Source organism: Marinibactrum halimedae, from assembly GCF_021234875.1.
GTDB lineage: Bacteria > Pseudomonadota > Gammaproteobacteria > Pseudomonadales > Cellvibrionaceae > Marinibactrum > Marinibactrum halimedae.
Window position 1 is genome coordinate 1 of the sequence record NZ_JAJQVM010000003.1, and the last position, 57,671, is coordinate 57,671.

At 43.9% G+C, this 57,671-nt stretch carries 50 protein-coding genes, 5 tRNA genes, 1 other RNA gene and 2 pseudogenes (1 of these 58 running past the window's edge); 38 read left to right on the forward strand and 20 right to left on the reverse strand.

Annotation, left to right across the window (positions count from 1 at the left end):
- Positions 1 to 155: 155 nt before the first annotated feature.
- A pseudogene (locus LU351_RS02330) lies at positions 156 to 1,052 on the forward strand (PAS domain S-box protein); the annotation flags it as partial.
- 375 nt (positions 1,053 to 1,427) lie between these two features.
- Entirely contained in the window at positions 1,428 to 1,685 is a 258-nt protein-coding gene (locus LU351_RS20620) for a methyl-accepting chemotaxis protein (RefSeq protein WP_416053925.1), read from the forward strand.
- Between the two features lie 59 nt (positions 1,686 to 1,744).
- On the opposite strand, the gene LU351_RS02340 is transcribed toward LU351_RS20620, so the two are convergent.
- The gene (locus LU351_RS02340) at positions 1,745 to 2,284 is read right to left on the reverse strand and encodes a glycine cleavage system transcriptional repressor (RefSeq protein WP_232592401.1); all 540 of its coding nucleotides are present in this window, start codon (positions 2,282 to 2,284) and stop codon (positions 1,745 to 1,747) included.
- 290 nt (positions 2,285 to 2,574) lie between these two features.
- Between LU351_RS02340 and LU351_RS02345 the strand changes: the two genes are divergently transcribed.
- The 3 genes from LU351_RS02345 to rlmM are packed head-to-tail and all read left to right on the forward strand — an operon-like array spanning position 2,575 to position 4,626.
- Positions 2,575 to 2,808, forward strand: a complete 234-nt coding sequence (locus LU351_RS02345) for a YheU family protein (RefSeq protein ID WP_232592402.1) — start codon at positions 2,575 to 2,577, stop codon at positions 2,806 to 2,808.
- Entirely contained in the window at positions 2,808 to 3,548 is a 741-nt protein-coding gene (locus tag LU351_RS02350) for an alpha/beta family hydrolase (RefSeq protein ID WP_232592608.1), read from the forward strand. The genes LU351_RS02345 and LU351_RS02350 overlap by 1 nt, the downstream gene beginning before the upstream one ends.
- Before the next feature lie 28 nt (positions 3,549 to 3,576).
- Complete coding sequence (gene rlmM, locus LU351_RS02355) at positions 3,577 to 4,626, forward strand: 23S rRNA (cytidine(2498)-2'-O)-methyltransferase RlmM (protein WP_232592403.1); 1,050 nt, start codon at positions 3,577 to 3,579, stop codon at positions 4,624 to 4,626.
- Between the two features lie 170 nt (positions 4,627 to 4,796).
- On the opposite strand, the gene LU351_RS02360 is transcribed toward rlmM, so the two are convergent.
- Entirely contained in the window at positions 4,797 to 5,168 is a 372-nt protein-coding gene (locus LU351_RS02360; RefSeq protein ID WP_232592404.1) for a hypothetical protein, read from the reverse strand.
- Positions 5,169 to 5,634: 466 nt separating this feature from the next.
- On the opposite strand from LU351_RS02360, the gene tusA reads away from it, so the two are divergent.
- Complete coding sequence (tusA, locus tag LU351_RS02365) at positions 5,635 to 5,901, forward strand: sulfurtransferase TusA (protein WP_232592405.1); 267 nt, start codon at positions 5,635 to 5,637, stop codon at positions 5,899 to 5,901.
- Between the two features lie 81 nt (positions 5,902 to 5,982).
- Here the strand turns inward: tusA and LU351_RS02370 are convergent, their stop codons facing one another.
- Positions 5,983 to 6,684: a hypothetical protein gene (locus LU351_RS02370; protein WP_232592406.1), complete on the reverse strand. Its 702-nt coding sequence runs from the start codon at positions 6,682 to 6,684 to the stop codon at positions 5,983 to 5,985.
- A gap of 221 nt (positions 6,685 to 6,905) precedes the next feature.
- On the opposite strand from LU351_RS02370, the gene LU351_RS02375 reads away from it, so the two are divergent.
- The 4 genes from LU351_RS02375 (at position 6,906) to LU351_RS02390 (ending at position 10,821) form a co-directional block, all read left to right on the forward strand.
- Positions 6,906 to 7,535, forward strand: coding sequence for an elongation factor P hydroxylase (locus LU351_RS02375; RefSeq protein WP_232592407.1), 630 nt, complete (start codon positions 6,906 to 6,908; stop codon positions 7,533 to 7,535).
- Positions 7,535 to 8,485, forward strand: coding sequence for a 5'-3' exonuclease (locus LU351_RS02380; protein ID WP_232592408.1), 951 nt, complete (start codon positions 7,535 to 7,537; stop codon positions 8,483 to 8,485). Before LU351_RS02375 ends, LU351_RS02380 begins: the two co-directional genes overlap by 1 nt.
- Positions 8,486 to 8,550: 65 nt before the next feature.
- Positions 8,551 to 9,765: a 4-phosphoerythronate dehydrogenase gene (locus LU351_RS02385; protein WP_232592409.1), complete on the forward strand. Its 1,215-nt coding sequence runs from the start codon at positions 8,551 to 8,553 to the stop codon at positions 9,763 to 9,765.
- A gap of 93 nt (positions 9,766 to 9,858) precedes the next feature.
- Complete coding sequence (locus LU351_RS02390; protein ID WP_232592410.1) at positions 9,859 to 10,821, forward strand: class I SAM-dependent methyltransferase; 963 nt, start codon at positions 9,859 to 9,861, stop codon at positions 10,819 to 10,821.
- 78 nt (positions 10,822 to 10,899) lie between these two features.
- On the opposite strand, the gene LU351_RS02395 is transcribed toward LU351_RS02390, so the two are convergent.
- Together LU351_RS02395 and LU351_RS02400 are read right to left on the reverse strand one after the other, a co-directional pair.
- Positions 10,900 to 11,352 (reverse strand): hypothetical protein, encoded by a 453-nt coding sequence (locus tag LU351_RS02395; RefSeq protein ID WP_232592411.1) that lies wholly within the window; start codon positions 11,350 to 11,352, stop codon positions 10,900 to 10,902.
- A gap of 80 nt (positions 11,353 to 11,432) precedes the next feature.
- A complete protein-coding gene (locus tag LU351_RS02400; protein ID WP_232592412.1) occupies positions 11,433 to 12,650 on the reverse strand; it encodes a pyridoxal phosphate-dependent aminotransferase in 1,218 nt (405 codons plus the stop codon).
- A 114-nt stretch (positions 12,651 to 12,764) separates the two neighbouring features.
- Here LU351_RS02400 and msrB point away from each other — a divergent pair, with 114 nt between their 5' ends.
- Together msrB and LU351_RS02410 are read left to right on the forward strand one after the other, a co-directional pair.
- A complete protein-coding gene (msrB, locus tag LU351_RS02405; protein WP_232592413.1) occupies positions 12,765 to 13,190 on the forward strand; it encodes a peptide-methionine (R)-S-oxide reductase MsrB in 426 nt (141 codons plus the stop codon).
- Positions 13,191 to 13,238: 48 nt separating this feature from the next.
- The gene (locus LU351_RS02410; protein ID WP_232592414.1) at positions 13,239 to 13,919 is read left to right on the forward strand and encodes a DNA-3-methyladenine glycosylase I; all 681 of its coding nucleotides are present in this window, start codon (positions 13,239 to 13,241) and stop codon (positions 13,917 to 13,919) included.
- A gap of 90 nt (positions 13,920 to 14,009) precedes the next feature.
- Here LU351_RS02410 and LU351_RS02415 read toward each other — a convergent pair whose 3' ends face one another.
- Entirely contained in the window at positions 14,010 to 14,789 is a 780-nt protein-coding gene (locus LU351_RS02415) for a hypothetical protein (protein ID WP_232592415.1), read from the reverse strand.
- A gap of 703 nt (positions 14,790 to 15,492) precedes the next feature.
- On the opposite strand from LU351_RS02415, the gene LU351_RS02420 reads away from it, so the two are divergent.
- The 4 genes from LU351_RS02420 (at position 15,493) to LU351_RS02435 (ending at position 15,871) form a co-directional block, all read left to right on the forward strand.
- Positions 15,493 to 15,568, forward strand: a tRNA-Glu gene (locus LU351_RS02420).
- A 3-nt stretch (positions 15,569 to 15,571) separates the two neighbouring features.
- Positions 15,572 to 15,647: transfer RNA gene (locus tag LU351_RS02425), tRNA-Gly, on the forward strand.
- Positions 15,648 to 15,714: 67 nt separating this feature from the next.
- A tRNA-Glu gene (locus tag LU351_RS02430) sits at positions 15,715 to 15,790 on the forward strand.
- 5 nt (positions 15,791 to 15,795) lie between these two features.
- Positions 15,796 to 15,871: transfer RNA gene (locus tag LU351_RS02435), tRNA-Gly, on the forward strand.
- Between the two features lie 216 nt (positions 15,872 to 16,087).
- Here the strand turns inward: LU351_RS02435 and LU351_RS02440 are convergent.
- Complete coding sequence (locus LU351_RS02440) at positions 16,088 to 16,501, reverse strand: PA2817 family protein (protein ID WP_232592416.1); 414 nt, start codon at positions 16,499 to 16,501, stop codon at positions 16,088 to 16,090.
- Between the two features lie 230 nt (positions 16,502 to 16,731).
- Here LU351_RS02440 and LU351_RS02445 point away from each other — a divergent pair, with 230 nt between their 5' ends.
- The 3 genes from LU351_RS02445 to queF are packed head-to-tail and all read left to right on the forward strand — an operon-like array spanning position 16,732 to position 19,387.
- Complete coding sequence (locus tag LU351_RS02445; protein ID WP_232592417.1) at positions 16,732 to 17,673, forward strand: ABC transporter ATP-binding protein; 942 nt, start codon at positions 16,732 to 16,734, stop codon at positions 17,671 to 17,673.
- Positions 17,670 to 18,443 carry an ABC transporter permease gene (locus tag LU351_RS02450; RefSeq protein ID WP_232592418.1) on the forward strand — a complete coding sequence of 258 codons (774 nt, stop codon included), beginning with the start codon at positions 17,670 to 17,672 and terminating at the stop codon, positions 18,441 to 18,443. Before LU351_RS02445 ends, LU351_RS02450 begins: the two co-directional genes overlap by 4 nt.
- A gap of 44 nt (positions 18,444 to 18,487) precedes the next feature.
- The gene (gene queF, locus LU351_RS02455; RefSeq protein ID WP_232592419.1) at positions 18,488 to 19,387 is read left to right on the forward strand and encodes an NADPH-dependent 7-cyano-7-deazaguanine reductase QueF; all 900 of its coding nucleotides are present in this window, start codon (positions 18,488 to 18,490) and stop codon (positions 19,385 to 19,387) included.
- Between the two features lie 126 nt (positions 19,388 to 19,513).
- On the opposite strand, the gene LU351_RS02460 is transcribed toward queF, so the two are convergent.
- Positions 19,514 to 20,902: an adenylate/guanylate cyclase domain-containing protein gene (locus LU351_RS02460; protein WP_232592420.1), complete on the reverse strand. Its 1,389-nt coding sequence runs from the start codon at positions 20,900 to 20,902 to the stop codon at positions 19,514 to 19,516.
- 179 nt (positions 20,903 to 21,081) lie between these two features.
- Positions 21,082 to 22,197: a hypothetical protein gene (locus LU351_RS02465; protein WP_232592421.1), complete on the reverse strand. Its 1,116-nt coding sequence runs from the start codon at positions 22,195 to 22,197 to the stop codon at positions 21,082 to 21,084.
- 268 nt (positions 22,198 to 22,465) lie between these two features.
- Here LU351_RS02465 and LU351_RS02470 point away from each other — a divergent pair.
- A tRNA-Ser gene (locus tag LU351_RS02470) sits at positions 22,466 to 22,553 on the forward strand.
- A 455-nt stretch (positions 22,554 to 23,008) separates the two neighbouring features.
- Here the strand turns inward: LU351_RS02470 and LU351_RS02475 are convergent.
- Together LU351_RS02475 and LU351_RS02480 are read right to left on the reverse strand one after the other, a co-directional pair.
- Positions 23,009 to 23,881, reverse strand: coding sequence for a 6-carboxytetrahydropterin synthase (locus LU351_RS02475; RefSeq protein WP_232592422.1), 873 nt, complete (start codon positions 23,879 to 23,881; stop codon positions 23,009 to 23,011).
- Positions 23,882 to 24,102: 221 nt separating this feature from the next.
- On the reverse strand, positions 24,103 to 24,537 hold the full coding sequence (locus LU351_RS02480; protein ID WP_232592423.1) for a type 2 periplasmic-binding domain-containing protein: 435 nt from the start codon (positions 24,535 to 24,537) through the stop codon (positions 24,103 to 24,105).
- Positions 24,538 to 25,353: 816 nt separating this feature from the next.
- On the opposite strand from LU351_RS02480, the gene LU351_RS02485 reads away from it, so the two are divergent.
- The 15 genes from LU351_RS02485 to LU351_RS02555 all read left to right on the forward strand — a co-directional run bounded on the left by LU351_RS02485 (position 25,354) and on the right by LU351_RS02555 (position 40,406).
- Complete coding sequence (locus LU351_RS02485; protein WP_232592424.1) at positions 25,354 to 26,559, forward strand: porin; 1,206 nt, start codon at positions 25,354 to 25,356, stop codon at positions 26,557 to 26,559.
- 385 nt (positions 26,560 to 26,944) lie between these two features.
- Positions 26,945 to 27,041, forward strand: an RNA gene (gene ffs / locus LU351_RS02490) — signal recognition particle sRNA small type.
- 535 nt (positions 27,042 to 27,576) lie between these two features.
- Positions 27,577 to 29,673, forward strand: a complete 2,097-nt coding sequence (dnaX, locus tag LU351_RS02495) for a DNA polymerase III subunit gamma/tau (RefSeq protein WP_232592425.1) — start codon at positions 27,577 to 27,579, stop codon at positions 29,671 to 29,673.
- Positions 29,674 to 29,787: 114 nt separating this feature from the next.
- Positions 29,788 to 30,108, forward strand: a complete 321-nt coding sequence (locus tag LU351_RS02500) for a YbaB/EbfC family nucleoid-associated protein (protein ID WP_232592609.1) — start codon at positions 29,788 to 29,790, stop codon at positions 30,106 to 30,108.
- Positions 30,109 to 30,259: 151 nt separating this feature from the next.
- Entirely contained in the window at positions 30,260 to 30,853 is a 594-nt protein-coding gene (gene recR / locus LU351_RS02505) for a recombination mediator RecR (RefSeq protein ID WP_232592426.1), read from the forward strand.
- Entirely contained in the window at positions 30,853 to 32,004 is a 1,152-nt protein-coding gene (gene rnd, locus LU351_RS02510) for a ribonuclease D (RefSeq protein ID WP_232592427.1), read from the forward strand. Before recR ends, rnd begins: the two co-directional genes overlap by 1 nt.
- A 170-nt stretch (positions 32,005 to 32,174) precedes the next feature.
- Positions 32,175 to 32,465 carry a YcgL domain-containing protein gene (locus LU351_RS02515; RefSeq protein ID WP_232592428.1) on the forward strand — a complete coding sequence of 97 codons (291 nt, stop codon included), beginning with the start codon at positions 32,175 to 32,177 and terminating at the stop codon, positions 32,463 to 32,465.
- A gap of 14 nt (positions 32,466 to 32,479) precedes the next feature.
- Complete coding sequence (locus LU351_RS02520; RefSeq protein ID WP_284285258.1) at positions 32,480 to 32,962, forward strand: YcgN family cysteine cluster protein; 483 nt, start codon at positions 32,480 to 32,482, stop codon at positions 32,960 to 32,962.
- A gap of 112 nt (positions 32,963 to 33,074) precedes the next feature.
- The gene (locus tag LU351_RS02525) at positions 33,075 to 33,455 is read left to right on the forward strand and encodes a hypothetical protein (protein ID WP_232592429.1); all 381 of its coding nucleotides are present in this window, start codon (positions 33,075 to 33,077) and stop codon (positions 33,453 to 33,455) included.
- Between the two features lie 194 nt (positions 33,456 to 33,649).
- Positions 33,650 to 35,833, forward strand: coding sequence for a VWA domain-containing protein (locus tag LU351_RS02530; RefSeq protein ID WP_232592430.1), 2,184 nt, complete (start codon positions 33,650 to 33,652; stop codon positions 35,831 to 35,833).
- A gap of 14 nt (positions 35,834 to 35,847) precedes the next feature.
- Positions 35,848 to 36,552, forward strand: coding sequence for a DTW domain-containing protein (locus LU351_RS02535; RefSeq protein WP_232592431.1), 705 nt, complete (start codon positions 35,848 to 35,850; stop codon positions 36,550 to 36,552).
- Between the two features lie 20 nt (positions 36,553 to 36,572).
- On the forward strand, positions 36,573 to 37,085 hold the full coding sequence (locus LU351_RS02540) for a GNAT family N-acetyltransferase (protein WP_232592432.1): 513 nt from the start codon (positions 36,573 to 36,575) through the stop codon (positions 37,083 to 37,085).
- A 404-nt stretch (positions 37,086 to 37,489) separates the two neighbouring features.
- Positions 37,490 to 39,067, forward strand: coding sequence for a flavin monoamine oxidase family protein (locus LU351_RS02545; RefSeq protein ID WP_232592433.1), 1,578 nt, complete (start codon positions 37,490 to 37,492; stop codon positions 39,065 to 39,067).
- Positions 39,068 to 39,137: 70 nt separating this feature from the next.
- Positions 39,138 to 39,863: a c-type cytochrome gene (locus tag LU351_RS02550; RefSeq protein WP_232592434.1), complete on the forward strand. Its 726-nt coding sequence runs from the start codon at positions 39,138 to 39,140 to the stop codon at positions 39,861 to 39,863.
- A 36-nt stretch (positions 39,864 to 39,899) separates the two neighbouring features.
- Positions 39,900 to 40,406 (forward strand): RidA family protein, encoded by a 507-nt coding sequence (locus tag LU351_RS02555; RefSeq protein WP_232592435.1) that lies wholly within the window; start codon positions 39,900 to 39,902, stop codon positions 40,404 to 40,406.
- Between the two features lie 182 nt (positions 40,407 to 40,588).
- On the opposite strand, the gene LU351_RS02560 is transcribed toward LU351_RS02555, so the two are convergent.
- Together LU351_RS02560 and LU351_RS02565 are read right to left on the reverse strand one after the other, a co-directional pair.
- Positions 40,589 to 41,635 (reverse strand): type III polyketide synthase, encoded by a 1,047-nt coding sequence (locus LU351_RS02560; RefSeq protein WP_232592436.1) that lies wholly within the window; start codon positions 41,633 to 41,635, stop codon positions 40,589 to 40,591.
- A 653-nt stretch (positions 41,636 to 42,288) separates the two neighbouring features.
- Positions 42,289 to 43,320 (reverse strand): CAP domain-containing protein, encoded by a 1,032-nt coding sequence (locus LU351_RS02565; RefSeq protein WP_232592437.1) that lies wholly within the window; start codon positions 43,318 to 43,320, stop codon positions 42,289 to 42,291.
- 747 nt (positions 43,321 to 44,067) lie between these two features.
- On the opposite strand from LU351_RS02565, the gene LU351_RS02570 reads away from it, so the two are divergent.
- Complete coding sequence (locus LU351_RS02570) at positions 44,068 to 45,849, forward strand: M28 family metallopeptidase (RefSeq protein WP_269783237.1); 1,782 nt, start codon at positions 44,068 to 44,070, stop codon at positions 45,847 to 45,849.
- A 73-nt stretch (positions 45,850 to 45,922) separates the two neighbouring features.
- Here the strand turns inward: LU351_RS02570 and LU351_RS02575 are convergent, their stop codons facing one another.
- Positions 45,923 to 47,074: an acyltransferase family protein gene (locus LU351_RS02575; protein ID WP_232592438.1), complete on the reverse strand. Its 1,152-nt coding sequence runs from the start codon at positions 47,072 to 47,074 to the stop codon at positions 45,923 to 45,925.
- 766 nt (positions 47,075 to 47,840) lie between these two features.
- Here LU351_RS02575 and LU351_RS02580 point away from each other — a divergent pair.
- The gene (locus LU351_RS02580) at positions 47,841 to 49,847 is read left to right on the forward strand and encodes a trypsin-like serine protease (RefSeq protein WP_232592439.1); all 2,007 of its coding nucleotides are present in this window, start codon (positions 47,841 to 47,843) and stop codon (positions 49,845 to 49,847) included.
- Between the two features lie 723 nt (positions 49,848 to 50,570).
- Positions 50,571 to 54,044 (forward strand): S8 family serine peptidase, encoded by a 3,474-nt coding sequence (locus tag LU351_RS02585; protein WP_232592440.1) that lies wholly within the window; start codon positions 50,571 to 50,573, stop codon positions 54,042 to 54,044.
- A 257-nt stretch (positions 54,045 to 54,301) separates the two neighbouring features.
- Here LU351_RS02585 and LU351_RS20625 read toward each other — a convergent pair.
- From LU351_RS20625 to LU351_RS02610, 6 genes and pseudogenes are all read right to left on the reverse strand, one after another.
- Positions 54,302 to 54,544, reverse strand: a pseudogene (locus LU351_RS20625) (N-6 DNA methylase); the annotation flags it as partial.
- Positions 54,545 to 54,702: 158 nt separating this feature from the next.
- A complete protein-coding gene (locus LU351_RS02590; RefSeq protein ID WP_232592441.1) occupies positions 54,703 to 55,731 on the reverse strand; it encodes a virulence RhuM family protein in 1,029 nt (342 codons plus the stop codon).
- On the reverse strand, positions 55,728 to 55,988 hold the full coding sequence (locus LU351_RS02595) for a hypothetical protein (RefSeq protein ID WP_232592442.1): 261 nt from the start codon (positions 55,986 to 55,988) through the stop codon (positions 55,728 to 55,730). The genes LU351_RS02590 and LU351_RS02595 overlap by 4 nt, the downstream gene beginning before the upstream one ends.
- 88 nt (positions 55,989 to 56,076) lie before the next feature.
- Positions 56,077 to 56,262 (reverse strand): methylation-associated defense system helix-turn-helix domain-containing protein MAD1, encoded by a 186-nt coding sequence (gene mads1, locus LU351_RS02600; protein WP_232592443.1) that lies wholly within the window; start codon positions 56,260 to 56,262, stop codon positions 56,077 to 56,079.
- A gap of 295 nt (positions 56,263 to 56,557) precedes the next feature.
- Positions 56,558 to 56,953: a VOC family protein gene (locus LU351_RS02605; protein ID WP_232592444.1), complete on the reverse strand. Its 396-nt coding sequence runs from the start codon at positions 56,951 to 56,953 to the stop codon at positions 56,558 to 56,560.
- 154 nt (positions 56,954 to 57,107) lie between these two features.
- Positions 57,108 to 57,671 carry the 3' portion of a CoA transferase subunit B gene (locus LU351_RS02610; RefSeq protein ID WP_232592445.1) on the reverse strand. The gene runs 93 nt beyond the window's last position, so 564 of the gene's 657 nt are visible here — the last part of the coding sequence; its start codon lies off the right edge, out of view — the gene reads right to left on this strand; it ends in the stop codon at positions 57,108 to 57,110.

Consider the following 57,671-nt stretch of genomic DNA (forward strand, 5'->3'; position numbering starts at 1 on the left):
AATGGATCTTTTTCATCTAACTTGCGATACCTGTCATCTAAATCAAAAAAGCCGGGCTGAGACATAGAAGGAAACTCTTGAAATTTTTGAACAGTGAGATTATATCAAAGTTGGGCTATTTTTAGAGGTGCCCTCAAAACAATCATGATGGATTTGTTAATCAAAATCGTTTTGGTGGTGTTGACAAAATAGTCGGAACGTCGCGGGATATTCAAGTGCCGACAAAATCTGGCGAATTTGTCTGGTGTAGTTTGTCGTTAAGCAAAATTCGAGTGAAAGATGATATCCATTACACGGCGTTTGTTAAAGATATAAGTAAAGAAAAAGAAAACCAAGAGATTATTGATCAAACTCTAGAGCAATGTATTGATGCAGTGGTAACCATTAATGAAAAAAATGAGATTGTCTTTTTTAATGCCGCTGCGGAAGCGTTATGGGAATGTAGTCGAGAGGAAGTGATAGGTAAAAATGTAAAAATGTTGGTTCCTGCTGAAATTCAGCCACAACATGATGAGTTCGTGAACTCAAATCGGCGCACTGGAGTGGATAAAATTGTTGGAACCAGTCGAGAAGTAGAAGTAAAAACATTTAAGAATCAAATGCTTTGGGCCAACCTCTCGCTCTCTAAGGTGAATGTAGGTGGTCGAATTCTGTATACTGCTTTTGTAAAAGATATTACGGAAGAGAAAAATCGTCGAGAAGAATTTGCATCATTGTCTTTAGTGGCTAATACAACGTCGAATTCTGTTGTGATAACCAATGCTGAAGGACGAATTGAGTTTGTTAATCGAGGTTTTACAGAAGCCACGGGTTATAGTTTGGAAGAAGTGCTCAATAAAAAACCGGGTGATGTGCTTCAAGGTGCTCATACAGACCCCAAAGCTCGTGACTTTATCCGTGAGAAGTTATCCAATAAAGAATCGCTGTATACAGAAATTCTTAATTATCGTAAAGATGGTACTCCTTATTGGATTTCTCTCGCCATTGATCCGGTTTTTGATGATGCAGGACAACTGGTTAAATTTATTTCCATTCAAGCCAACATTGATAAAACCAAACGTGAATCTTTGGAAAATGATATTCGCTTGGATGCAATTAGCAGTAGCACAATTGTTATTGAATGGAGTGCTACAGGTGAATTGTCTTATTGCAACGACATGGCACTCGCACTTTGTGACACGCAATCTCTAGAGGTAGTGAGGCAAGGTTTTAAAAACCTTTCTCATTATTTATCGGAAGACCAGTGGCGCCAGTTAATGCGTGGCGAAATTATTCGTGGTGATATCGTTATTGCCATGCAAAAGAATCTCTATCTGGATATTTGTGTGGCTCCGGTACGGGACGTGAATGGCCAAATTGCCAAGCTATTGATGTACGGAACCGACACCTCTGAGCGTAACCAGGTGATTTCGGAAACCCATGGCGCTATGTCTCAAGTATTGGAAAAGATCAGCAGTATTACCCAATCTATTAATGGGATTTCAGATCAAACTAATTTATTGGCGTTAAATGCTGCCATTGAGTCAGCAAGAGCGGGAGAGGCGGGTAGAGGTTTTGCTGTGGTGGCAGATGAGGTGCGAAATTTAGCAATGCGCACCACGGACTCGGCTAAGGAAATTTCTGGGTTAATTGATCAAACGCGAATTCACGTTGATCAGTTGTCGAAATATATGGCAAATCACTAAACGTTTTTTGCCTCACGCCTCTTTACCTCATGCCCCTTTATTTTAATGACCCCGATAGGTTAATGATCTCTAGTTGGTGTTGAGACTTCCAATAAGTTGATATCAATACCTAACTCATCGGCGATGGTGTCCAGAGCATCATCCAATTCTGCAAGATCGATATTGCTAGGGGGTTGTATATGGCCTTCTGCTTCAAATAAGGGCTCCCCAGACCATGGCATACTGCCACACTCGGTTGTTAAGGAAAGAAGGTTTATTCCCCTGGAGGCTAATGCGCTGGAGACTTCTTTGACAATACCTGGGCGATCTGGGCCGGTGAGTTGAAGGCCCATTTCCGAGGTGTGCGAACTGGATGTCCCATTGCCTTCGCTAATTTGTAATTGTATTCCTTTGTCATTTAATCCGCTGAGCGCTTCTATTAAAGATACTTTGTGTTCAACTGCTACCGAAATGGCAATAATGCCTGCGAATTTTCCATGCCAGCGCGCCATATGGCTGTCGTGCCAATTGCCGTGACATTCTTCAACAATGCAGGCAACTTGTTCAACGATGCCGGGTTTATCATCACTAATGAGAGAGATTACGAGATTGTGTCGCATAAAAACTGGCCTTTTTATTATTAGCCCCTAAAATGCAGGCGCTTGTGAATACTTCGTCACCCTTTGTTCATTCATCAGTTGATCAATACGTTAGCGAATCGATTAATCAATAAAATAGTATATCGGGGTAAATAGCATATCGGAGTAAATAGTATATCGGGATTAGAGTGATGGCTTTTCAATGGTACTGTGAACTTTTTCTTAATGCCCTGTTTCATTTTCCTAGCCTGCTTTTTTCCTAACCACTGTTTTTCTTAATCTAAGTTTTTCTTAATTTAAGTTTCCACATTATGATCATTCCACATACTCAATTGTCAGAATCCGCGTTACTGGGTGCGATTGAATCCTTTGTGAACCGAGAAGGAACTGATTATGGCGAACAAGCTGTCAGTCATGAGGATAAAGTCAATCAGGTTCGTGCTGCGTTAAAAAGTGGCCATGCAGTGATGTTGTATGATGAGGCTTCGGAGTCGATTAATATTCTACCAAGAGAGTCTGTGCCACCGGAGTGGCTGTCGTTGTGATGAGTCATGAGCCTCCCTTCTTCAATGAGGGTATTGTTACCAATGTGATGACATTGAATGGGCAGTGTTGTTTGGAGACGGTCAGTCAAGATGAGCCATCGGTTGTCGGATTCCTCTTTGCCCATGGTGCTGGGGCGCCCATGGACAGTGAGTTTATGAACATAGTGTCTAACCATCTTGCAGGCTTGGGAATTCACGTTATCCGTTTCGAGTTTGCCTATATGGCAGGGCGGCGTGATGGGGGAACGAAGAGACCGCCACCGAAAGTCGAGACGTTATTGGGTGAATATGCATCGCTGCTGCAACAGGTCACAGAACGGTACTCATCTGTTCCATGGTGTATTGGTGGGAAATCCATGGGAGGAAGAGTGGCGACGATGTTACTCGACGGTTCTCAACAAGGTGTGTTGTCCGCTGAACAGGTAAGAGTGAAGCAACTCCCATTGGGCATTGTTTGCTTGGGCTACCCTTTCCACCCTGCAAAGAACCCAGAGAAGACCCGTATTCATCATCTCCCTTTTGTCACACGACCGACTTTTGTTGTCCAAGGTAGCCGAGACCCTATGGGCAATAAGCCTTCTGTAGAAGGGTATCCTCTCGACAATACCCCTCTCAGAATTTGCTGGTTGGAAGACGGTGATCATGACCTTAAGCCTCGCCGACCCAGTGGTTTCAGTCATTCCATGCATTTGCAGACGGCAGCGAGGGAAATTTCCTCTTTTATTCGATCGCTTTTGTGAAAGTGATCCCTTTGATTGGAGAAGTACGTTGAATTTGTTGTTATTACATTGCCGGCCGGGTTTTGAAAAAGAGTGTGCTCAGGAAATACAGGCAATGGCAGCGCAGTGCGGCGACTACGGTTATTGTAAAACTGAGAGTGGTTGTGCTTATGTGATGTATCACAGCCCTCAAGGAAAGGCGGATCGTATTATGGAGAAAACGGCTTTTCGTGAATTGGTGTTTGCCCGCCAGTGGTCGGCTGCTTCTCAATTATTGGAGGTCAGTGCGGAAGATCGAATCACGCCGATTATGGAGATGATTCATTCATTACCCTTTGCGGCCCAATGGGTGTTGGAATCGTCCGATACCAATGAAGGCAAGAGCTTATCGCGCTTGCTCAAAAGTTTGCAGAAGCCATTGTCAAAGTTGATCGAAAAGCGAGGGCTATTAAGAAAGCGCAGCCCTTGGCGCTTGCATGTGTCATTTCTCACCGGGACTCAAGTGATTGTTGGCCTGAGCCGTATTGACAACAGCTCACCGTGGGTGATGGGGATTCCCCGTTTAAAAGTACCACGTGAAGCACCCAGCCGTGCCACGTTAAAATTGGAAGAAGCGTGGCATACCTTTATTCCAGAACAGCAATGGGGTGATCGTATTGCCGGGGGTATGCGTGCGGTGGATTTGGGAGCGGCCCCAGGGGGGTGGACGTGGCAGTTGGTGAATCGAGGCATGTTTGTCACAGCAGTTGATAACGGCCCTATGGCGGAATCCTTAATGCAATCGGGTTTAGTGACTCATGAAAGGGTGGATGGGTTTGTTTATGAACCCAAGCGCTCTGTGCGATGGATGGTTTGTGATATTGCCGATAAACCCCGACGAACGGCCTCAATGATCGCGAAATGGATGACCGAGCGCTGGTGTACAGAGTGTGTGTTTAATTTGAAATTGCCAATGCAAAATCGCTATCAAGAGTTGCAGCAGTGTCGTCAACTGATTGAATCTGAGTGCGAAGAGCGGGGAGTGGGCCATGAATTGCATTTTAAGCAGCTTTATCATGACCGAGAAGAGGTAACAGGCCACATTCGTCGATTGGATTAACCACGATTGGATAACCACTGTAGCTTGGTTCAACATTGAGCCAAGCGGGAATGAATCGAATGGGTATACAGTTAGTGGTTTAACGAATTTGTGGTTTAGCGAATTAGTGGCTCAACGAATTTGTGTGATGCTAAGTTTAATTGCACTACTCTAATGAGGATGGCATTAAGCTAATGCAGAGGCGACTCGGTGATTTCTGCTTCCTGCAAGATATGCTCAGCGAGCTTCATCCAACTTTCGATAATGGTTTTCAAATGAGAGCGACTTTGGTTGATTTTCGTCGTAGTGCGCAGCATATCATTCCCAAACTTTGTGAGCTCACAAATGATTTGACCGACAGTGCCTGGGTCGATATTCACTGTCAAAAACGTTTCTTCTGACTGCACTTTTTGCTTAGATCGGCTGCGTAACTCACACTCTATAGCTCGACTGAGTGTGGGCGCGCGGCCCTTTAAAATGAACATGGTGTCCAGCAGAGTCCTCCGGCTGATGGATACATTAGACGTTAGTGAAAACTCCGGATTCAATTGTTCTTGGTTCATAACTCGATGCCCTACATCATTAAAACGGATCCAAAACCGCAAGACCCATTAAAAGTCTAGCAGCGGCTTTGTAGTCTGCTTGTCGCAATCCCTGCTCTCAGTGACGAAATGAGCGAAATTACTAGACGAATTTTCTATACCTATGGCGGGTTTAATAAAAATATATTTCAAATGAAAACGTTTTCATTTGTCGTCTCATTGTTTTTACAGGGTGGGGCAAAATTTAAATGTGTCATATGCACGCTTTTTGAACATGTAAGTGTTGAAAAAGTGTTCATATTTTGTAAAGGAAGGCGTACGTCTCAAAACCAGTGTGTCACTTTTTGACTGAGGAGCGGTTGCGAACGTTGTTGAGTAGGTGGTTTGCCCCAGGTTGGTGTCGTGAGTATAAGTAGAGAACAATAGACGATAACATTGGCTGAGAACGTAAAAAGAGGTAGGTTAAATTGATAGAGATGTACAACGGATGACAAAAGAAGACATATTTGAACCACCCATTGCGGAAACGGACGTAGACCACATTCTGGATGCAACAGGGTTACTTTGCCCAGAGCCCGTCATGATGCTTCATAACGCAGTGCGTGATGCGAATACAGGTGAAGTAATACAGGTGATGGCAACGGACCCTTCCACTATGAAAGACATATTGAGATTCTGTGACTTTTTAGGTCATGAATTGATTGGTCAAAAAACGTTGGGAGATGCTTATTATCATTGGATTCGAAAGGTGTGATGCTTAGCCGTTTCAGTATTAAGCCTCTAATTTAGAGGCTTAATCAACGTAGTGGCTTAAGCAGGCGGCTGCGCACAAAAGCTATCTTTGTTCGTCTACTAAAAGTGAAATAGCCGCCATGGCTTCAGGGTCTTGAGATTTAATTTTGTTGGCGATTTGGTGTTGGAAAAAGTAACGGAAGCTCTCACTGCTCTGTGCGGGATAGAGACAGTCATCTCCGGGGAGAATGGGGGTGCTTTCTACTTTCTCTTCGTCTGCCAGCATTGCCACAATGGTGCCATCGTTGTGTAATTGCCAGCTAATGACTTGGGTCAGCGTCAAGCTTTTAAAACCGTTATCCGAGAGAACAGCGTGTGTGCCGATGGTATCCGGAATCTCCTGAAGTATGGCGTCTGGGTCATCTGCATGCAGGTCGTAATACTCTGCTGCGGTTTCCAATTCTACCACTTTGTGAATGGGCGCTTCATAGAACACTTCATCAATGCCTGGGTCGAAATAGCCTTCCCATTTCCCATTGAGTGGATCACAGATTTCAATGCAAGGGACGATGTCGTTTAGCCAAGGTACAAGCGCAACCACTTCACCGTTGGCACGGAGACCCCAAGCAAGAATTTGAAGGCTGTAAAGCATATCGCCACTGGTTTCATTGGAGTAGAGAATCTCTAAACCATCCAATTCAGGGGCTAGACGAATGAAACGTGTTTCGTGCAGTTGCGAGAATAACTTCCCGGTGAAGAGATCAACCACATTGTCCATGTTGTGGCTTTTATTCGAGGTCTTCATAATACACCTCCATGCAGAGCCGCTAGGCCGCTATGACCTTTGGCGAGGATGGGAGAAATTGGCACCATCACTACATAAAGTATATGCAGTTTGGTAAAAGCACAATACTTTGCTAAAAAAAACTTCTCTTATATAACATCGGCACATAAACACTCTCTGAATGTAGGAGAGCGAATTTGTGTCAATCATCGTGAAGGTAGTTTTAAGCCGACGTTTACCTTATGGTTGCTCGTGATACGGATCTTTCAGATTTACAGTTTGTTTATATGGTTTTTATTTGCAGTTCCGACCCCTTAATTTCAACCTCTTCCAAAAAAAATCATTGTTCAGGTGATCTTGAGCAGTGCTTCAACACCTGCTTTATATCGTCTGAGAAGACGGTTTTGGTCGGCGGTGGTGAAGAACCTGAGTATCTCCCGCTCACTCAAAACGATGAATTCCACCGAATTGTGTTTACCCGAGATTATTTTGCCAGCGCTTTGCACGAAGTGGCTCATTGGTGCGTGGCTGGTGCAGAGCGACGAAAATTACCGGATTATGGCTATTGGTATGCGCCAGATGGGCGCAGTGCCTTACAGCAGGCAGAGTTTGAACGTGTTGAGGTAAAACCACAGGCAATGGAATGGATTTTTTCGGTCGCGTGCGATTATCGGTTTCGAGTTAGTGCGGATAACTTAGCCGCAGGGCTTGGGGCCAGTGATGGGTTTAAAGCGAATATTTTCGAGCAGGCGAGACACTATTGTGTGAATGGTCTTCCTCGTCGAGCGAAAGAATTTACATTGGCGCTGGCTGCACACTATGGGGTGGAAAATCCGTTTAATCTTGCAAACTATCGATTGGATCGACTCTAATGGGGTCTACAGCGCATACGCCTACTTCAAAGCATGTTAACCCAACCGAAGATGTCTTCCTTATTGATGCCAGTATCTTTATTTTTCGCTATTACTTTTCTTTGCCGCCGAATTGGGTGGGTGAAGAGGGGTTTTCCACTGAAGCGATTTACGGGTTTGCCCAGTTTTTACTTGCCTTAACCCGTGAGCAACCTGAGAGCTTGATGGCGTGTTGTTTTGATGAAAGTCTCGAAACGGGTTTTCGTCATCAACTTTCTGAACAATATAAATCCAGCCGAGCATTACCGGATGAGGCTCTGGCATATCAGCTACAGGGCTGCCAGCATGTGGCTGAGACGATGGGTATACGATGCTTCTCAAGCACCCTTTATGAAGCCGATGATTTGATTGGCAGCCTAAAAGCCGATCTATCCACGTACCCCCATGTTAATCCGATTCATATTTTATCGAGGGACAAAGATCTTGGGCAGTTGCTCTGTTCGCCATCGGATACGCTTTGGGATTATGGGAAAGCAGAGCCTATGGGCATGGAGGGCATCAAACAGAAGTTTGGAGTTAACCCAGAGCAAGTGCCCGATTATTTGGCATTAGTGGGTGATAAGAGTGATGACATCGCCGGGGTGCCTGGTATCGGACCAAAGACAGCCGTGGCGTTGCTGGAGGCCTTTGGTTCGATTCATGGTGTGTTTACTCATCTTGATCAAATTCCTTCCTTATCTGTTCGTGGCGCAAAGCATCTGCCAGCTAAGCTGGAGTCCCACATTGAACAAATCGCCCTATCACAAACATTGGCCCGTATTGTTACGGATATTGGTTTGATACATGAACCTGAAGAACTTCGTCGCTCTGGGGTGGACGAAGGTAGGTTGCACGAAGTATTACAATCGTTCGGTATTTCATCATTGCAGAAGAAAGCAGCTCATCTCTTTCTAGAGAATACTAAGAGCTAATTGGGACTTAGTTGCAAAAATACAAACGATATAAAGTAATCAGAAAGAAAAATGCAGGTAAGATATTGAACATTATTGTTGATGAAAACGTGCCTCTGGCGGATGAGCTTTTGGGTGAGCTTGGCGATCTGCAAAAACGTTCTGGCCGAAGTCTATCTCGATCTGATGTGAAAAAAGCGGATGCATTGATTGTTAGATCAGTCACCCCAGTGAATGAGTCGCTTTTGGATGGCAGTTCAGTGGCGTTTGTCGGGACCTGTACCATCGGCACGGATCATGTGGATAAGTCGTATCTGGCTGCTCATGATATCGCATTCCATTCTGCGCCGGGGTGCAATGCCAATTCGGTTGTGGAGTATGTTTTCTGTGCGCTTACCGCCTTGTCGATACCTTGGTGGCAACCTCAGGCTGAACTTACCTTCGGCATTATCGGGTGTGGAAATGTAGGCGGGGCGTTGTATCGACAACTCCAGCGCTTAGGAATAACCGTTAAAGTGTATGATCCTTTCCTCAGTATGGAACAGTGCGAACACTTGTCGTCCTTTGGAGACGTGATTGCGACGGATGTTATTTGCGTTCATACGCCCTATACCACTACTGGCCCTTATCCTACACATCACTTGTTAAATCATGAGGTGTTATTACAGTTAAAGCCCGGCGCTGTATTGTTAAATGCAGGGAGGGGTGGCGTGATCGATAACGCGGCATTGCATCGTGTACTGGCTCAGCGGTCAGATCTGAAAGTGGTGTTGGATGTTTGGGAGCACGAGCCACAGATTATGGTTGAGCTTATGCATCAAGTCGATATTGCGACACCCCATATTGCTGGGTACAGCGTGGATGGGAAAGCTCGTGGAACCTATATGATTTATGAACGGTTGTGTGAACACTTTGGTCTTCCTATTCGTCATTCTCTGCCGCCCTTACTCGGGCAACTAAAAGAACAGACACCTCAAGCTCGAAACGCTTTGATTACACCTGACTTCTCAGGTAACAGCATGGCAGAAGGCCATTTGGGGGCTGTGATGAAGTGTGTTTATGACATTAGTGAAGATGATCGCCGCTTTCGGCAAGCGATGACCGCTGTGGCACAAGAAGGCGTTGATCAACATGGGAATAAGACCTTGGTCGCTGCGTTTGATCGATTAAGAAAACATTACCCACCGCGATTCGAGTTTTCCAACTTTAGCCTTGCGGAGCTTCCCGTCTGTCGGGCACTTTTTGATAAAGGAGGGGAACAGTTTAAAACGCCGTTATTGCACATTGGGTTTACACCGTAACCGCTTTTCCTCTGTTCCAGCGGGTACAGAGGAGTCTTGTTCGTTTTTTATCTTTTTATTCCTTTTTTAATCTCTTCGTTTTGAATCATAGCTATGTCTTCACCTTTAAAAACCCTTGCTGACCTTTTTAATGAACAGGTGTCACTATCACTTGAGGCGCTTACAAGAGAGAAAACGGTTTCTCAATCTTATGGTGAGAGCCGGCGTCTTTTCCATGGCCGTGGTGGCAGCCTTGCCGGGTTAGAATGGATCACGATCGATTGGTTTGATCCATTGCTCATTATCACGTTATTTAAGGCACCGGATGAAAGCGATTGGGCGTCATTTGCTCAAACCTTGACGATGATGGCGCCAGAGTTTGCAGAGGCTGTTATTGTGCAGCGGCGTTATGAGAAAGGGGCGCCCAGTGAAGTGATTTGGGGGGAGCTAAATCCACCTTATTACGCTCGGCGTGGCAACTTGCGCTTTGAGCTTTCGGTCGGTCAGCAACAAAATTTGGGTTTCTTTCTGGATATGGAGCCAGGGCGACAATGGCTGGAGGCCCACGCGAAAGGAAAGTCGGTGTTGAATCTGTTCGCGTTTACTTGTGCATTCTCAGTTGTTGCGGTCGAGTACGGCGCAAAAAAAGTGGTCAATGTGGATATGAGCCGTTCTGCTTTGTCTAGGGGGCGAGAGAATCATCGTCTAAATGACCATTCTTTGGAGGGGGTGTCGTTTCTGGGTGAAAATATCATGAAATCTTGGGGACGGATAAAACGGGCGGGTCCATTCGATGTGGTAATTTTCGATCCTCCCAGTTTTCAAAAAGGCAGTTTCATTGCCGAGAGGGATTACCACAAACTGGTTAAGCGTATTCCTGAATTAATGCCCGCAGGGGGCGAGGTGCTGGCTTGTTTAAATGCGCCCGAGTTAGAAGCGAGCTTTTTGGCAGGGTTGTTTGAAGAGTATGCACCAACGTGTCAGTTTCTTGAGCGCCTGCCTGCGCACCCAGATTTTCCCGATGTAGATGACAATAAACGATTGAAATTATGTCACTATCGATATGACCTGGCGTGATCACTGGCACTGGACTTTGATGGGCGCTGGACTTTGATGGTTTAGGTTTGATGGCCTGTGAAGTAAGTCGTGAAAGGGTCAGTCCCGAAAATGCCGGGCTTGTATCATTAAAGATTGAATAACTCTTGATAGCTCGGTGGATGAGCCCGATTTCAGTGCGCTTCGTAAATGCTCCACATTGGTTTGTTGTACGGCTTGTACACTTGGCGGTAGCTCTTCGCTTAAATCGTCTTCAATGGCGTAGGTGGCTCTGGCGTTTAACAGGGTGAAACCCATATGGGTTAGGGTTACTTGATCCAACGCTTCTTGGCTGATGGTGCTTTCATACCAAAGGTAGCCCGACTGGGCGAGCCAAAGCATGGTGCCGAAGCACGCCTGATGGCGATCGCCGTGAAGGCCGAATTCATCGGGCATGTCTGGGCCGGAAATGTCTTCCACATACAGGATGGTCTTGCGGGGAAAGGTGCGAAATAATTGCGTTAGTATCGCTGCCATGTCTTTATGAAAGTCAACAATGTGGATGTCGCTCATACCCAACCTCTTATCTCTCACCTCTGATGATGCACGCCTTTCCGTGCACTGCTATGGTCTGTCGTTAAGATTGCTTGTACTCATGGTTGTTTGTACTTATCGATGAAGACGGCAAAGCGATCGATGGCATGAGCGATTTCGTCCACGCGTGGTAAAAAGACCACTCGAAAATGATCAGGCTCTGGCCAATTAAAGGCGGTACCTTCTACTAACAATATCTTTTCTTGCAATAAGAAGTCTTGAATCATACGCCGATCATCGTGAATTTTATGGTGATCGAGATGCACTTTTGGAAACAAATAAATCGCACCTTTGGGTTCTACACAGCTGACGCCAGGAATTTGGGCGATTTTCTCAAAGGCCATGTTGCGTTGTTCATAAAGGCGACCGCCATTGATGATCAGTTCGTTAATACTCTGATAACCCCCCAGAGCGGTTTGCACTGCAAGCATGGCGGGCACGTTCGCGCAAAGCCGCATTGAGGAGAGCATTTCCAGCCCTTCGAGATAACTCTTACCCAGATTTTTGGCTCCTGAGACCACCATCCAACCCGAACGAAAGCCGGCCAGTCGATAAGATTTAGACAAGCCATTAAAGCTCAAGCACAGTACGTCTTCGGCCAAGCGACCCATGGGCACAAATTCAGCATTGTCGTACAAAATTTTGCTGTAAATCTCGTCTGCATAGATGATGAGATTGTGTGTTCGCGCAAGCTCTACAATTTGTTCTAGTAATTCTTGGCTGTAGACGGCTCCGGTTGGGTTGTTCGGGTTGATGACCACGATCCCGCGCGTTTTGGAGGTAATTTTGCGCTTGATGTCCTCAATATCTGGGAACCAATCTGCCTGTTCATCACAGCGGTAATGCACGGCATGGCCGCCGGCGAGGGTAACGGCGGCTGTCCATAAGGGGTAATCGGGGGCGGGCACGAGCACTTCATCGTGGTTATTCAGCAGTGCTTGCATGGCCATGACAATCAGTTCACTGACGCCATTGCCTAAAAAAATATCTTCGATTTCTACGCCGGGTACTTGAAGCCGTTGGCTTTCGTGCATAATGGCTTTACGTGCAGCAAACAGCCCTTTGGAATCAGTGTACCCTTGTGCGTCTCTCAGGTTGGTGATGATATCGTGAATGATTTCGTCTGGGGCATCAAAACCAAAGGGGGCAGGGTTGCCGATATTGAGCTTGAGGATGCGCTGGCCTTCTTCCTCCATACGTGTGGCGGTCTCCAGAACCGGCCCGCGTATATCGTAAAAAACACCATTGAGTTTTTCGGATTTATTTACGTTTTGCATACCCGTACTATCTTCCATCGTGTGCCAACGAACGTATTCAATTAGGAACCGTCGAAAACTGGCGTCATGTTTCAATTGTTGATTTAAAGTTGGTGATTAAAAAAGGAGCCGATTATGGCAGAGAACGTACAAAAAGACGATTCAATGAAAGAGGATGAGCATTGGCGAGATCAACTCACCGCTCATGAATATCATATTTGCAGGGAAAAAGGCACTGAGCGCCCTTTTACTGGTGAGTATTGGGATACCACCGCATCGGGGCAATATTTGTGCAGGTGTTGTAAAACACCGTTATTTTCCAGTGAATCAAAATTCGACGCAGGTTGTGGCTGGCCAAGTTTTTTTGCGCCGTCTGTTGAGGAGAATGTTTCTGAGGCGGTAGATCGCACGTTAGGAATGGTTCGAACCGAAATTTTATGCACTCAATGCGGTTGTCACCTCGGGCATGTGTTTCCTGATGGGCCCGCGCCTACTGGATTAAGGTATTGCGTCAATTCAGCCTCCATTCGTTTACAGGCCGATGGTGCTGATGATGAATAGAAGAACACTTCCAGCGAAGAAAAATGAAGTACAAGAAGGGTAATTGAGGTGGCGTTAACGTTTGAGCGTATTTATGAGACGGCTTGCTTACACAAGGGTGGGGATGATGCGGTGGAAGCATCATTACCGACACCACTTTCGGATGCAAAGTTAAAGTCAGTATCCGATGCAGAGTGCCTGTCTTTGCTCAGTTTACGAATATTCAGGGCAGGCTTAAAACACAGTTTAGTGGACAGTAAATGGCCCGCTTTTAGTGAAGTGTTTCACGGGTTTGATCCCATTCAGTCTGCAATGCTCAGTGATGAGGAAGTTGAACGAATGATGGAAAATACATCGATTATTCGTCACTTAGGCAAACTGAAATCGGTTCGAACCAATGCTCAAATGATCTTGCACATAAGAGAAGAGTACGCAGGTTTTGGTGAGTTTTTGGCACAGTGGCCTACCTCTGATGTCATCGGTCTTTGGCATTATCTCAAGTCTCATGGTGCACAATTAGGGGGAATGTCAGCACCCCGTTTCTTACGAATGGTGGGAAAAGACACATTTTTGTTGACGGATGATGTAGTGATGGCCTTAAAAGGGATGGGAATTATCCATAAGCCACCCACCGCAAAGCGCGATTTGCATCGAGTACAAGAAACATTCAATGGGTGGTGTGAGGAAAGCGGTCGGCCTCTTTGTCAGGTGAGTCGAATTCTGTCTTATACCTGTAACGCTAATCTATAGTAGTTTCAATCTAATAGTAGTTTCAATCTAATCTGAATCACCCTAATGGTTAAGCAAAAATGGTGAGGAAAAATTATGTGGAAAGCCATTTCAGTCGTAAATGGCTTTCTTCTTCCAGCTGTCCTCGTCTTTATCGAAGTCCTTCCAAGCCTTTTCAGTGTTTTCATCGGTACTGGTAGGAGTCTCTAATTTATCTGTCTGGCCGACCACTTGCTCCAACTTCTTAATCGCAAGATCAATTTTTTCAATTTGCTTTTTAAAATTATTAGTGGCGTTTTCTTTGATTAACAGCTTTTTTGCCAATGAATAATAATGCAATGCCATTCTAGGCTTCTCATTATCTTGAGACGCCTTAGCATTCTGTACATAACTATCGACGGCCATACGCAGTACGATCTTTTTAATCTGGCCGGAATAGTTCTCGAATTGGCTATCGTTGAGTTTTCCACGTTTGTGTAGACGATGAACAAATTTATTCAGTTCTGAGAGGTACTGTTTAATTTCTTTCGCCTGCTTCTCGCTGTTGATTCTGGCGGCTTTATTTGAAGGTGGTTTGCGTTGTAGCTCTTCCATTTGTTTGCTGAAGACTTCAAAGTTTTGGACGTGAGTTGTGTCTTTGGGAACGAGTTGCGCAAGTTGTTCGCTGGCTTCAACAAGGTGTTTGAATACCAGTAAGTTCAAGTCTTTAGATAAAAAGCCGTCTGGGAAGCCACTGATGATATGGTGAAAATTGCGGACACGTTGCTCTAACGCAGCAATAAGGCGCTGTTTTTGCTCTCGCTTTTTCGTTACTGTTTGCATGATAAATGCGTAGCAGACTAAAGCGATTAAAACCGTAACGATAATACTCACAATAATGACGGTATTCATAACACTCCTATTTTATAGCGCGTTGCCATAGGGCATGTTCTTTGTTGAACGTTATCTGCCTTCATCACTTTCTCTAATCATTGGTAACTCTTCATTGGGTTGCTGTACTCCACTATCTGTCATTGCCATACTGATCAGCATAGTTGGCCTCTGAACAATCACTAACCATTAGAATAACAACGAGTAACACTGACCTTTATAACAACCATTCGAGCTCGGCAGATAGCATCAATAACAGGAACAACTCTATGCGTTTTGAGACATTTTACTCATTTGTTCGCACTGTGGCCAAGCGGTCTGGTTTTGTACACCATTCATCTTCTACATTAGTTCAGTGTTTAGGGCAGCCGCGAACTATTGGTATCACGAACTATTGGTATCACGAACTATTGGTGTTACGAATGATTGGCGTGATGTTTTCTGGGGCAATCTTTGTAGAGAAAGGCTTACCGATGGTTGAGATATGATTGTCATAAAAACACGCTAAAATCAGCCTTTTATGTAATATATTACTCTCGTTGGCCATAGCTTGACGTGGCTTCGTATCCTACTGATGAGATGCTAAGAGGTGGCTTTTTTGTAGGATGGTCACCTAAGTCCTTGTTTCATCGCCTGAAAAAACTCACCAAACTTGTTGACAGGTTTGGGTGAGCTACATAGAATGCGCCCCACTTCTGACGCACACAGCGCTGAAGGTTCTAGCGTCCCCTTCGTCTAGAGGCCTAGGACACCGCCCTTTCACGGCGGTAACAGGGGTTCGACTCCCCTAGGGGACGCCATTTGCGGGAATAGCTCAGTTGGTAGAGCACAACCTTGCCAAGGTTGGGGTCGCGAGTTCGAGTCTCGTTTCCCGCTCCAATTCAAAATTTGCTCACTGCGGTCATTGCCAACGTAGCGTGTCAGGTATTCCTGACGGACACGATGTGTCCCCTTCGTCTAGAGGCCTAGGACACCGCCCTTTCACGGCGGTAACAGGGGTTCGACTCCCCTAGGGGACGCCATTTTTGCGGGAATAGCTCAGTTGGTAGAGCACAACCTTGCCAAGGTTGGGGTCGCGAGTTCGAGTCTCGTTTCCCGCTCCAAAGCGTCTTTTCCTTCTCTCTCTTATAATTACTTGACCATTCCCCTTTGCTCATCAGTCAGTAGCCTTATTCCCTTAGATATTTTTCGTTACGATTTTTCGTTGCAGTTCTAGCCTTTATTACCGTATTGCATTCGTGGGAGTTGCCCCAATGTGTTTTGGGGCGAAGAGGTTTTTGATGGCTCAACTCGGCTTCTGTACTTGGCTGTATGTGTGATCAAAGTATGCCGAAGATGCGATTTTTCTCTCTTTGGTAATCAAAGGGCTCTTCTGAGGACTCTGCATCATATCGAGCTTCATCCAGTTGCTGAAAGCATGAAATTTCTTCATCCGGCATGTAGTGAAGGCAATCACCGCCAAAAAACCAGAAAAGATCACGAGGAACATCCGGAGTCAATTGAGGTTGATTTGCCACAATATGGCAGATGACTTTTTGCCCTAATTCAGCAAAGTCTTCATCAAACTGGTCGCTTTCACTGAGGGTGTTAAGTGCGTCCAGTAAATCAAAGTCTGAATCGTTCTGTGTGTGTTGGATCGTATTGTGTGTTGATATATCGAGTAATCTGTCGTGTAAGTGTTTGATCAGGGAAAGGTGAAAGTTGAAATGATCGTAGGGGAGTTTGGCGCCCATTTTGGTTGGATCTCTTTTGTTGGTTGAGGTGCAGAATCTTTCTGATTTTCTGTGATGGGCGCAATGGTAGTGGCTTCAGAGTATTGTGCAACCTCATAAGAGTGGGTGTCAGGGGTGACAACAGCCAAGAAAATATTTAAAGAAGGCAACTACGTTTTCCAGAGCGTAGAAGGCTTCGAGTCAGATAAGCATTAAACCCGTATTAAATAAGAGGTAGTTAAGCAAAAGTTATGACGAAAGCGCTGAGTATATCTCAACTACACAAAACGTATGGTAATGGCTTTAAAGCCCTTAAAGGTATAGACCTGTCTGTTAATGAGGGGGATTTCTTTGCTTTGCTTGGGCCGAATGGTGCAGGAAAGTCCACCACGATTGGGGTGATTAGCTCTCTGGTTTCCAAAACAGAAGGTGAGGTGTCGATCTTTGGTTTGTCGCTGGATACTGATCGGGTAGCGGCGAAAAAGCAGTTGGGAGTGGTTCCGCAAGAGTTTAATTTTAATCAATTTGAAAAGGTCTTTGATATCGTTGTGAATCAAGCCGGTTATTTTGGCATTGAGCGTTCAGTGGCAATGAAATCGGCGGAGAAGTATTTACGTCAGCTGGGGCTTTGGGAAAAGCGAGACAATCCGGCAAGAATGCTATCTGGCGGGATGAAGCGACGATTAATGATTGCCAGAGCATTGGTTCATGAACCGAAATTGTTAATTTTGGATGAGCCTACCGCCGGTGTGGATATCGAGTTACGCCGATCTATGTGGCAGTTTCTCCAAGAGATTAATGCAGAAGGCACCACTATTATCTTAACGACGCATTATCTGGAAGAAGCAGAAAGCTTGTGCCGAAATGTGGCCATTATCGATCACGGTACGATTGTGGAAAACACCAGTATTAAGGCATTACTGAAAACCCTGAATCGAGAAACGTTTATTTTGGATACGAGAGAGGCGATGACCAATGACCCGATTGTTGAGGGTTATGAATTGGCCTGTATCGACTCTCATTCTATGGAGGTGGACATTGAAAAGGGGCAATCCTTAAACGAACTGTTTGCTGTGCTGAGTGACAAAGGCATCCATGTTGTGAGTATGAGAAATAAAGCTAATCGCTTGGAGGAGTTATTTGTGAATCTGGTAGCCGGTCGCAAGTCAGTTAAAGAAGGTAATGAACAATGACAATTCAAGAACAGTGGATTGCGCTGCTTACCATTCTTCGTAAAGAAATTCGACGCTTTACGCGCATTTGGGTTCAGACCCTTTTGCCTCCCGTGATTACGATGTCGTTGTACTTTGTCATCTTTGGTGCATTGATTGGTCAGCGCATCGGTCAGATGGATGGGTTTGACTATATGTCGTTTGTGGTCCCGGGGTTAATCATGATGTCGGTGATCACGAATTCTTACTCGAATGTTGTCAGTTCATTCTTTAGTGCAAAGTTTCACCATAGTATTGAAGAGTTGTTAGTGTCACCGACACCCAACTACATTATTTTGTCTGGCTATGTTTTGGGGGGCGTTGCACGAGGCTTAACGGTAGGATTTGTGGTTTCTATGATTGCAATGTTGTTTGCAGACATTCCTTTTCACAGTGTGGGGGTGACCGTCGCAATAGTGGCATTAACCTCGGTATTATTTGCTTTGGCGGGTTTTATTAATGCGCTATTTGCAAGCACGTTTGATGATATCAGTATTGTCCCTACCTTCGTTTTAACCCCTCTGACTTATCTGGGTGGCGTTTTTTATTCGATCAGTTTGTTGCCTGAATTTTGGCAAGGGGTGTCTCAGTTAAATCCGGTTTTGTATATGGTGAATGCGTTTCGATATGGCATGTTAGGCATCAGTGATATCCACATTGGCGTGGCGTTTACTGGGGTAGGTTTAGTAACTGTGGCGTTATTTATTACTGCATTGACGTTGCTGAATCGAGGCACCCGCCTACGCTCGTAATGCGTCAACGAAGAACACCTTTTTATTAGAACCATGGTAAGTGTATGAGTATTCATAAAAACAGTCAGCATGATCATTCTCATCATGCTGAGGGAAGCGAATTGGGTAAGCCAACTCAGTATGTGAATCATTATTCGCCAGAGCTTTTGTACCCTATTTCGAGACAATTAGCGCGTGATGCATTGCATATTTCCGGCACTCTACCTTTTAGAGGAGAGGATATATGGACGGCATGGGAGGTTTCTTGGCTGAATGAAAAGGGGAAGCCTCAGGTCGCCGTGGCGGAGTTTCGTATTCCAGTGACCAGCCCGAATATTATTGAGTCAAAGTCGTTCAAGCTGTACTTAAATTCGCTGAACCAAACCCGTGTAGGCTCTTGGGAAGAGTTAAAGCAGAGGTTGATGAGAGACTTGTCTGAGACGGCAGGTGAGCCTGTGCAAGTTGAGCTTGTCTCTTTGCAAGAGGCGGCGTCTGGTTTGTGGGGGAAGGGGCTGCATACTCCTCAACAAACTGGATTTGCAGAGAGCAGAGAACTTCCTGTTGTTTTGGTCGACAACTTGGATATAGAAGTGGATACCTATTTACCTAATGCCGAGTTCTTGAAGGTCAACTCTGAAGAGTTTGTCGAAGAAATATTGGTCAGCGATTTGTTAAAAAGTAACTGTCCTGTGACAGGGCAGCCGGATTGGGCCAGTGTTTGGGTTCATTATGAGGGGCCGCGTTTGTCTCATGAGGGGTTCTTGCGCTACATCATTTCCTTAAGGGATTTCCAAGATTTTCATGAGCAGTGTGTAGAAACGTTGTTTATGGATATTCAACGTCATTGTGCCCCTACAAAGTTATCGGTTTTAGCACGCTATACCCGTCGAGGTGGGTTAGATATTAATCCGTTTAGAAGTAGTGAGCAGGTGGCTCCGCCCTTAGGGCGTTTAGTAAGGCAGTAGTAGTTGTGATTATTCTCTGAAACTACTGCGGGTATTTACGATTTTACATGGTTCGTTTGGCTGAAACGCTTCAATCGTGTCTCAGCCTTACTGCATGAAGTGTGGTATTGGGGTCTTTTTGAGAGGTTAAAGAATCACTTTATCTTTGAGAGTATTCGTTGCTTTCTCCAGTTCTTCGATCACTCTGGCTTTATCATAATTTCGAACCTTTTCTAAATCTAAGTGCATTGAAAACCCTTCCGCAGAAGACTCAAAATATACTTGGTTTTTGCCCAAGTTCTTACGGTGGTCGATGACTTGGTAGACCTCAATGGGGTAGCTGAAGCCTTTTGCCTCGATCATACCTTTGTTTTCACAGAGAATGGTGTCTTTAATCAGCGCCCAGACTTCGTGAGACACTAAAATTTCGCCAGGCTTGGCGGCTGATTCAAGACGGCTGGCCAAGTTTACATGCGGGCCTAATGCGGTGTAATCCAAATGATGGGCGCGGGCACCAAAAGTGCCTATGGTGCAAAATCCGGTGTTGATACCCATGCGGATTTGCAATGGCTTTTTAATACCTTGGTTAAACCAATGGTTTTGAAGGACTTTCATCCGTCGGCGCATGGCTAAGGCCATTGCCGTACAAGCAATGCAATCTTGTTTGGCACCCTGGCTTTTGTTGTCGCCAAAGATAACCATAATGCCATCGCCCATAAACTTATCGATGGTGCCACCAAAATGCGTCACAATTTTTGCCATCTCGGTTAAATAGGTATTGAGAAGGCCAGTGAGCGTTTCAGATTCCAATTCTTCAGAAAGGCTGGTAAAGCCTTGAATATCAGAGAAGAAAACGGTTAACCGTTTACGTTCGGTTTGCAGCTTTTGATCGTTATCTTTGCTTATGGCATGCCAAACGGTTGGGGGGAGATACTGAGCCAAACGAAAAGCTTTAAATTTGTATTTTTCTCGTTCTTTTGACAGCAGTTCGGACTCTTCTTCCATTTTTTTGATGCGAAAGTGTATGTATAAGCCATACAAAACAATATAGACACTCACGCCGATTAAACTTGCCGCGCTAATTTCAATACTACCGGATAGAACCCAAACGGGGGTGCTAAAAAAAGAGGCAGCAGTGGCTGCGGTAATTAAGGCGCAATTGTCTTCGAGCCACTTTCGGCCTCCGCCCATTAATACAGCGTTAAACTGTAAAATGGTGACAAACAAAATGGTGGGGAGGATTTGGAATCCCACCAAACTAATGCAGCTACCAATCAATGCAGCATCAATCCAGCCAAGGTAACGCTCTAGTGTTAGTGGTGTTGCATTTTTGCGTTTGCTTAGGTGGAAAGACAGAGCCAAGTAAGCCAAAGCAAAGATGATGATGCCCGCAATGGCAGGTTGGATTTTGGGCCAGTTTGCAAAAGAGGCCAAGGTGCCAACTACGGCAAAGCAAATCAAAGATCGGAAGTAGAAGCTACGTAATGGCTGCAGCCAAATATCGGCTGTCGATATTTTGTCTTTAAGTTCAATCATGGGTGCTATTGGTCGCCCGAGGCTTTTGTCTTCGCGGTCGATAGGGTGGGGATGTTTCCCAAGATTTTGGTGACTCCGCCAAAAAGCCCTACATTTAACGTTTTTTTTGCAATAATGTCCATGCGATTAATATGGCAAAGTGACTTTGAAGATGAAGTTATATGATTTTATATATCCAATTAACTGCTTAATTTTTCAGTTCCCTGTTCTTTTTGGTGCAACTGTATACGTAGGAGTTGGTTTTCTTTTATCAATGCTTCCAGCTCTTCAGTCTGGGCCGGCTTTTCTGAGGCTCGTTCCAAGCGAAGTTGTTTGAGCTGAGCCTTTAAACGACCAATATCCTCATTGGCGTTATTAAGCTCATCTTCCATTAGTTTAATACAGGTTTCGGATTCACGAATAAACTGTTGTTGGCGTGAAAGTTGGGTTTGTAAGTCAACAATGACCTGTCTCCGGTCTTCATCGTTTTGTGCGTTTTCAAGCCTTCTTTTAAGTTGCTCGATCATAGATTGTTGTTCTCGAGCTAGGTTTCTCAAGTTGTTCAGCTCTTCATCAGTCTCTGTTGATGTTGATGTTGACTGAGGCGCGGAAGGGGGTGGGTCTTCAGGGGTAAGGGAGGATCCCCACTGATTCAATGCCGTGCTGTGACGTTGATAAATGACGTCGATTGAATCTTGGTCAATTCCGTAGGTGTTTGCCAGCTCCAGCAGATCATTCATGCTGCGGGAAATTTCGCTTCGAATATGCTCCCATTCGGCCTGGCCTTCTAAAGGTTGGTGGGCGGTACTGCTCTCAATCTCGCCTTCCTCTGGTGGTGATGGCGCTTTTTGACTGAATTTCTTACGGTAAAAGTCGACCAGCAATGAAAACTTTACTTCTAGTACTTGCCAGTTTGGGGTGTTGTCTTCTGATTGGGCGAGTGCATCCTTTTCGGCCTTCAAAAAAGCGTGCCGTAATGCGGCAGCTTGGCGTGGAAGTGGTTGTGATGTATCCAAATCCAGTGAAATATCGTGGCTAGGAGAGAGCGTCTTATGGTAGGCCTTTGTTTGTTGAATTTGTTCTTCGAGTTGTTCTGGGTAAGATTTGCCAGGTTCAACCTTGGAAAGTTCATCTTTAGCGGATTGCGCTTCTTGTCGTGCCTGTTTTACATCCTGCAGCAGTTGTTGTAGGCGTGATTGCAGAGAAGAGATTAAGTTTTTCAGGTTGCGTGCATTGAATATCAAATAAACACTCAGGCAGAGCAGGACAACGTAGAGCTCTAAAGCACCAACAACTAACCATTTAGAAACCAGCATCGGGTTTTACCGTCTTTTATTGGGGTTAACTCAGCGTATCATACCAATTTTGAATTAAAGACTTCGTTTAAATTCTTAAACCTTTCTAATTATGGTCTATAAGAGGCCACCCTTCTACATAGATTCAGAGGCTTTTGTATGCAAATTGTTCACCTTCAGTATGGCTATAATCTACGTGAAGATTTCATGGGTCAAATCATTGATCTAGGGCGATGACTTGCGTATAGTTGCGCGCTCGAATTGATCCAGAGAGTCTGCGGTCAGTTTCGGTGAGGTGTCCGAGTGGCCGAAGGAGCACGCCTGGAAAGTGTGTAAGTCGAAAGGCTTCGAGGGTTCGAATCCCTCCCTCACCGCCATTTCTTTATACTCATTCTTTATGTTATAGGCGTTTCAGCCAGTTTCTGTACATTTTAAATATCCATAACTCCCTTTTCGAACTTGTGAACTGAACTTATTCGAATATCGTTTAATATTAGGTTTCTGAAGTTTTAAGCATTCTTATTATTTGCTTGTTGATAGATTGGATATCGCTCAACCCTCAACCCTGTGTGTGATATCTGACTTGATTTATTGGTCATATATAGAGCATTTTTAATAAGTTAGTAGATTAATCCAATGTTGGGTGAGTCATCGGATGATTTTGATGATGGGATGAAGCTTGAGTGGGCTTTGGCGGGGCTGCGTGGGTTAGAGCGACAAGTTCATAAGTGCTAAGGCCTGAAGCATGACTAACTCAGTTGATTGTTAATGCTTGGAAGAAGGCATACGGCAATTGAAGAGGGAACTCTCGGCCTTTTGAGTTCAATGGCTTTTACAAAGCCACAATAGCCCCTTTTCCAATTCCCTCAAACGCTTTCACTGTGATGGTTTGGTTTGAATCTATTTCAGCTTTCAATGTTGAGGCGATGTAGTGGCAAAGCCATTCCACTGTGGTATCGGTGGGGATGATTTCGCAATGGTTTTTGGGAATGATGAGTTTGAATTCACCTTGTTGAGCCTGATACTCAAAATGCCAGTATTCGGTCTCCCCCTCTGTCGTTGAATCGACAATGTCTTCTTCGGTACCTAAATAAATGTCACGCCAGCGCTCACTCCACTGTTTTTCTAACTGTGTATTTCGTTGTTCATTCACTCGTATTTCTATGGTGGAACGATGCCCGTGTGCAATGCGTTGGCAGTTTCCATCGTGCTTTTTAAGGCCGTGGCTGTAATGGTAGTACTCTCCACTGATGTTTTCAGTAGAGAAAGTCAGATCAACACGTTTTACAGAATGGGGCATCAGTGTACTTACCTGATTAATGACATGGGCGGCTACGGTATCGGCGTTGATGATGGCCGCGTCAATGAGGGCGAATGCACAATGAGGGCCGCTAATGATAATTTTTGAGCCTAAAGTGTGATCGGAGTTTTTTCCTTTGAGCATCCAGGTGATGGTGGTTTGATCATTGTGGTGATCAATATTGATGTAGTCCGATTGAGTGGGAACCACTAGACGGTGATCAATTTCATTATCAAGCCAATCCCGAAACAGTTTTTTTACAATGCCAAAGTCACAGATCATGCCTTGTTCGTTCAGTGACCCTTCTAGCCCAAAGTTTGCCAGCCATGTCTCTCCTACAATCCCTCTTATTGGGTCTAGATAGCTAAAATCTACGTTGGTTAATTCATCGACAAAAAGGTACATGGAACATCCTGGCAGTATTTAAGTGTGCCCATTATACCAATGTCAGTAAAAAGCATCAGCCCGTTTTCAGGCTGCTTTTGGGGCTAAATGGTGATCAATCCGATGCCGTCACAGCTAGGACGAGTAGGCTTACAAAGGTAAGTCTATTTCAACCTTCTGTGACGCAGCCGTAGAATGGGTGTGGTAAAAATGGGGCTGCCAGTGTCCAGCATTAAGGTAACTTAAAACTGATGAACCACTTTCACTGAGCTGTCTACTTGGTTTGAGTCGATGTAGCCAATCAATGACGGATTTTGAGCGATCAACCCTTTGACGTCCGCGTCGCCACCGACTTCCCGTGGTGGTGTTCCTTTACCGGTGAATAGTAGCTGTGCCCAATAGGCTTTAATCTGCTGATCATTTTTATTGAGGATGGTACTCACAAAGCTTGAGCGTGTCGCTGAGCCTTCTTGCTGATCGAGAGGAATCGCGTCTGACCCATCGGGGAAGGTTTTTTTCTTACCGAGAAAAATTTTTGAAATTTCATTGGGAGCAATGGTATTGGCATTGCTGGGATGAACAACCACCGCGACACCGGCCGTTGATGTGGTAACGCATAGCATGGCGATAGAAAATGATAACGCCAATGACACTTTTTTAAAGAGTTTACTGTTCATTGTCACATCTCCGAATGATTCGATGTTCGCTCTAGGCTAGATATTTTTTAATTTAATAGTCAAGTTTGTGTCTGTTTAGACTTTTAAGTCTACTTCAAAAATGAATCGACAAAGGGCCTTTTGCCGATATTTTCACCTTTAAGTGATCGTATATTATCTAGTTTCTTCGATTAAGAACCTAAATTAGATGGCTGCTAACTATTGGTTGGTGCTGCTTATTGCATGATAGAGGAGTAGCCATTTCATTCATTTAAGTAATATAAATATTTTGGGACTTTCTTTGGGTGCCATTTTTTCATGGTTGTCCGTCTTTAATTGTTGTGCAAGTAAAGATTAAATAAGAAATCTTTACGAATGCAATGTTAATAGAAGGAGGTGAGTCGCTTCTGTGTTTTAGCACTCTTTGACTGTTAATTTTTGTTGTTTCTTTAATTTTAGAGTATCTAGCACAGCACTATTTTTTAGTGCTTTTGTTTTAATTTGATTGAGTTTTTCTTAATTCATATTTCGACTTGAGTATAGATTCAGTATGTGTGGTCGCAAGGTTGTAAAAACATTTTTTGATAAATAATTTATGGCTTGTGTTGTTTTTGTGTTTTTTTTCGTAAAAACTAAACTTTGAATATGGTTAATATAAAACTTTCAACTATGCTTTGCTGTGAGTATAGGGCTCAAGTCTATCTGTATAGATTAATCCCGCCGTTTTTATAAATGAAAGTTGAAAAAGCAACTAGAGTTTCGTTTTTTGTTGGCTCGTCTAAGCTTTCAAGATCTTAGTAATTTTAATTTGGATTCGCTCTATAGATGGGGGTTTTTATGAACAATATTGCCAGACCGTTTTGTTTGCCTGGGGCCCGCTGTTTAACGTCGGTGTTGTTTTTTTCAGCTTGTTTGTCGTCGGCAAGTGCTCTTGCTGAAGTGCGGTTTAACGGGTTTGCATCAATATATGCCGGTACTTCAACCGAAGAGTCACCAGAATTATTTGGTTACAATGACGATGAAATATCGTTTAAAAATGAATCTTTATTTGGTATTCAAATGAGCTCTGATTTATCCGATGGGCTCACCGCAACAGCTCAGATTCTTTCCCGAGGAAGTGATGACTTTGACGCAGAGTTTGAGTGGGCTTACTTGACCTATGAATTTTCTGAAAATGCGCAGGTGTCGGCGGGTCGTTTCCGGATTCCTTTTTACAAGTTTTCTGAGTACCTAGATGTTGGTTATGCCTTTCCTTGGGCGCGAACGCCTAGGGATGTTTACGATACTTCTTTTAGTACAATGGAAGGTGTGAGGCTGAATTATAATCAGTATTTTGGAGATTGGGAAATTGCATGGCAAGCTGTTTATGGTAACCAAGATGTCGTATTGGATATTGATGGTAATTTAGTACAGACCGACTTTACCGATATTATGGGCGGGAGTGTTGATTTTACCTGGAATTGGCTGTCTTTTCGTCTGAGTTATTCACAAACTGATGTAACTTTTGATGCCGGCTTGGAAGGTTTGGAGCCATTTTTTTCAGATCCTGCAGCGTTTGATGATGTGCTAGCAGAGGATGACAGTGGTTCCTTTGCTGGGGCTGGGTTGTTTATTGATCACAATAATTGGTTATTGAATACTGAGATCATTCAAATAGATTCAGATGATTCATTTTCGGGTGATGGTACAGATGCATTTTATGTGATGGTCGGCAAGCGATTTGGTAGTGTAACAGCCATGTATACTTACTCTGAAAATGAGGTTACCAATGATTTTGATGCAGCGGATTCAGTGGTAGATACCTTTCCTAGTCCAGCACCTGAAAGACCTGAGTGTGGCGCTACGGTACAAGATTTTGTGAGAAATTGCGTTATTGGCCAAGAATCCGAAAACTCTACGCATGGTATAGCGGTTCGTTATGATTTCCACCCTTCCGCAGCGATAACGTTCGATTACACTTTTCAAGAGTATGATCTTTTCATGAGGCAGACCGACCTTGATGATGTGGGTGTATTTTCGGTGGTTGTTGATGTGCTTTTTTAATCAGTACTAAGAAAATAAGCCCCACCTACTTGTTAAGGTGCTGATGTTGTTAGTGGTGGATTCTAGCCAACAATCACCTTAACGAGACAGGGCTCCCTAGTAATAATTGATCAATTCTTAAGGTTAAAGCTTGATCCATATGAACCTTTATTAATCAAAAGAAAGATTCATAAGAGAAAAATTTCATCAGGCAAATTGCCTGAGACCCCAAATATATCTTTTTGAATTTAAAATTAGGTCAAACAATGATCATTTGGGTTGGATCTGGATCATTTTGATTGTTTATTACTAGGGAGCCCTGCTTAACGAGATCCCTCTTTATTGAGTGGGTATTGCAAACCATTGATAAACCACGGATAATGCGCGCCATCGTAATGGTGACCCACTCTGGTTCCCTCGCAATGACGATCCATGAACTCCGCCAGGCCCGGAAGGGAGCAACGGTAGTGGTGATATCATGTGCCGAGGTGTCGCTGGTTTGGGTTGCCACCCTTACGACTCCTGCCAATTTCTTTCTTTTCTTTCTTTTCTTTGTTTGTCCGAATCCATCGTATACAAATCCATCTTTTTAGCTTAAATCTTTTTGGTAATCTGTGATTAAAGCTGCTACTGCTAGCGTGTGGATATTTATTCAGCTGCTTTCCTGTTTGTTTACTCTTTGATGTTTCATTACTGTGGCTATTTATTGCTGTGGGTTGTGACGATATTACTGTGATGCTTATCGTGGTGGCCCATGTGCGTGTGCTAGAAGCTGTGCTGGGCTATAATCGCCGACCGCTTTTCTGTGCGGGTGTTTTTGTTGCATAACACTGGTTGTTGAGTGCCCAAGTAACGTGTGTGCCAGAGTAATGGACTGTGTTAGAACAACAGTGTGTTAGAGCAGTAGTGTCTTAGAGCAATAGTCTCTTAAAGCAACGGTTTTTTAGAGCGACGGTGTTTTAGAACAACGGTGTTTTAGAACAGTAAAAGTGTCGGACAGTAAAATATGCCAGCAAAATAAGAGGTAATGTGGCTTCTATGAGTTATCAAGTACTCGCCCGTAAATGGCGGCCTGGCAACTTTCATGAAATGGTTGGGCAAGAGCATGTTATGCAAGCGCTTATTAATGCTCTGGACCACCAACGTCTTCATCATGCTTATCTGTTTACTGGGACACGGGGAGTGGGTAAAACCACCATCGCTCGAATTTTAGCCAAATGCTTGAATTGTGAAAGGGGTGTCAGTTCCAATCCTTGCGGCCAGTGTGGGGCGTGTACGGAAATCAGTGAAGGTCGGTTTGTCGATTTAATCGAAGTGGATGCGGCATCGCGGACCAAAGTGGAAGATACCCGTGAATTGTTGGAAAACGTCCAATATGCGCCAACTCGCGGGCGCTATAAAGTTTACTTGATCGACGAAGTCCATATGCTTTCCGGCCACAGTTTCAATGCATTGTTAAAAACTCTGGAAGAGCCGCCTCCCCATGTGAAATTTCTGTTAGCCACTACAGATCCACAAAAATTACCCGTTACAATCTTATCGCGCTGTTTGCAATTCCATTTGAAGAACATGAGCCCTGAGCGCATTGTGGGGCATCTAAGCCATGTGCTTGAGGCGGAATCGGTTGCTTTTGAAGAGCCCGCTTTGTGGAGTCTTGCTCGGGCAGCGGATGGCAGTATGCGAGATGCCATGAGCCTAACGGATCAGGCGATTGCATTTGGTAACAGTCACATTTCCGAGCAAAGCGTCAATGCGATGCTCGGTACGATTGATCATTCTCACATTACCGATTTGTTAACGGCACTGGCTCATTCTAATGCAAAAGAATTGTTATCAACGGTGCAAAGGATGTCGGAACAATCGCCGGATTACCCGGCGGCCTTGGCAGAATTGCTGGCGGTATTGCACCGGATTGCCATCGCACAAGTTGTGCCCGATGCTTTAGATAATCACACGGGGGATCGTGAGCAGGTCTTGTCATTGGCGAGCATAATGGCTTGCGAAGATGTGCAGCTTTTTTATCAAATTGGCTTAAACGGACGTCGTGATTTGCCGATGGCATCGGATCCGAGAAGTGGATTTGAAATGACCTTATTGCGTATGTTGGCGTTTAAGCCCGCCGGGTTGGTGGATATGCCAACCCAACCCATCAATGGCGTTTCTCACCCTGAGTTATCCTCCTCCCAGTCGGAGACTTCCTTCTCTTCAGCACTACCTGAAGCACCTGCTATATCAGAGCCTGTTTCATCTGATTCTGTGGCTTCAGACCCACTGATGCCCTCAGAAGAAGCTTCAAGGCCCACTTTTGAAACAACCGATCAACCTCCCGAAAAAACAGATCCTGAGCCTGAAATACACTCGGTTGTTGAGTCTGCCGTCGTTGAAACAGACGTCGTTGAAACAGACATTGTTGAAACAGACGTTGATGAGGCAGGCGTTGTTGAGATAGGTGTTGTTGATACTGGTGCTGTTGAGACAAAAGCGGAAGCCCCAATTTCCCCCTCCGCATACCATCAAGATCCAGCGCCTATAGCCGATGCCGATTTAATGGCCTATGAGGCTCTGGCGGCTGAGCAAAACTCGGTGCATGAGATGACTGAAGGCGAGGCGAGTCATGTTGATAACGCTAATAATGCTCCGGGCGTCAGTAACATTGTTACAGCTGAGTCTCACGCTATAAAGCCTGATGACGTTGGATCAATGCAGGCGACACCGTCGTCAAATGAAGAGGAAAAGTCGGTATCCTTATCTGAGTTAACCGCACAGTCATGGTTAACAGCGTATTTACAACTGAAGGTGGGGGGGGTATTGCAAAGTACGGTGTCGAATTGCGTACTACAGCAGGTAGAGGGTAAGACACTACACTTTTTATTGGATGCGTCTAACGCCACGCTCTACAACGACTCCCATCAAGAGCGAATGGAAGATGTATTGTCCGGATATTTTAATACGCCCGTAAAAGTCAGTATTACCGTTGGTCAAGTAACGGGAATGACGCCGGCCATGGCTGCGATTGAAAGACGAAAGCAGTTGCACCAGCAGGCGGTGGAAGCAATTTCGATAGACCCAATGGTGCAGCAACTACAGACTGCGTTTGGTATTACGATTGATCCAGAACGCGTTTTTCCTGAGTAAGGGATCAAATGCGTTTATTGGTCTGTCATTTATTGATCAGTCAATTTCAAAAAACAGTAAAAAGGCTGTGATGAACAGCCATTCAGTAACAGACTCCAGAAAAGGAGGGGTATGATGAAAGGTTTAGGCGATTTAATGGGCCAATTTCAGGCGTTGCAAGATAATGCCAAGAAAATTCAAGAAGAGTTGGCCAATGCTGAAGTGCAAGGTGAATCCGGTGCCGGATTGGTGAAGGTAGTGATGACCGGTCGTCATGATGTTCGTTCAGTGAGTATTGATTCGAGCTTAATGAGTGAAGAAAAGGAAATTCTGGAAGATTTATTGGCCGCAGCTGTCAATGATGCAGTGCGTCGGGTCGAAGCCAACAACCAGGAAAAACTGGGTGGGTTGACGGAAGGTTTCCAAATGCCGCCGGGCTTTAAAATGCCGTTTTAAAAGTGCTGTTAAGTGCACGTTGTTAAGTACTGTTGTTAAGTACTGTTGTTAAGTACTGTTGTTAAGTACGTAATTAATGAACTTAGTTAAAAACGCGGTAATGGTGTGTAGGCCGTTACCGACGATGGTTTCCGCGAGATGAGGAAAATAGATGTTCAGCCCGCTCATTGATGAGTTAATGCAGGCGCTGAGAGTGCTACCTGGGGTTGGCCCAAAATCTGCCCAACGTATGGCATTTCATTTGTTAGAGCAAGAACGCCAAGGTGCCTTGCAATTGGCTCGATCATTAGAGAAAGCCATTGATGGCGTTTCCTATTGCAATGGTTGTCGTACTTTCACCGAAGAGTCCTTTTGTGGAATCTGTCGAAATGTGAAGCGCGATGGACGAACTGTTTGTGTTGTGGAATCTCCGGCAGACATTCTTGCGTTTGAGCAATCGGGTAGCTATAGCGGGCATTACTTTGTGCTCCATGGGCATTTGTCTCCCATTGACGGTATTGGTCCGGAAGATCTGGGCATCGATATTTTGGAGAGCCGCTTGGCTCAGGGCGAAATTCAAGAGTTGATTTTGGCGACGGGCTCTACCGTCGAGGGAGAAGCGACCGCACATTACATTGCTGAGTTGGGGCGCCGAAACGAGGTGACGGTGAGCCGTTTAGCGCAAGGGGTCCCTCTTGGTGGGGAGTTGGAGTACTTGGATGGAGGCACTCTCGCTCATGCTCTTAATAGTCGTCGAGTAATTTAATGTCTATAGAAACCCAACCCATAGTATGGGTCGATGATGCTGCACAGTTAACTGAGTTGTGTCATCAGTGGCAGTCTCAAACCGCCTTGGCGATTGACACCGAATTTATGCGGGTGAGTACTTTTTACCCAGAAGCAGGCTTAGTTCAGGTGGGCGATGGCAAAGCGGCCTATCTGATTGATCCACTTGTACTCAGTCAGCACGATCATTTTCGCCAGTTGCTGGTCAATCCCGCAATCACCAAAGTATTGCATTCCTGTTCGGAAGATTTGGAAGTATTTCAGCGCAGTTTTGGTGTGTGTCCTAGCCCGCTTTTTGATACCCAAATTGCCGCAGCAATGGCGGGATATGGTTTTAGTATTGGCTATGCAAATTTAGTGCAAACCCTTCTGGAAGTAGAGTTACCGAAAGATGCGACACGCTCAGACTGGCTTCAACGTCCTTTAACGGATGCGCAAAAACGCTACGCCGCACTGGATGTAACGCATTTGTTGGTCATATACGAAACGCTGTTGACGTCATTAAAAGCATCTGATCGGTTGTCGTGGGTGATGAATGAGTGTGCGTTGATCTTGCAAAATGTAGGGCCGATTGACGAAGTGGACCCCGAATATTTTCGCAAAGTAAAGTTAGCTTGGAAGCTAAGACCTGCTGAGCTGGTAGTGCTGAAGGCGTTAAGTCATTGGAGAGAAATGACGGCGCGAGCCAAAAACATCCCACGCAATCATTTGATGAAAGAGAATGTGTTGTTCAATCTCGCAAAATTCCGACCGACGACTCTGGGCAAATTATCGAAAGTGGAGGGTATGCCCTCAAAAACAATACGAGAATACGGTGATGTGTTAGTGGCGATGATTAAAGCGGCAACAGAATTGCCCGCCAGTGATCGGCCTCAGCGCTTGCCACCTCCGCTCTCCCCGCAACTTGGGGATTTAGTGAAAGGGTTAAAAGCGTTGGTACGTGAAGAATCGGAGCGTCTAAAGCTACCCCCAGAGTTATTGGTGAAAAAGAAAGACTACGAGGCGATTGTTCGCTCAGGAATGAACTCTGGCAGTTATCGCTTGCCGCCTTCCATTGAGCAAACGTGGCGGAACGACCTTATTGGGTCTGTTCTCCTTACGTATGCGCGAGCCTATAGCCATTCAGACTAAAGCGATAAACCATTGGACTGGGTATGAATGTGCGTGAAAGCTGTGAATAGAAAGCCGTAGTTGAAAAATAGTAGTTAAAAACAGTAGTTAGAAAACCGTAGTTAAAAACAACAGTTAGAAAAAAGCGGGTAGAAAGAATCCGTAAAAAGTAGTGAGTCAAAAACGAAACCATGAAATTGATTTGTGATATTTATAAAAGCCCAAAAGATGCTGATATGTACCTTTATGTGCAAAAGTCGGAAGGCCTGTCTCGTGTACCGGAAGCGTTAGTTGAGCGTTTTGGTCAGCCCAAACATGCGATGACTTTATTGCTGACACCAGAAAAAACACTGGCGAATGCAGACATTCATAAAGTCCTTCAATCGTTACAGGAAAAGGGCTTTTACCTGCAATTACCGCCACCCAAAGAGAAATACATGCAAGCAGTGAATCAACATAATAGCAAGCTGGCAGGCGTGTAGTTGTGGTTAAGGCTGTGGCTAAGCAGATTGTGGATGAGCGGGAAAACGAGCAGGTGGTGGAGTTGCCTTTTTGGGAAGTTAAAACGCTGGATGAAATGTCTGAATCAGAGTGGGAGTCTCTTTGTGATGGTTGCGGTAAATGCTGCTTACACAAGCTACAAGACGACGATACCGAAGAGGTGTTTTACACCAATGTTGCTTGCAAGTTTTTGGATGTAGAAACCTGCCGTTGTCGTGACTACGCTCATCGTAAAGACAATGTGCCCGAATGTGTATCGTTAACTCGTGAGCAGGTGGATCAGTTCCACTGGCTACCATCATCGTGTGCGTATCGGCGAATTGCCCAAGGGTTAAAGCTTGAAAAATGGCACCCTTTAATTTCTGGTGATGAAACGAGTGTCCACCGTTTTAAGCGATCAGTGAAAGGCCGCGTGATTTCGGAATTGGATGTGACAGAAGAAGACTGGGAAGAGTATGTCATTCGTTGGGTAAATTAGTGCCGTTGATGAATATGTGAAAGTTGGGCTTAAAAAGAAGTCTTTTGAAAGTACCGTAAAATTCAGTGCTGTAAAATTTTTTACAAGCAAACTGTAAGTGTTAGGAAGAGTGATGACAGAAACAGCGTATTTGTATGCATGGGGTGTGTACCTTGCCGGTAGCCTTTGTCTGGTGTTGGTGTTGTGGCGCTTGCTGCGTTCAGCCGCCCACTGGGTGAAATACCCATTATTATTTTTAGCATTAGGGTTGTTGGTTGCCCCCTTTTCCATTGAAACCGGCTCGCCCTACTTGGCTCCAGCCACCTTAATTCTCTTATTTGAGGGTATCTTTGTGCCAGAATCGGGATTTGTACGAGCAGGGCCTACCGTAGCGGTGGTCAGTCTCATTAGTGTTTTGGCATATCCGTTGTTGTTTGTTTTGTCAAAGCTCATTGGCTTTTCACTGGGTAGCCGCTCGACAGAAGAGGTATCGCGCACAGAGCCTGAAATATAGAGTGGTCACCCACTAACCCTAGTGATCCTTTTTGATTGGCCACTTTTTTTGTCACTTTCTTATGATGAATTACTCTATTTTATCACTTCCCTTTAGTTGAAACGTCAATGGCCGACAGAAACATTAGTCAGGCGTGAGTCTGTTAAAGGTGCCAAACTATTAAAGCGTTATTCGGATCAGGAGAAGTGTTACCCGTGTTAAGTTTTCGTGAAGTGGCAAGCCTATCAATGGTTTTGTTCACCGTACTGTGGATGGTGACTTTTTCAGCCATGGCACAATCCCCTCAAAAAGCGGATGTGCGATTGGTTATTGATATCTCTGGCAGTATGAAACAAAACGATCCGAATAATTTACGGCGCCCAGCGGTAGACTTATTAGTGAAGTTGTTGCCGGAGGGGTCAAAAGCCGGGGTATGGACTTTTGGGCAATCTGTTGACCAGCTAGTGAGTCATCAGGTCGTTGATGAGCAGTGGGCAAAGAATGCTTCCGCAAAAGCCCGTAATATTCATTCATCAGGGTTGTATACGAATATTGGCCAAGCACTGGAAACCGCGTTGGCGGATGCCAGTACATTGGATAAAACTTTTCGCTCCAATATTATCTTGCTCACCGATGGAATGGTGGATATTTCCAAAGAGCAGGACGACAACTTAGTGGAATGGCGGCGCATTGTGGATGAGACAATTCCAAAGCTTAAAGAAGCTGGCGTCGTCGTACATACCATCGCCTTGTCTGATAATGCAGATACACGATTGCTCAACCGACTTGCGTTATCCACCGATGGTATTGCAGCCGTTGCAAAAACGGCCGATGAGTTAATGCAGGTATTTTTGCAAGCCTTTGATCAAGCCGCACCCTCCGAACAATTGCCGTTGGATGGCGATACTTTTGTGGTGGATTCCAGTGTGGAGGAATTTACCGCTTTGATTTTTCGTTCAAGCTCAACCCCCACTGAACTTCTCGGCCCAGATCAAACACGATACAGTGAAGCGCGTTCGGGCATGGATGAGGACGTTAATTGGTATGCCACAGATCGATACGATCTCGTGACGTTAAAAAAGCCGCTGGAAGGGGAATGGTCGGTTCGAGCGGATATGGCTCCGGGTAGCCGAATTACGGTGATCAGTAATTTAAATGTGTACGTAGAGCCGATGCCGACCAACATTTTCCGAGGGCAAACAATCCCTTTATCATTAAGATTACAGGAAGATGGAAAAACCATTGATCGGCCTGAGTTTTTAGAGCTTCTCGACGTCACTGTGACAAAAATTGCCCCCTCTGAGCAAGAGTGGAAAATGACATTGTCTGATCCAAATAATCTTCCTAACGATGGCGTGTATTCTACAGAATTGGAAGGTTTTACAGAGTTGGGAAATCACGACCTTATTGCCAAGGTCGATGGAAAAAGTTTTTTCAGACAGTTTACACACACCGTGAGTGTGAGAGATGCCTTTAATATTCATCTCAGATCTGAAAATAACAACGGAGAAGTACGTTATTTATTGTCCATTACGCCCAATGCCCAGACCTTAAATTTCAAAAAAACCAGTGTTGTGGCCCGAGTAAAAAATCCAACGGGCCGAAGTTCCATTAAACCTATTCCCTTGAAGCCGAACGATGTTTGGGAGCTGGAGATCGTTCCGAAAGAAGAGGGGCAGTATGCCATTACATTGGCCATTAGTGTTGTGGAAAACAATGGCAATCGTTATCAATACGACCACCCTGTAGAGACGTTTTATTACCCTGAAAAAAATGCACCTAAGAAAAAGAGCTCTGAAAATACGGATGAAGACGATGCAACACAAAAGGACGAAGACGCTAAACAGGATATAGATGAAGATGTTGAAGAAGGCGATGAATCGGAAGAGGAAAGTTCCTTATTGTTGTACATCTTATTAGGCGTTGGGAATGTCGTGGTGCTAGGCGTTGCTTATTTTGCTTACCGTGTCATTGTTGGGAATTCGAAATCGGATGAATCTTCCGAAGATGAAGGAGAGAAAAAAGAAAGTGACTCGGATACAAACTCAGAAAAAGAAGCGGAGCCAGAGCCTGCTCAAACGGAAAGTCTTGCGATGGCGGATATTGGAGAAGATGAGGATTTGTCGCGTGAGGATGATTCATCTGATACCGATTCGCCAGAGAAAAGTTTAACTGGCACAGATTTGGCCAGTGATGAACCTATTACGGAATCGGATATCCCCATGGATAGTGGAAGCGATGAATTACCTCCTGCTCCTATGGATGATTTAGATGCCATGCTAGCTGAAACGGCGGATGAAGATGAAGAATTTAGCTTGGATGATTTCTCTGCGGGTGATATTGCCGGTGATGACTTTTCGGACGATGATTTTGGCGGGGATGATAACACCAAGAGCTAACATAGAGTGTTGATATGTACCCGTTGTTTTTTCGTTCGTTAATATTCTCTCATGAGCAAGCGGTTGCTCAAGAAGTTTCAATTGATAAAAAAAACGATGTGCGGTCTCAATATTGCCAGCGGTGTGGGCTGAGTGTGCAAAAGTGTTTTTGCCACGCCTTACCTTACCTTTCAGAAAGCCCGCAGTTTCATCTCGTGGTTCACCCTCGTGAAGTGTCTAAGCGAACCAACACGGGTAGTTTGGCCTGTGCATGCATGGCTATGTGTGGATTTGAAATATGGTCTCGTCAACATGCCAGTGCGGTGGATTGCAACCGTGATATTGTGGTGTTTCCAAAGGCGTTGGCTAACGAGCAAGCATTGTATCGAGATTTAAAAGAACTCATTGCTCCTCAACCTCAACCGCCTCAGAGCCACGATCAATCAATCCCTATTTCTCCCCGTTTTATTTTGTTGGATGCAACTTGGCAACAAGCCAGAAAAATGTATCGACAATCGCCTTGGTTACATACGTTGCTCCACACCGAATTGCCTTTATTTGATTGTCCTTCATCTGATTGTCCTTCTGATAGCCGCTATATGCTTCGAAAGCGTCAATCGGAAGGGCATTTCAGTACATTAGAGGTCATCGCCTGGATAGTTAATGCTACTGGGAATACGCGCGATGCAGAGGCATTACAGGATGTGCTCGCGCATTTTCAATCCTATTTTCATTCTTGATAAGAACAAGTGAGGCGAGGGTGATTGCCGTTAACCCTACAGATTTAGTTGTGGAAAAAATTGACGACGTTCGTTTGCCCTTGGTTAATAAATTTTATAAACAAGAAAAAGACGGTGCACGGGCGAAACGGGGCGAATACGTTTATGCGTTACGCTACTGTGGAAATATTATAGGTGCGCTTCGTATTCAGCCTATGCATGAAGAATGGTTTTTACGAAGCATGTTGGTTTCATCAAATTATCAACGTCAAGGATTGGGGAAGCGGTTTCTTTCTACCGTATTCCAAGATTTCTTGACTTTGAATGAGTGTCATAAAAATGAAACTTCATGTTTAGAAAAATTTTCATTAGTAGGTGAGCCTTTTCAAGAGCGCACCTGTTTTTGTTTTCCCTACGTTCATCTGGTTTCTTTTTATCACTCGGTGGGGTTTTATTGTGTGCCTTTATCGAATGAGCTTATGTTTATTCAACAGGCATTTACACGGTACACAAATCAAGGAAGAGACATAACGGTCATGCGAGTAGGTTATTAGCTTGGTAGTTGAATAAGTTTGGTAGTTGAATGAATTTACGGCCTAAGTAAGATTGATCATAGGTGACAATATCTGAGTTTTTTGGCTTTCATTACCTTTTTGTGACGTTTTACTCTTTTGCATTTTCTCCTTGAGAATAAAGTGGGTGCTTGGTTTTTTATTTTGGCACCTATTTTGCCTTTCTATTTTTTATCTTTTTAATTTGTTGTTATTTTGAAAGCACTTTTAAATGAATTGGTGGTTGGCGCACTTTCTGTTTGTGTGATTTTTTGTGCTGCCCAACGGAGAAAGTGACTGATTTGCAGGTTGATTAACTTTGATGGTGAAGTGTTTTTGATGAGTGCGCATTAAGGCTAGATGTGCTTTTGATGTGCTGTGAAAATTCTTTTCAGGTGTAAATAATAATGAATCAATCTATTTCTCGCCGGTCATTGCTAACGGTTTTGGGAGCGGTAGGAGGGGCTTCTGCGGTGTATGAGGCAGCGGGTGCTCTGGGAATGGTTACACCAGTTTTACCACCACAGTCATTGATGTTACAGCCGGCAAACCCCAATAAAAATACTGTTGCTATTTTAGGAGCGGGTATTTCGGGTTTAATGGTTGCCTACGAACTTGAGCGGGCAGGATACCAATGTGTGATTCTTGAAGCATCCCATCGAGCCGGTGGACGGAATCTTACACTCCGACATAATGATTTGGTTGATGAATTGGGGCACCGACGTCGTTGTCAATTTTCTCCTGATTCTAAAATGTATTTTAACGCAGGCCCTGCACGCATTCCGGGGCATCACCAACGTGTATTGCACTATTGTAAAGCGTTTCAAATTCCATTGCAGATAAGAGCAAACAGCAGTCGGCTTGCTTATGTGCACGATGAGGTATCGTCCAACTCAAAAAAAAGTAGGAAAGTCCGCATTGGGGAATACATTGCAGATGCTCGTGGGTTATTGTCTGAGCTTGCTTGGAAAAGTGCAGATCGTGTTTCATTGGATGAGCCTTTCACTGAAGAAGAGCTGGAGAGTTTGTCTGGTTTTATTCGGATGTACGGAGATCTGACCGAAAAAGGGAATTACCAAGGCAGCGATCGTGCGGGCTCTACCAAAGACAGAATGTTATTCCACAGTGCCCCCAAGGCACCATTGTCGACTCAAGACTTATTATCGAGTCATTTCTGGCATTACCAATTGCATGCAACAGAAATTTACGATTGGGGTGCGCCTTTAATGGAAATTGTTGGCGGTATGGATGGCCTTGTAAAGGCTTTTATGAAACGCATTCACTCACCAATCATTTTAAACGCAATGGTGCAAGACATTAGGCTGAGAGAGAATGGAACGGACATTGTTTATCAAGACCAAAATAAACAGTCCACTTTGAAAGTAGATTATTGTTTTAACAGTATTCCGGCTCATTTAATTACAGGGCTTAGAAATAATTTTCCTCGTGATTATCGACAAGCGTTAGGAACCCTAAAAAGAGGGCATTTATTTAAAATTGGCTTGGAGATGAAAGAGCGATTCTGGGAGCGTGAAGGTATTTACGGTGGTATCACCTATACCAGTTCAGATGTCGGACAGCTTTGGTATCCTTCTCACGATATCCACAGTCAGAAAGGCGTGATGTTAGGGGCTTATGTCTGGGGTGAAGAGAAGTGCGCTAAGTTTGAACGTCTGTCACCTCAAGCACGGCTTCAGAGAGCCAAAGAATGCGGTAATGCGATCCATGATAATTATGCTCAGTACATTGAGGCGGGTGAAAGTGTCCCATGGGCTCGAATGAACCATATGATGGGGTGCGGTTCACAAATGTCCCCTGAAGACCGAAAGCGTTACTTCGACCGTATACAGCAGCCAGAGGGGCATCACTTTTTAATTGGTGATCAAGTGAGTTATCACTCTGGCTGGCAAGAAGGCGCAATGGCTTCAGCGGAACATGCGTTGTTGTCATTCGATCGTCAATTTGGCCGACGTGAACATAGCTAACGCTTAGCGTCCTACTTTCTGTGTATGTGTAATGTCGCCACTTAAAAGAGAGTTTAATAGAGAGCCCAATATGAATGGTCGACGCATTCTTGCAAATTGTTTGATTGTAGTAGTTAGCACGTTACTGTCTTTTTCAGTTGCAGCGTTGGATAGAGACTTGTTGGTTTGTTCCGTTTGTCATGGCGCTGACTTACAGGGGAATAAGAATACAGAAGCCCCTAATATTGCCGTATTACCCTCATGGTATATTCGGCAACAGTTACATTCTTATCAGCGTGAGTGGCGAGGCGCGAAAGTTAAGGATAAAAGTGGACAGGAAATGCGTACGATCGCCTTGTCCTTAACGGATGAGCATATCCAGAATATCGTAGAAAAAATTGCACACTTGAATGATGCAATGAATAAAAAAACACTCTATGAAAAAACAATTCACAAAGAGATTTCCCATAAAGAAACCTCCCATAAAGAAGCCATCGATGAAGAAGTGAAATCACTGGCTACGAATATAAAATCCTTTAATGAGATGCCTACTGATTTACTTTCACAAGGTAAGAAGTTGTATCAACAGTGCAGTGCTTGTCATGGAAGTGATGGACTGGGGCGGGAGGTTGTTAAAGCACCTCCGTTGGTGCATCAGCCAATGTGGTACTTAAAAAAGCAGCTCAATAATTACCAAGCAGGCATTCGTGGGTATCATGAGCAGGATAGTTCGGGGCAACAAATGACAAGTATTGCCCAAGGGATTCGTAGTCAGGATGACATTGATGCAGTAGTGACTTTTATTAAAACACTATAAACAATTGTAATGATAAATGAAGAATAGGAGTGCTTGATGAGAATCGTATCATTGGTGAGTGCAGGTTTATTGGTCACTGGTTCAGCTTGGGCCGAAGTGACTCGCCATGCCTTGCCCAATAATAATCCCTTTCCCATTGCTCGTGCGGTAGAAGTCACTGCGGAAACGGCCTTGATTTATCACAGTGGCCAGATACCTGGTCCGAAAAACCCTAAAGCCCCAAAAGGCAGTGCAGAATATTACGGTGATACCGAAGCGCAGACGTTAAGTGTTTTAAAAAAACTTGAGTCATCACTTAAAGATTTAGGGGTAGGGTTTGAAGATGTGATAAAAATGACCGTCTTCCTTGTAGGAGATCCTGCAAAAGGAGGCAAAATGGACTTTAGTGGTTTTATGAAAGCCTATACACAATACTTTGGTACAGAGTCACAACCGAATAAACCGGCACGATCGGCAGTTCAAATTGCAGGGCTTGCCGGTGGGCCAAATATGCTGGTAGAAATCGAAATGGTAATTGCGAAGCCGGAAAAGGATAAGCAGTAGGCGGAAGTGCAATCATTGTAAGAGGCGACATTGTTTTCAATGTTGTTATAGATGTTGTTATAGATGTGTATCTAATCGATCTTGATTTAATAGAAAAAGCCGTCTTAATGAAAGGCGGCTTTTTTAGTGCCCCGTTTTTATTATTTTAGTTGGGGTACACTAATGTAGGTGTTTGGCATGTTTTATTGCCAAACACCTACACCGATTTCTGCTGTAAATCCTGGCCCAAACGCGGCGTACATGCCTTTAGAGCCATCTGTTGGTGGGGCATCAAATTGTCTTTGTAATACATCGAATACCACTGCACTGGCGACGTTGCCTAATTGTGACAGACTCTCTCGTGAAAGATTTACCTTTTCAGGCGCTAACTCTAAGTGCTTAACCAATTCATCGAGAATCTTACGTCCACCAGTATGAAAAATGACAAAATCATTGTCTGCAACCGGAGCATTAAATTCACGACGATTCAGCATTTCCATTATCGGTGCAACGTATTGAATAGAATTCATCACAGCCTTGTCTAAGGTAAAGTGAAAGCCACTGTCTTTAACATCATACGAAATGTATTCTTCACTGTCTTGCATAAAATAGGTGGTTTGATTTTGCAAGCGTAGGCCTTTTGCTAAGTCATCACCTCGAACTACTGCAGATGTAACCGCATCGCCAAATAATGCCCCTGAAATAAATGAGTGTAATTCAACGTTGTCGGGTTGAAAGCACAAAGACGAAAACTCTAATGCCACTATTAGTACGTTTGCCTTGGGGTTAGCTTGGCAGAAATTAAATGCTCTATTAATGGCTGAAGCACCTGCTACGCACCCTAGTTGTGCAATGGGTAATTGAACGGTGTCGGATTTTAATTTTAAGGAGTTTATTAGATGGGCAGTTAATGATGGCATCATAAATCCGGTACAGGATGTGACGACGACCATATCAATATCATTATTTGTTAAGCCTGCATTTTCAATAGCTTGTTGGGCAGCCTCTGTAGATAAACGCCTTCCTTCTCTTTCATAAATACGAGAGCGATGGGTTAATCCCGTATGAATAGTAAGTTCTTCTATTGGCATAATTAAATGTCGGTTATCCACTTGTGTATTCCTAATCATCTTAAAAGCAAGATCACGCTTCGGATGAAAAGGATGCAGTTTGTCTAACTCTGAAATCATCTGTTCTTGTGAAATAGTATGCTGTGGAAGGACTACGCTTGGGCGGCAAACAGTTGCCATAATGTTATCTCCTGAGGGTGAGTTCAATGGATGTTTTTTTTATACCGACTAAAAATATATTTTCTATAAATGAAAAGTCACAGAACTCTCACGATGCTTAATTGAATAAAATTTTATTTCAGTAATTCTTTTAAGAAACAACTTTAGGGTTAAAGTTGTTCATTTTGATTGCGGTTTGATCTTTTTTTGAAGTAAAAAAATAAAATACTAAAAAAATATAATTTAATTTGTAAATGGTCTTTATTTTAAAAATTAATTGCTTTAGAGAGGATTGGCTGTATTTTGATTTATTGCTGTTTTGGATGTCTGTGGATGCTCGTATGAAGATCAAAAGTTTTGCTTTTCATACGAGTGACGAGTGGGGTAGGTAAAAAAGAGTAAAGTTGTAGGGTGATAAAAAAGCTAATGCTTTATTTGATGAATAATTGGTAAAAGAGACGCGTCTTGGTGAAAGTCTTTTGGGCGTGCCTTATGTTAAAGGCCGTTTATTGATGACGGTGTTTGGTGTGTTGATGAAATGCTATTAATATCGGTGCTTTCAATAAGAGTATTATCCGATATGGTTTCTTATTGGCATGGCTGTAACAGCAGGCTTTGTTGGCATCATATCGTTGATATAAATTTGACTTCAGCCTGCCGTACAACAGTGTGTATTAACGAGGGGTTGCGAACACACTGGTCCAGTATTGGGAGTAGGTACTGGATGAACTGCGTACTAATGATCCGCCGTATTCAGTAAAGCTTGGGTTCATAATATTGCGGCAGTGGCCAGAACTGTTTAACCAAGAATTCATGACAGAATCAACGCTGCGCTGACCGGCTGCGATATTTTCACCGCCTGTTCTGTAACGATACCCGGTATCCCCTATTCGGTCAGTGAAGCTAGAGCCGTCGGTGCCTGTGTGGCTAAAGTGGTTATTGTTCGCCATGTCTGTACTATGACGTTCCGCCGCCTCACCAAGTTGACAACTAAAAGTCAGAGGTGGTGCAGGTGCATAGCTCGTTCCGCCACAGTTGTAACCTTGTGAACGAACTTCATTATGGGCTTCTAATAATGCTCTTTGGAATTCATCCATACAGCCGTTATCGTCGCTTGGGGGGGGATCTTGGGGTGGTTCACCGTCTCCTGGATTGCCATCACCCGGGTCACCATCGCCTGGGTTTTGAGTGGGGTCCATCAGCCTGACATTTCTGAACGTGCCGTTGTTATTCGGGTTTGCGCTGTCGTCATCATTGACCAGTACTAACTGCATACCACTACCGGTATAAAATTGTCCAACAGGAATGCGGAAAGTTTGAAATTCGCCATTTTGAGCGGTGTAGGTGGCTTGGTTATCAATGCCCCAGCTCTGGGTACCATGAAGATGAAAAATTTTATTGCGGCTAATACGGTTGTCGTCGTCAAAGCCAATTCCGTGAATTTCACCTTGAGAGGTGGAAGAAAATTCAAATTCTAAAACGGTGTTTTCGGTAATGGTATAACCACCAGGTGTGGCAACCCAGCGATTGCCTTCGAGAGTTAATGCGCCGTCGGATTGGAGAGTGATTTCTCCAATACCAGTATCTTGGTTAGAAAAAGGCAGGGTATTTGAAAGGTCTATGTCTTCAGCCAATGCTGTGGCTGAAACTGACGTTAATAGTGCAATAGAGAGTGCGCTGGCAAGTGGTAATTTACGTAAGTACATGGAGTTGATCACCTTTGATCTTAGTAAAAATGATTATTCAGTCTGAGTCTACTGACATTCAATCCCGCCCAAATTCAGTATTGGTCAACTAAGCGTTAGTCAATCAAGCGTTAGTCAATCAAGCGTTAGTCAATCAAGCGTTCGTCAATTGAGAGGTCAGTCCTTTTTATTGATTTATATTCATTTCCCTGTGACTTTTTTAACAACCTTTCCTGCCGGCCTATTACCTGACCTTGTCAATATTCTCAGCTCATTTCTTGACTTAACCATACCGAGAAAGTTTTTTCTTTTCCTTAGAATCCCGGCGTATTTTCCCGTTTTGGGGGCTTGGTCTCATACCACGGTTGATGGGCATTGGATTGTGGTTAAGGAATAATCGAGAGTTTAAAAAGTGGTAATGGATCTTCTGTTTTTTATGACAAAACTTGAGCCTCTTAAGGCAGGAACGCCGTGTTTTGGATGCTGTTCAACACCTTATTTCAGTCTCACTTTGGCGTGATTTATTTCATGATGTTTTTATTTCGCTGATTGCACGAAAAACTCTTACTGAATTCGTTAAATATCTTTCTTCTGAAGGGATTTTCGATAAGATAACTGGTCTACATTGTTTTTGTGATGCTGTTCGCTTTTGCGTCCAAAAAAGGACTTTGGCGCCAACAGATTTCTGAGTTCTCTCCATCGAGCAATAGGACCATAAAACATAGGACCATAAAACATAGGACTATCAAACATAGGATTATCAAGCACATGACCATTTTCCATTTTGATAAGAAACCAGTATGTCGTAGTTTTCGTTGGGGAAAACTTCGTTATGCCATAAAAACTTTTTTATCTCTTCGTGGATTAAAGCCTAGCGACTTTAAAATGAGTGGGTTAAGAGTCCATTGCTTGAGCCAGGGTTGGTTGAAAAATACCGTCATAAGTATGGGATTTGTGGCTGTGACTGGTACATTGGTGGCTGATGATGTGGTGAATTTAACCGATCCTGCTTTGATGAAGGGCTTTGATGTAGAGGGATTTTTTGATGAGTATTGGAGTCCTGAGGCCCTGAATTCATGGGAGTGTAAACATCTTTACTTTTTATCCCCATTCACACTGCCCCGTTGTATGCAGTCCCAAACGGTGAAGCAACATTTATCGTCGTTGGAAAAAATTGCCCTGGCCAATGACGTAAATCGGGCAGCTGGTCTTAAAGGGTACGAGGCATCTGTAGCGTATATTGAAGAAGCATTAGTGACCATGGGTTATGACGTGGTGCTCGATGAATTTACATTCAATGCTTTTTATGAATTAGAAGATGGCGTACTGAAATCTCTATCACCGGATGAAAAAACGTATGATTGGGATATTGATGTTACCTATATGTCGCAAAGTGAAGCGGGGACGGTTTCGGGTGCTGTGGTCGCGATTGATTTGGCTTTAGGTGAGGGGAACAGCTCTACCAGCGGTTGTGAAATAGAAGATTTTGCAGCTTTTCCGTCAAGCGCTATTGCGCTGATACAACGCGGTACATGCAGTTTTGCACAAAAAGCACAAAATGCAGTTGCAGCAGGGGCTGTGGGTGTCATCATTTTTAATCAAGGTAATACAGAGGATCGTACCGGCTTAATTAACGGTACGCTTGGGGTTGAGTATTCAGGGCAGGTTCCTGTTTTTTTCACCACATACAATAATGGTGTAGTTTGGTCTGAAACGCCTAGTTTAACGATGACAATGGTTTCCAATGTACTCCGTGAAGAGCGCATTGTTCAAAATGTGATAGCGGAGACCAAATCTGGGAGTGCCAGTAATGTCATTATGGTCGGTGCCCATTTGGATTCCGTATTTGCAGGCCCTGGTATTAACGATAATGGTACTGGAACAGCTGCGCTATTGGAGTTGGCGAATCTCGTCAGTAAAGCGTATGTAAAAAATAAAATTCGCTTTGCATGGTGGGGAGCTGAAGAAGCTGGATTGGTGGGCTCTACGGATTATGTGCAACGCTTAGATGAAGGCTCTCTTAAAAATATTAAGGCGTACCTTAATTTTGACATGATTGCATCACCAAATTATAAGTTTGGTATTTATGATGGTGATGGCTCTGATTTTGATCTCGTAGGTCCTCCGGGTTCGGATAGCATAGAGAAGTTATTTGAAAGTTATTTTGGTTTGAGAGGGTTGTCCTACGAGGGAAGTCAGATCAACTTCCGTTCGGATTATGCCGAATTTTTTCGCAGAGGAACTGCAATAGGCGGCTTGTTCACTGGGGCTGAAGCTGAAAAAACAGAAGAACAGGCTGAAAAGTATGGCGGTGAATCGGGCATCCCGTTGGACAGTTGTTATCACCAATTTTGTGATGCTTTGACCAATGTGAATGAGAGAGCGCTAGAAGTGAACAGTGATGCTATTGCTTACGTGGTGTCTAAGCTGGCCAACTCCACAAAATTGATTGATGAAGAAAGAGAGGCGGGTTCAGAAACATCAGCACAAGCAGACCCTTTAAGTGCGAATTACGATATTCAATATTGGGGAAAGCACCTTATAAAATAAATGGTTAAATCTATTTTTTGATAAGTTGTTTTTTGACAACTTGTTCTTTGATAAATAGTTGTCTCGTCGTGTGCTAGGTCTTCCACTTTGGTGTGATAAATCCTTTAATATGAGATTCAATAACTTCGTGTGCTTGCTTAAATCGGAGTGCCTTTTTTTCAATAAATTTCCAAGACAAGATTGCCATACCCAGTGTACCGATGAAGGAATAGATAATCATTTCTGATACAGAAATGTTAGGTTGTAGTGCAATGGTTATTTGCTGTATTGGAAATGCATAAATATAAATGCCATAGGAATAGTCTCCGAAGTGATTAAATTTCCTGATGATGCCTGCTGGAACGTAGGCAATGAAAAAAAGTAGGTAAGGCAGTGTAATGCAATAGGCAATATAAAAGCATTCTTTATGAATGAGGGAAACAGACAGTAAGCTAAGTAGTACTAATGCAATAGGTGAAGATAGATGCAGGTTTTTTTTCCAGAGATAACAGGCCGCACCGATAAAAAAGAATGAAAACAACCGAATAGACTGGCCTTGGTAGAATTGCAGAAAGTGGTTGGCAATATTTAAAATCGTGGCTGTTATTGCAATAAGCAATAGGGTCCATGGTAAAGAGAGTCTTAAAGAGAACTTGGAAAACACATATTTGCTCAGGTGTAAAATAGAGCTAATGGTCAACACTAACAATATGTACATTTTGAGCTCATAGGGGAGTGTCCACAGTGAGCCATTAATAGAGTCAGCATAGGGTAAATGCTCAAAGGTGCCTGGTACGTAGAATTCAATGCCAAATAGAAGAATTGAATTTTTGATGAGGTATTTGTAGGTCTGTTTGTGTTGTAAGTACTCTGCACTGGTGAGTTCAGTGAAATATAAGCCAACACCAAATACAGTTATAAAAACCGCGATCAGTAGCGCGGGGTAAATGCGCAAAAATCTGGCCCAAGCAAACGCAAGTGTACTTTTTCGTGCTAAATAGCTTCCACAGATTAAAAAACCACTGGATATGAAAAAAATATCAACGGCAATACTTCCCCAGGTTAGGCCTAGGCTGAGCTTCATTGGCTCCGCTTCTGGCGAGCCAAAAGTAAGCGCAAAACTATGACTAAACAACACTAAAGAGGCAGCAATAAATCGAATTAAATTGAAATTGTTATCTCTATTGGTGGCGTATTCGGATAATGATTTTGTGTTGTCTTTTTTCAGAAATAGCTTAAGTGTCATGATTTTCTCAACTTCTGAAGGCTAAGACTCTATTGATCCCTCAACTTCTGAAGGTTAAGACTCTATTGATCCTGTTACAGTAATTGTTCCCGTTACAGCAATCTTGATTGCAGTTGCTCTCGGTGCTGTTCTTCTGACTGATATTTCAATCACTATAAACCATCATTGCTAATGGTTTCTGTGAGTAATTTCTAAAATTGATGGATTCAATTTTGAGGTGTCTCGTTTGCTGAGGGTGCGCATAAATTGATCGGCACTCTTGTGATTATAGCCATGAATAACGATGACAGAGAACTAAATCACTATATGCTTGAAGAAACTCGTATTCGTGAAATACAACAAGTTGAACCGAACGAAAGACTTGATGTTGTGATAAGAGTATTTGGCCTGAAATAAAAAGAGACTGCCAATATTGTGAATGGCGATAAATTTATTAATTTTTTAAAACCTTTTATAGTGAATGCAGAAAATCCATTTTTTATTAATGGTTATTGTTGTTGAGTCAAATTAATTTTTATTGAAAGTACTTTCGCTGGCGTATTGTTTTGCAATGATGAATAAGCGTGTCGATGTCATCTGTTGTTATTTCTTGTTACAGACATAACGTTGTTTTTCGTTTAAATATAGTAGTTGATGACCTCTGTGGTGAAGTTGTCTATGAAACTTTCTTGAAGTTTGATGAATTTGGAATCAAGTGAGAGGGTTTTATTTGGCTTTTGGTTTTTTATAAAACTAAATTTAAATAAAAGGAAAATAGGATTTTGTGATGAAAATAAAGAATCCATTGAGCAGTTGTGTGGGTGTGTTGTTGGTGCCATTGTTGAGTTTTTCATCCATCGTTAGTGCGGATGAAAACCGTATAGGAAAAGATTTTTTTAATATTGGTACGGTGTATGGTCGTATTTACAACGATGTGAATGCGAATGGCCGTTCAAGTTTTGGTGAGAGTGGCATAGAAGGTGTTGTTGTATTTGCGGATATTAACGACAACGGCCTTCGTGATGAAGGAGAGCCTTTTGATGAGACAGGCCCTTTTGGCTTTTATCGCTTACCAAAACTCAGCGCCGGCGATTATCGTATTCGACAAGAAGTTCCTTTTGGGTGGCGTAATACAGCCGGCGGTGAGGGACGTTCAGTAGGGTCGGTGGTGGTTTCTCTGCCAGAAAACGACATTATTGTGCCGCAAATTATAGGAGGGGATGAAGTCACGCCTAATGAGTATCCCTTTATGGTTGCGGTAGGGTTTGAATCTGAAGGGCAGTTTTTTCAATTCTGTGGTGGTGTTTTAGTGTCTGATCAATGGGTGGCAACGGCGGCGCATTGTTCGACAAACACAGACCCGAGTACCGTTAATGTCTTGGTTGGAACGAATAACATACTCGATGGCAGTGGTGAGGTATTGGGTGTGGATGAGGTGATTTTACATCCAGAATACATACTCTCACCGTCTGAGCCGGGTATGCCTTTTGGTGTCAGCGGCGGCTATGACATTGCACTGTGGAAATTATCTCAACCGATTAATCTGGAAGAAAGTGATTTACAAACGGTTGCCATGATTTCTCAGGAGGATAAAGCGCTGACGGATGACGGTGTGTTGGCGACAGCCGTTGGCTGGGGAGTATCCGATTTAGAAAGCCAGTTATTACAAGATGTTCATCTTCCTATTTTCGATACCCAAGTGTGTCAAGATGTTTATTTTGATTCTATTAATTTTGATACACAAATATGCGGTGGTGTACCCCAAGGGGGAATTGATGCCTGCCAAGGTGACAGTGGTGGTCCACTGCTGGTACGCGATTTTGATCAAGATGTTTGGAAATTAGCTGGTGTTACAAGTTATGGTAATGGTTGTGCGTTACCGGGTAACCCAGGTGTATGGGCTCGTGTTTCTGAATTGTCTGATTGGGTGAAACAAGTCGCTGTCAGTGAATCCCGTGTGTACGATATCACCTTGAAGCCTTGGAATATTGTGCGAGCAGATTTTGGTAACCAGGCTGCTCGTTATGAGCCGAGTCAATCTATTGAAGATCGCTGGCAGTTAGTGGATGCCACTTTTGACAGCTCTTCCGGTGACTCATTGTCGGTGAGCTGGAATATTCTGGATGAGTCGTATTTGCCTCGTGTATTCGATTGCTTTGTGGATGGCGATGGAGCTGGCACATTACTACCCGAAGAATTTGTAGAATGCTTTGAAGGCGGTAATTCTATTTCACTACCACCATTGGGCGATGGTGTTTTCGTATCCACACTTTATGCGTCATTGGGTGATGCACAATTTGAGCGTAAAAATGGTGTAATTAGTGGAACGCCTGTTGAGTCACTGGTAAGCGGTTCGTTAACGGTAGAAGATATTATTGACCCCGATTATTTGGCGCCATATTTTTTAGATTATTATGATGTCGACGGGTTGAGTGGTGAAAAAGCCTTTGCAATTCGTGTTACCGCAGATACGTTGGATGATTTATTTATTGCACTTTATGATCGTGATGTGCGTGAGGTAAATGGGCGTGGCGGTGTGCTTAATACCACGTTTACGTTTGGTCAAGGGTCGGTAGCAGAAATGATTGTCGAAACCCAGCCGGGAGTCAATTACGTTGTGGGTGTCTCAACTTTCAGTGCAGAAGCTGTCGGTGATTACACCATAAGCATCTTGAATGAGGGTGAGCCTGTGGCGACAACCTTGAATACCCCTGAGCGTCCAGCTATTAATCGACGTGGTTTAAGAAAAGACCCAATAGTAAAATCCGTTGTACCTTATCCTTTAGCACCATAGTGGTGGATAAAGTCAAAGTGGTGTTTTTTTAATTTTAAGCAGTGAAAAAGCGTACGGAATGTACGCTTTTTTTGCATAAAATAAAGCCATTGAATGTGTGCGGTTTATGGAATGGAAAACAATGTGTGGGTGATGTTTTTTTAAATATATTTTTTACATTCGTCATTTTGTTCTTGATAATTTGGACGCTTTTACCATGGGGATTTGGCCTCTCAAATTTTAAGCGATGTCACAGTAAAGTACTTGGCATGATCGGTACTGGTTGTTGGTTATTACTATTGGTGTCGCACGGCCTAGCGGTGTATTTCGTATGGAACACCGTAATGTCGGTATTCTTAATTTTCTTCATGCTGTTTTCTTTTCACATCTTCTTTGCGCTTTTATTTGCTAAAAATGTGGGTACGAATTAGTTGTTCTCGGCACTGTTCTGGTGCGGAATAGTTTGATTTGCACACTTATCGTCTTGATTGAAATAATCATATTTTTATTCTTAATGTAAAGAAATGAAAACGATTACAGTCTATTGACTTTTCGTTTCTTTCAGATCACGCCATTTGTGGCGCGATTTTGGAAAAATTTGAAACTGAAGTGGTTCTCTTAATTTCTAAAAGTTATTAATTGGCAGCTTTATTGCTAAATCGGTTTTACGTTTTCCATATGAAGTAAAGCTAATTAAATTAAATATTGATATTGCATTAATTTATATTGTATTGGGGTGTAAGCATGTCTATGGGTACAAAACAAACCGTCCAAGTCAATTCGTTTCAGAGGAACGGAAAATCATCTGCCGGCGGTAAATTATCCGCATTGGTGGTGGCGATAGCAGCCGGTCATTCGGTATTTGCGCAAGCGGCAGTGACTCAGGTAGCACCAGAGAAGTTGGATTCCCTAACGTCGATATCAGTGCCTGGCGGGTTAATGGAAGTCTCAGGGGAAAACTTATCAAAATTGAAAGGCGCGTTTGTTGAAAGTGGCAAACAGCATGTCATGGTGAAATTCCCCTCGGCCACCGCGTCGGATTTATCTTCCAGTGATCGTGCTAAAGCGTTTTCTCAACAAGCGGATGCGGTACAAGAAAAATTTATTGCAGACATTAAAGCCTTAGCGCCCAGTGCTCAGGTATTGGGGAAAACCCGGTTGGCAGCCAACGCAGTGTATTTGGATGTGGATGTGAAAGAGCTGCCCGCCATTGCCGATCGTGTTGATATTGAATACGTTGTGGCCGTTGCAGATTACCAACCGCTAACGAATCAAACCCAATTGGACGAAACCGTTTCTCATGTGGGTGGTGCGATATTGCAAGCGACGGGCTTTACCGGTAAAGGGGTTGAAATTGCGGTGATCGATTCCGGTATTGATTACACCCATGCTGCCTTTGGTGGTCCAGGTACTTTGGAGGCGTATACCTTTGCCAATGAAGATCCGGTCAATACTGATGGTGTTTTCCCAACAGAGAAAGTCATCGGGGGATATGACTTTATTGGTGAGTGGCCTGATGAACCGCTTTCTGAAGATGGTGACCCTCTCGATACCGGAGGTCATGGAACGCATGTGGCGGATATTGCTGCAGGTCTAAAAGGCATGGCACCAGATGCTAAATTACATGCACTGAAAGTCTGCCGTCGTTTTTGTTCGGGCGTAGGCATTATGCGATCCATTGAGTATTCGATGGATCCAAATGGCGATGGTGACCCAAGTGATGCTGTGGACATCATTAACTTATCTTTGGGGGCAGATTACGGTTTGGCTTTCGACGATGATGCGTCTGCGGCCATTGATCGGGCCACTGAGCTGGGAATTTTAAGTGTGGCAGCGGCGGGTAATGATGCGGATAAACCGTTTATTCTTGCCACACCATCGGCGGCCAAAACCGCGTTATCGGTTGCTTGGACGACCTCACCTGGCGCCTTTAAAAGCCAATTAACCGTTGAGAATGGTGACGGTACTTCGACGAATTACGATGCGATATTAATGGGCTTTTCGCCGGAGCCTGAAGCGGCTATCGCGACGGATATGGCGGTCAGTTACGGTGATGGAAATGGCAGTGCACTGAACGGCTGTGATACCGACACCGGTGAAAATCCGTTTGTACCTGATTCGCTTACTGGCAAAGTTGTCATGGTTGATCGTGGTGCGTGTACGTTTGTGGAGAAAGTGGAAAACATTCAAGAGGCAGGTGGTGTATTAGCCATTGTGGCGCAAAATAGAGATGAAGCCCCCTTCTCTGGAGGCGGTAGCTCAAACGCCACGATTCCTTCGGTTATGATTGCTCAATCGACAGGGGATTTGCTGCGTGATAATGCCACACTTGCGTATCTCGACCCTGCCAATCGGGTGTCTTTGGCGGAACGAATGGAAGTTGCCTCTTCTCGTGGTCCAGACTCTTCTTACAGCAGCATTAAACCTGAAATTGGCGCACCGGGTCGTTCGGTTTCTGCGGTTGCCGGTGCCGGTGAAGGGGTAAGCCCATTCAGTGGTACCTCTGGCGCCACACCGGTTGTAGCCGGTGCTGCTGCGCAAATATTAGAGAAGTTCCCACACTGGGGGCCTGCTCAAGTGAAAAGTGCTCTTGTGAGTACGGGCGAGCGTGATATTTACGTGGAAGAAGGCGAATTAGCCCCGATTACCCGTATTGGTGGTGGCGAGTTACGGGTGGATCAAGCCATTAATACGCCTCTTGCCATATACGATGTAAGTTCTCATTTCGCGTCTGAAACGAGCACCTTACCGTTTGGTTTTGTGGAGGTGACTGAGAAAACCACCTTACAAAAAACACTGAGTATTAAAAATATTACTGATAACGAAACATTAATGCTGACGTTTGAGCCGGAGTTTCGTTATGAAAGTGATGCGCTTGCGGGTGCCGTCAGTATTGACGTGATGAACCAAATTGAATTGGGGTATGGGGCAGAAACGTCGATTACGGTTAGTCTCACTATCGACCCAAGTAAATTACCGAACAGCACCTTAAACTCGGGCGCCGGAGCTCAAGACTCAGAAGCGTTGGGTGCTTTGGAATTTGATGGTTACTTGTTAATTAAACTGAATGGTGATCGTGAAGTTGCCGTACCTTGGCATGTTATTGCTAGAAAAGCATCGGAGGCAGAGACAAATACCACTGTTTTAAATGACGAGTTTGAAACCATTGTTGAGATTTCTAACCAAGGTTCAGGCTTTGCAGCATTGAAGCCCTTTAACCTTTATGCACTGGGTGAAGATTTACCCGAAGGTTTACGTGGTGAAGATAAGCCGATTCGCGATTTACGTGCGTTAGGTTCTCGTGCTTACCCATCAGAACAGTGTGCCGATTCTTTCAAATGGGAAATTGGCTTAAACAGTTGGGAGCCGGTACAAGTGTCTTACCATGCTCAATATGAAATTTTGGTTGACTTGGATAATGATGGTACCGATGACTTCATGGTAACCAATCTCGACTTTAATGACTTTGTTGGCGAAGATGGTAATGATGGTCGCAATGTCGTAGCAGTACAGAACTTAGAGACGAATACTTTGCGAGCCAATTTCTTTACCCAACATGCTGCAAACTCACGCACGACGGTATTGGAGTTTTGTGGCGAATTAATGGGATTATCAGAGTTTCCTGAATCGCCAATCACCCTCACACCCCGTGTGAATAATGGTGGGAGCGTTCAGGGTGCGCAATTGCCCAGTGTCAGTGTGTGGCCGGGTAATGAGCGTTACCACTTTATTACGGAAGACGGCGTAATCATTGAGCAAGGCGGGGTAGCCAGTGTAACCGTACATGATATGAAAACCGAAGACGGTGCAATTGGCGCGTTTATTCAAACCAATCGACAAGTTTCATTAGCCAACGGTGCTATTGGGTACCCGGGGGCCAAGTCAGATAATGAAGTGTTGCTGGTTACCGCTCCGGGTGTGAGCACCCCTATTTCTCAAGATTGTGGAGATATGGGTGTGGCTTATACCTCGGACAATAGTTTTACTGTTTACTTGAAAGACCAAGGGTGGCCGACAGATACCGGGTACAAATACCTTTGTGCCAATGGTGGATGTTACCAAGGTGAATTGCAAAACGGTTTCTACCAGAAAACGTTTAATGGTTCGTTGGGGCAAGAAGTGTCACTGGAATTTAAAGTTAAACTGGCTAATGGCGGTGAATTCCGTGCAACAGATTCAGAAGTCTTTAGTAAAGACTCCTGTTTGCTGCCGAAGTAAACCCTGTGTATGACGATTCAGTAGCGTGAATCGTTCATAAAATAAAAAGCCGCTTTCACTGTTGTGAAAGCGGCTTTAATTTTTAACGTGTACTATTTAAGTTAAGAGAGCATTCAAATATTGTATTGTTCGCCTTTCCACTCTGTGCGAAGTACTGAGTAGCGTACGTGATTAACAATGTACAGCGTGCACTCTACAGAAGTGTTTTAGATTAGGCTCTTCGAAGTCGGGAAGGCAAACCATTCACTGACAGTCTGTTATTTCTTACCAACGGGAAGTAAGGGTAGACCAAGCTCTTTGAGAAACTTATTATGCTTAGCCGTTGATTCTGCAATATTTTTTTCTATATCGACGAGGGAAGCATTAACCGCTGCCAAATCAATTTTCTCTTCCGGTTTAGCGGTACTCACGTAGCGAGAAATATTGAGGTTATAGTCGTTATTCTCGATTTCATCAAAAGCTACCCGTCGTGCATAGCGCTCTTCTTCAGAGCGGTATTGATAGGTATCAAAATTTTTTTAATGTCGTTTGGCCCACAGGGTTTTTCCGAGTTGGTTAAGTTGTTCTTGGGTCATAATTTGTTACTCTGTACCTTTCTATTCGGTCTACTTTCTTATTTGGTCTACTGTACTTATTCAGTCTACTGTACTTATTCAGTCTACTTATGAGGCTTGGTGAGATGCTCTGTTGTTTTGGTCAGTTCTTCTAAGTGTTCAGCCGCTTCGGTGCCTTCATTTGTTCTCTGATGCAGGCGGTGTTGATTAAACTTGTCATACTCACCTTCTGCCAGTTGTTTAGCCATGTCATGAGAAATTTTGCCTGCATGGCTCAGAATATCCCGGTCGTTCAGTGTTAAAAAGCCGTCCAGTTTTTGCACCCAATCTGTCATTTTCATCGGAATACGACGCATTGCCTGACCTTCAGCGAAGACTAAATACTGTTCAACCAGATTATTCAGCGCTTGTAGCTCGTCCTGATTCAGGTAATTTTTGGCATTGACCACATCCTGTTTACGTACCTTAGCCCCACGCCAACTTGTTAATCCCATATTGGCTTGGCTGCTGTCGGCGCGGTCATGAATGATTTCTGCGGCGGTTTTACCGGTAATGGCCCAATGGACTTTATTTTGAACCGTTTTGAAGAAGGTAATACTGGTGTCTAAGGTGGGGTCGTAATCCACGCTCGTGGCATAAATATCCGTTATTTTTTGATAAAACCGCTTCTCGCTGGTGCGAATGTCTTGAATTCGGCGGGTCAGCTCTTCAAAGTAATCGAAGGGCTGGTCTGGGTTCTTTAAACGCTCGTCATCCAATACGAAGCCTTTAACAATATACTCTCTTAACTGTTGCGTCGCCCACTGCCTGAACCGGGTGGCCGTATGACTTTGTACCCGGTAGCCAACAGAGATAATGGCATCCAGATTGTAGTGTTTCAGCTTACGTTTAACCTGCCTATTCCCTTCTTTGCGAACGACTAAGAAATCCTTAGTGGTTGAGATTTGATCAAGTTCGCCTTCGTTGTAGATATTTTTAAGGTGCATAAGCACATTTTCAGGTGTGGTTGAAAAGAGGTTAGCCATCAGCGCTTGCGTTAACCAAACCGTTTCATCCATAAAACGCACATCCAGCTTGATTCGGCCATCTTCGCTTTGGTAAATGATAAATTGGGAGGGGTTTGAATCTGTCATTGATAAGCCTCTTTAGGCTGATGGGGCTCGCGAGTCAATAAGGCCGTCATAAACATCAAACAATCTTCCGTGTAGGCATTAAAATATAAGGTATCGCGTTCGGAGTTTTGTTTGCCGTACTCTTTAAACTCCATCGAAAGCCGGGTTTTTCCTGTGCCGTTATAGGCAAAAAACAACACCATGTCTTTATTGTTTAAATCATCGCGGAAGTGTTGGGCAATTTTGTAAAGGCTTTCGAATTTGTCGATTTTGCTCATACACTTGCCTTAGCGTCGATTTCGAGAAAGAGTTGTTGCATTAGGCCTTTTTCATAACCTATCCTACTGTTTCCAAGCCCCTTGGAAATCATTCACTACAGCTCTTATTTTTTTGATTTTCTATCCATTGGAGAACATCTTCCCTTTTGAACCGCCAACCCCCGCCCACTTTGAAACCGGGTAATTTACCTTCAGCAGCTAATCGATACGCTGTTTTTTCCGCCAACTTGAGGTAGTCGGCAACCTCTTTTAAGGTCAGAATTTCATCAGCCATATTTTACCCCTTATGAGATAATTGGGATAATATGAGAAAATTGAGGAATCAACAAGAAGTAAGAAAGAGTAACTTATGGTTTTTCTATGGATATCTATTGAGCAGATGTTAGGTGAGCGCGCAACGCAGGCAGACACCTCTCCGCCCCGTTTTATGAGATATAAAATTGAGAAGATCACCCAAATAAAATGATGAAGAGCCTATTCGTCAATCAATGGCAGCCGTTTAACATAGCATGACACTATTGCCATGCTATAAAAAATCTAAAATTTGTAGAAGCGTGTTTTTCAAAAAATTAATGCAGCGAATGTAAGCCGAAGACATTTCCTTCCGTATCAACAGCAATGGTAATAAAACCGTATTGGCCGATGGATGTTTTGGGGCTTTGAATTTGCCCGCCTGCCGATTCAATTCTGGATTCTTCTGTTGCACAGTCTTCGCACGAGAAATATACCAGCGTGCTGTTTCCGCCGGCAGACACACTGTCCATTTTTACCAGAGCACCGGGTGCTCCATATTTTTCTTCATTAGATGGAAATGCCAGCATTTCGATTCCAGTGCCGTCCGAATCAGATTTGTTAGGATCTTCTAACTTTTCAAGCTCAGTCGCAAATACGGATTCATAGAATGTTTTCGCACGATTCATATCATCCACATATATTTCAAACCAGCCGACAGGATTGTGGGTCATACTATTCTCCTTTTTAAAACGTTAAATTTTGAAGAGGATAAACCACACAGTGATACAGCTGGGGGAGCTGTTAACTGAGTGGTTGTGACGCTTATTCATAGAGACTTTGGATAATGCTATGGTGCTTTATAGGTGTTGTTAAATAGGGCTAGGTTTAAAACTCCATTTCAGGAACCACATCAGGAACGACAATTTCCCCTTCGGTTTTTGCGACAATTTCATCAACCGAAACACCGGGAGCACGCTCTTTTAGCCAGAAGCTTCCCTCTGCAATTTCCACATACGCTAAATCGGTGAGGACTTTTTTAATGCAGCCTGCACCGGTTAAGGGCAGTGAACATTGTGTTAATAATTTTGACTCGCCATGTTTACTGGCGTGTGTCATGGTGACCACGATATTATTGGCGCCAGCGACAAGGTCCATGGCGCCGCCCATGCCTTTTACCAGTTTTCCTGGAATCATCCAAGATGCGATATTGCCCGAAACATCTACCTCAAAAGCACCGAGTACGGTTAAATCAACATGTCCGCCTCGGATCATCGCGAAAGATTCTGCGGAAGAAAAAATGGAAGCCCCTTTAATGGCAGTTACTGTTTCTTTTCCTGCATTGATCATATCGGCATCCAATTCTTCATTGGTGGGATAGGGACCCATGCCCAACAAACCATTTTCCGATTGCAGCATCACCTCCATTCCCTCAGGAATGTAATTGGCCAC

Excerpts from the sequence above, each read along its gene's own strand:
- LU351_RS20620 (WP_416053925.1), top strand. The coding sequence starts at position 1,428 with ATGTCTCAAGTATTGGAAAAGATCAGCAGTATTACCCAATCTATTAAT.
- LU351_RS02340 (WP_232592401.1), bottom strand. The coding sequence starts at position 2,284 with ATGCGACACAATCTCGTAATCTCTCTCATTAGTGATGATAAACCCGGC.
- LU351_RS02345 (WP_232592402.1), top strand. The coding sequence starts at position 2,575 with ATGATCATTCCACATACTCAATTGTCAGAATCCGCGTTACTGGGTGCG.
- LU351_RS02350 (WP_232592608.1), top strand. The coding sequence starts at position 2,808 with ATGAGTCATGAGCCTCCCTTCTTCAATGAGGGTATTGTTACCAATGTG.
- LU351_RS02360 (WP_232592404.1), bottom strand. The coding sequence starts at position 5,168 with ATGAACCAAGAACAATTGAATCCGGAGTTTTCACTAACGTCTAATGTA.
- tusA (WP_232592405.1), top strand. The coding sequence starts at position 5,635 with ATGACAAAAGAAGACATATTTGAACCACCCATTGCGGAAACGGACGTA.
- LU351_RS02370 (WP_232592406.1), bottom strand. The coding sequence starts at position 6,684 with ATGAAGACCTCGAATAAAAGCCACAACATGGACAATGTGGTTGATCTC.
- LU351_RS02375 (WP_232592407.1), top strand. The coding sequence starts at position 6,906 with ATGGTTGCTCGTGATACGGATCTTTCAGATTTACAGTTTGTTTATATG.
- LU351_RS02380 (WP_232592408.1), top strand. The coding sequence starts at position 7,535 with ATGGGGTCTACAGCGCATACGCCTACTTCAAAGCATGTTAACCCAACC.
- LU351_RS02390 (WP_232592410.1), top strand. The coding sequence starts at position 9,859 with ATGTCTTCACCTTTAAAAACCCTTGCTGACCTTTTTAATGAACAGGTG.
- LU351_RS02395 (WP_232592411.1), bottom strand. The coding sequence starts at position 11,352 with ATGAGCGACATCCACATTGTTGACTTTCATAAAGACATGGCAGCGATA.
- LU351_RS02400 (WP_232592412.1), bottom strand. The coding sequence starts at position 12,650 with ATGCAAAACGTAAATAAATCCGAAAAACTCAATGGTGTTTTTTACGAT.
- msrB (WP_232592413.1), top strand. The coding sequence starts at position 12,765 with ATGGCAGAGAACGTACAAAAAGACGATTCAATGAAAGAGGATGAGCAT.
- LU351_RS02415 (WP_232592415.1), bottom strand. The coding sequence starts at position 14,789 with ATGAATACCGTCATTATTGTGAGTATTATCGTTACGGTTTTAATCGCT.
- LU351_RS02440 (WP_232592416.1), bottom strand. The coding sequence starts at position 16,501 with ATGGGCGCCAAACTCCCCTACGATCATTTCAACTTTCACCTTTCCCTG.
- LU351_RS02445 (WP_232592417.1), top strand. The coding sequence starts at position 16,732 with ATGACGAAAGCGCTGAGTATATCTCAACTACACAAAACGTATGGTAAT.
- LU351_RS02450 (WP_232592418.1), top strand. The coding sequence starts at position 17,670 with ATGACAATTCAAGAACAGTGGATTGCGCTGCTTACCATTCTTCGTAAA.
- queF (WP_232592419.1), top strand. The coding sequence starts at position 18,488 with ATGAGTATTCATAAAAACAGTCAGCATGATCATTCTCATCATGCTGAG.
- LU351_RS02460 (WP_232592420.1), bottom strand. The coding sequence starts at position 20,902 with ATGATTGAACTTAAAGACAAAATATCGACAGCCGATATTTGGCTGCAG.
- LU351_RS02465 (WP_232592421.1), bottom strand. The coding sequence starts at position 22,197 with ATGCTGGTTTCTAAATGGTTAGTTGTTGGTGCTTTAGAGCTCTACGTT.
- LU351_RS02475 (WP_232592422.1), bottom strand. The coding sequence starts at position 23,881 with ATGTACCTTTTTGTCGATGAATTAACCAACGTAGATTTTAGCTATCTA.
- LU351_RS02480 (WP_232592423.1), bottom strand. The coding sequence starts at position 24,537 with ATGAACAGTAAACTCTTTAAAAAAGTGTCATTGGCGTTATCATTTTCT.
- LU351_RS02485 (WP_232592424.1), top strand. The coding sequence starts at position 25,354 with ATGAACAATATTGCCAGACCGTTTTGTTTGCCTGGGGCCCGCTGTTTA.
- dnaX (WP_232592425.1), top strand. The coding sequence starts at position 27,577 with ATGAGTTATCAAGTACTCGCCCGTAAATGGCGGCCTGGCAACTTTCAT.
- LU351_RS02500 (WP_232592609.1), top strand. The coding sequence starts at position 29,788 with ATGAAAGGTTTAGGCGATTTAATGGGCCAATTTCAGGCGTTGCAAGAT.
- recR (WP_232592426.1), top strand. The coding sequence starts at position 30,260 with ATGTTCAGCCCGCTCATTGATGAGTTAATGCAGGCGCTGAGAGTGCTA.
- rnd (WP_232592427.1), top strand. The coding sequence starts at position 30,853 with ATGTCTATAGAAACCCAACCCATAGTATGGGTCGATGATGCTGCACAG.
- LU351_RS02515 (WP_232592428.1), top strand. The coding sequence starts at position 32,175 with ATGAAATTGATTTGTGATATTTATAAAAGCCCAAAAGATGCTGATATG.
- LU351_RS02525 (WP_232592429.1), top strand. The coding sequence starts at position 33,075 with ATGACAGAAACAGCGTATTTGTATGCATGGGGTGTGTACCTTGCCGGT.
- LU351_RS02535 (WP_232592431.1), top strand. The coding sequence starts at position 35,848 with ATGTACCCGTTGTTTTTTCGTTCGTTAATATTCTCTCATGAGCAAGCG.
- LU351_RS02545 (WP_232592433.1), top strand. The coding sequence starts at position 37,490 with ATGAATCAATCTATTTCTCGCCGGTCATTGCTAACGGTTTTGGGAGCG.
- LU351_RS02550 (WP_232592434.1), top strand. The coding sequence starts at position 39,138 with ATGAATGGTCGACGCATTCTTGCAAATTGTTTGATTGTAGTAGTTAGC.
- LU351_RS02555 (WP_232592435.1), top strand. The coding sequence starts at position 39,900 with ATGAGAATCGTATCATTGGTGAGTGCAGGTTTATTGGTCACTGGTTCA.
- LU351_RS02560 (WP_232592436.1), bottom strand. The coding sequence starts at position 41,635 with ATGGCAACTGTTTGCCGCCCAAGCGTAGTCCTTCCACAGCATACTATT.
- LU351_RS02565 (WP_232592437.1), bottom strand. The coding sequence starts at position 43,320 with ATGTACTTACGTAAATTACCACTTGCCAGCGCACTCTCTATTGCACTA.
- LU351_RS02570 (WP_269783237.1), top strand. The coding sequence starts at position 44,068 with ATGACCATTTTCCATTTTGATAAGAAACCAGTATGTCGTAGTTTTCGT.
- LU351_RS02575 (WP_232592438.1), bottom strand. The coding sequence starts at position 47,074 with ATGACACTTAAGCTATTTCTGAAAAAAGACAACACAAAATCATTATCC.
- LU351_RS02580 (WP_232592439.1), top strand. The coding sequence starts at position 47,841 with ATGAAAATAAAGAATCCATTGAGCAGTTGTGTGGGTGTGTTGTTGGTG.
- LU351_RS02585 (WP_232592440.1), top strand. The coding sequence starts at position 50,571 with ATGTCTATGGGTACAAAACAAACCGTCCAAGTCAATTCGTTTCAGAGG.
- LU351_RS02590 (WP_232592441.1), bottom strand. The coding sequence starts at position 55,731 with ATGACAGATTCAAACCCCTCCCAATTTATCATTTACCAAAGCGAAGAT.
- LU351_RS02595 (WP_232592442.1), bottom strand. The coding sequence starts at position 55,988 with ATGAGCAAAATCGACAAATTCGAAAGCCTTTACAAAATTGCCCAACAC.
- mads1 (WP_232592443.1), bottom strand. The coding sequence starts at position 56,262 with ATGGCTGATGAAATTCTGACCTTAAAAGAGGTTGCCGACTACCTCAAG.
- LU351_RS02605 (WP_232592444.1), bottom strand. The coding sequence starts at position 56,953 with ATGACCCACAATCCTGTCGGCTGGTTTGAAATATATGTGGATGATATG.